This is a genomic window from Anabaena sp. CCY 9402-a (genome assembly GCF_963920945.1).
GTDB classification, from domain to species: Bacteria; Cyanobacteriota; Cyanobacteriia; order Cyanobacteriales; family Nostocaceae; genus Trichormus; species Trichormus minutissimus.
Window position 1 is genome coordinate 1 of record NZ_CAWUDL010000061.1, and the last position, 41,824, is coordinate 41,824.

Sequence of the window (41,824 nt, forward strand, 5' to 3'; positions counted from 1 at the left end):
ATCTCACCGCCAACCGTTCCGGTGTGGCGGGAGCATTCTCTCGGAGTTTAGGTAAACCGATTCTCCCCAAATGTTGTAACCAAAATTCTTAGTACCTATGATTCCAGCCGTTACCGAACCAGTATGAATACCAGTTCTCAACCCTAAAACTAAATCTTTTCTCAACTCCATCCGATGCAGGATATTTAACATTTCTACCCCAAAATCAACGGTGCGTTTAACATGATCTAGTCTGGGTATCGTCAGTCCGCAGACAGCCATGTAGTCAGTATCAATAGTGCTTTTACGCTCCAGCCCAAAGCGTTCTGCCGCCTCATCAAATTCATGGAATAAGTGAGTCAACAACTGGGCGACTTCTGCTGGTGGAAGTCGTTGACTAAGTTCGGCAATCCCAACCACACGGGCATATAAAATGGTGACTTGTTTTACATGGTCAGCAATTAGCAATTCACCTTGCTTAAGACGCTGGGCAATGGTGAAAGGCACAATATTGAGCATGAGAGCTTCGTTTTCTCGATTTTTTTGCTCTATTTCTGCTAATTTTTCGCCCAAACTAATCACCATTGCATTAAATGCCCGTCCTAACTCCCCAAATTCATCATCAGCATTAATATCAACTGTGGTGTCGTAATTTCCAGCTTGCAGTTGTTGAATTCCCTCTTTGATGGCTGCGATGGGGCGATTCACAAAATGAGAAACAATGATGCTCAAAAATGTGAACATGACAATTAAAATTGTGCTGGTACTCAACAGCCACAACTGTAGATTGTTGATGGGAGTCAAGACTTCGGCTGTGTCCATCTGTGCCAATATTGCCCAATTCAGATCGCCAATCTTCAAAGGAGCATAAGCAGTGAGTGCCGAGATCCCACGATAATCTTTGAAAATGCCTGTACCAGTTTCACCTGCCAAGGCTTTTCGTGCGCCTTCTGTTTCTAGAGTCTGGATTTTGTTTTGTTTATCTGCGAGTGCAAATCTTGAGCGCAATCGCATCCGATAATCTGAACTGACTAAATAAGCTTCTCCAGACTTTCCCAAACCCTCATTCATCCAGTTTTGGTTACTGGTCATGATACGGTTAATTTCCGCCACAGATAGTTGCACCGCTAAAATTCCCACCAGCTTAGAACCGTCATAAATGGGGCCAGCGATAAATGCCACTTGAGAACCATACACTGGTCGATAAGCTTCAAAATCCGTAATTTGAGTTGTTCTAGGATCGAAACTTTGACGCACAGTTGCTACTAACTTGGCTAGGTGACTGGTGCGGTAGGGGCCAGTATTGAGGTTAGTGCCGTAGTCTGGTTCTTTACGGATTGAGTAGATAATATCGCCTGTATTATGATCGATTAGTAATAAATTGCTGTAGCCCATGCTCTGGACTAGATTTTGAAATAAAGGTTGATATTGAGCATGGAAACGACTGTATGCACTACCATCACCAGCATCTAAAAGTTGAGCTTTTTGTTCCACAGGATAGACATTACCAGCAACGTAGTAATGCTGGAGATATTTAGCAGCTTGGCTGACAGGACTGTAGTTGCTAAAACGGAGTTCTCCAGAAACATTGTCAGAAATCCTGGGAAAGAATTCCTTTTCATAATAATTTTGCAAAGATTGCTCCCACTGTGGCGGAATTGATTTCTGATTCAATTCCTGAAATCCTTGATGCAAATCTACCATCGCGGCAATAACCATCCGGTCTTCACACAGGGTTTTCAGGTGGTTGCGTAGAGTTTGCAAGTAAGTTTTGATTTCGTCGGACTTAGCAGCGCGAACACTTGTAAGTTGGTTAGAAACAGACTGAGTTAGCGATCGCTTGCCCATCTGCAACCCTAGATAGGCGATGATCAAAATCGAGCTAATACTGGCAAAAAGGATGATGATAATAAGCTTGGATTTGATGGTCAACCGATTAAAGAGGAGTAGCTGCATATTCGTGATGATTTTTTCCTGCCCCTAGAGAGCATAGTATAGGCTGATAGTTATTTCTTCAGGGCAAACGCATCTAAATTACTCTTGATCACAACGAAGGTTAAAAACCAATGAAAAAATGAGGATTTCGCGTTTGATTATTTTTTAAGCCCCAAGTAATCGCCAAATATTTTCGCAATAAGCAAGGACTAATGACATTGTTTTTAAGTATATTCTCAATAGATGTTGCTTGTTGACATGATGCGGCCGCCCTGGTTATTTCTTCCTTTAGAGGCTTGAAATAAGAGAAAATACTTGAATCTAACTAGATGACAGAAAGTTTCCCAGAAAGGAAAGAAGATTTTGAGGATTGGAACCAGGAAATACGGTTATAACCTCTGTCTTCCTCAATACCATCCACTCCTCATTAACTCAAGTCGCCTAACGCCAAAAATTTTACAGATGACTTGGGTATTTTTTCAGGATGTTATAGCTTTACCACGTATATGTAATTAGATGGTGTCAATAACTAATGACATCACTAGTTATTGACTGTGTATTTTTGACTGTCAATAGTAACTTAATTAATGCTGACACCCACTACCTTTTTCAAAACATATTTGAACTTTTTGAGTAGATGATGATGATGATAGGAATCGCTCTATTATCTGCTTGATTGTTACTGCAATGTAAATATTTCCAGTATTTATACTAAGTCAATATAAAAGCTTTATTTTTTTATCTAATCAATTATCAATAGTTCATGGAATATTTCAAATCAATGTATAGAAGAGTTGTTCATGAAAACTTTACTACCCGTAATGGACAAATTTGAAGAATCAAAATAGTTCACCGTATATTTACAAATTTAAAATAGGGTTTGGGTATAATCAGAATTACAGTGATGATTTAGTAATGGTGATATTACGGTAATTGCTTACTGACAATGAGCTATAGCTTAAGTAAAAATGGTGCATTGAATATAGAACAGCCATGTTATCTAACTTAGATTTATTAAAAGAGTTTGTTGATCAATCTATCCAAAAGAAAGAAGTTTTGTTAGCCAACGCTTCTTTACAGGCACAGACCGCCTATAAAAGTAACCAAGTCATAGCCAAAGCTGAAGGTGTGATTGCTACTGCCGAAATTACGCAGAAAACACTGGAATTCTCAATTAAATCAACTTCATCTTACTGGGAATTAATGAACGAGGCCTTGGCAGATTACAACTATATCCTCACAGGGGAAATAGATGAACGCCATTGCTACCAGTATAAATACTGTCCTTTGCCCCAAGGATATCATATGCACTGTACAAAATCAGTGAATCTGTGGCGGGCTTGGTGGAAATATCGCAAAAATAGTTTACAGTTAGGGATTCCTTTGGATTTGCTGATCCGTACACGTAATTCATGGTATCCCATCAGAGACTTAATTATTAGCGATGGGCTTTTATATATCAAAACCTTAGGTAGTGAGATTGCAGTTCATTCCAATGACCTAATAATTTGGTTAAGTAAGGTTGAGGTCAAATTCCCCAGTCCATCTGAGGTGGAAAATTGAAGTGCTTTTAGTTCTTTTTGTCAGAAATAGTTATAGCTGACTGGGTAATCAGCATTTTCCTTCTAGAAAAATATTTAAACAACTACAGAGATGAAAATGTCTCTTATCTAGCCTTTGGTCTAAACCTCCCTATGTCCAGCTACTTGCATTGCGGTTAAAATGCCTGTGAGTATTTGACTAGAAAAAGATCATGAAAGGACTCTGGCTGGAAAATAACCAATTACAACTGCGTACAGATATTCCGATTCCTGAACCACCAGCAGGGGAAGCCCTTGTGCGTGTTTTACGCGCAGGAATTTGCAATACTGATTTAGAATTACTGAGAGGTTACTACCCCTATACAGGCGTTTTAGGACACGAATTTGTCGGTTTGGTAGAACAAGGGCCAAAACATCTTGTCAATCAGCGCGTAGTCGGTGAAATTAATGCTGTTTGTGGTCATTGCCGTTTCTGTCGTCGGGGACAACCAACCCACTGCGAAAACCGTACAGTATTGGGTATCGTCAATCGTCACGGCGCATTTGCTGACTATCTTTGTTTACCAATAGAAAATCTTCATCCCGTACCCGAAAATGTATCAACAGACACTGCCACTTTTACCGAACCTTTAGCAGCTGCACTAGAAATTCAGCAGCAGGTGACGATATGTGCAGATGACCGCGTTCTAGTAGTGGGAGATGGCAAACTAGGGCAGTTAGTAGCGCAAACATTGGCTTTAACTGGTTGTCAACTATTAGTGGTCGGTCGTCACCAAGACAAACTCGCTAATTTAGAGGCGCGGGGAATAAAAACTGGTTTCGTTGATGTTGTAAAAGATAGAACTTTTGATATTTCCGTAGAATGTACTGGTAATCCAGAAGGATTTGCGATCGCTCGTCGCGCCCTACGTCCTCGTGGTACTCTTATACTCAAAAGTACCTATGCAGGCAACCTCAGCTTCGATGCTTCTGCTTTAGTAGTAGATGAAATCACTCTTATCGGTTCTCGTTGTGGCCCTTTTCCAGCAGCATTGGATTTATTAGCAGCAGAGAAAGTAGACGTAAAACCGCTAATTCATGCCAGCTACCCCCTCAACGAAGCACTAGAGGCTTTTGCACAAGCCCAACGCCGAGGGGTTTTAAAGGTATTGTTGGAAATTAGTTAAGAGTGCTGAGTGCTGAGTGCTGAGTAGGGAGTAGTGAGTAGTGAGTAGGCATTATTGGGCATTGTATTTTTCTCCCCCTACTTCCCCTGCTCCCCCTGCTCCCCCTGCTCCCCCTGCTTTCTTTTCACCTGTCCCCTGTCCCCTGTCACCTGTTCCCTAGTACAAATAAGGATTTGTCTTCGGTTGAAAATCACAACAATGAATCGCCTCTTCTGTATTGGCTATAGATGGGTGGACAGTGCATTTGAGGCGGTAGTCATCGGTGAAAAATTGACAACCTGTACAGGGTATTTGGTGCATTTGTTTGGCTGTGGTGATACTGTCTCGTGCAGCTGTCCATAGACTCCAAACAACAAGAGAAATGAGCATCCAAGCAACAACAAAGCAAATGGGTACTAAAAATGGTTGGATGCCTCTGATTAGTAAAACTATCAATTCCAGCACGGCAATTTCTGATAAAAATGAAGAGCTAGAAGTATATTAACTCCTAACTCCTTCAACTTAACTTCTCGCTACAGAAGTATAAATTCATGGGGACTGGGGAATGGGACATTGGGTATTTGGCATTGGTGTTAGGACTTACGCACAATTTACGGAATAACGTATCGCTAAAGCGAAAGCTCCGCTAACGCGTAGCGTGCGCGTAGCGCATACCACAGAGACGCAGAGAACATGGATAAATAAGGGTTTGAGAGACTTTTTGCGTAAGTCCTGGGTGTAAAATCTCCTCTGCCCCTGTGCTTCTTTCCTGTCACCTATCACCTGTCACCTGTCACTTGTCACCTGTCACCTATCACCTGTCACTTGTCACCTGTCACCTATCACCTGTCACCTATCACCTTTAAATCCCAGCGTGACCTAATGCTAAACCAGCTACCAGCATTCCTAAAACCAAGAATGGTTGTGCGCTGGCTTGGTATTTCACATCATTCTTTAAGGGGTCGCGCAGAAAGTACATATCCTGGAAGGTGATTTGAGGAATGATTAACAGTACCAAAATCGCTGCATACAAATTTTCGTGGATACTTACCAGATAAGCAGCTATCAAGCCTTGAAAGACATCAATCATCACCACACAAATCCAGGCGGCCTTATCGATACCGAACATTACAGGTAACGATTGTAGACCGAGTTGGCGATCGCCTTCTACACTCTTAAAATCGTTGACGATGGCAATTCCTAATCCTGCCCAGCTGTAAATCAAGGTAATAACGATGATTTTCCAGTTGAGTTCACCAAATAAAGCATGACCAGCCCACCAAGGTAAGGCGATGTAGCTAGCACCCAAGGCGTAGTTACCCAACCAGCCGTTTTGTTTCAGCTTCAGAGGTGGTGCAGAGTAGATAAAGGCAATAAAAGAACCAAATATCGCTAAAACTGTGACATTGGGAAATTCATGCCCTGCCCATAAATCCAGTACAAAGGACAGGGAAATGCCAGCAATAAATAAGAAGATAATCTGGCTAACTACCTGGGGTACGGAAATTGCGCCCGAAGGGATGGGGCGATATGGTTCATTGATGGCATCAATTTCGCGATCGTAAAAATCATTTAGGGTCTGAGTATAACCCGTCAGTAAAGGCCCAGACAGCAACATACAAGCTGCTGCTTTTAAGACATTTTCTAAAGTCCAAGTGTAGTTACCAGAAGAAGCCGCACCACAGACTACACCCCAAATTAAGGGAATCCAGGTAATCGGCTTCATCAATTGCAGGCGAATTTTCCAAATCGAGGTTTCCCCTGGTGCTGCACCTTTCATCCCCAGTAACTGCCGGGTTTTAGCAGTGCGATCGCTTGCTTCAGAATTAGAATCGGGAGTAATGGGAGTGAGTTCTGACATAAGAATTAATTATGAATTTGGGAATTGGGAATTGGGAATTGAGAATGGGGCATTGATAATTTCTATATGCCCTATACCCTATGCCCCAGTTCCCAATCCTAAAAAGAAATGATCAAATAATTATTTTGAAACTTAGCCCCAGTGATTGGTCTGCCACTCAGTGCCGGTGGTAGGAAGATATTCCGCCTTTGGTCGCCTGCTTCTACAGTGACTTCTGGCCCATATTGGGTGAGTTTGACCTGTTTTTTATCAAATCCAGGCAAAAACAAGCGTACTTGGAGGTTGTGGACATCGATTGTAATTGGGTTGGGGGCTTGTACTGCTTGCTCAACAAAATTAGGTAGAGCATCTATTAATGGTTGCCAATTACCATTTGTCAAGTCAGGAACAACACTTACCTTCAAGGGTGCGAATTCTTCTGATAAGTCGGTGTTTCCCTGGGCAGAAATTTGGATGACACCACCAATTGTTAAACCGACTTGTTGCGAGCTTCCCCACAAATAACGGCCGCTTGCTACTTCTAAGGGATCTCCTGTAGTCACTAAAAAAGCGGCTACGCGCTGGGGGTCAGCTAGAGCTGCTTTTCCCTTATCTAGGAAATTATTAACTTGATTGGTAGGGTGAGCAAAGTTATCTGCTGTCCAGTTGAAGTTAAAAAAGCTGCTAATTAGCGGTTGAACCAACGGTGATTCTGCAATACTCTTACCTAAGTCAGAGTTGACTACTAACTGCCGAAATCGGCGGATATACCAACTTAAAGACTCTGGTAAACCCAACATCCGCAAGGTAGATGAGTCACCTGTGCCGTTGTAGATAATGGCATCATACTTACCACTGGAATCATATTCACGGATAGCATTGAGGGCAAGGGCATTGTCCATGCCTGGTAATACTACCAGTTCTTGACCGTAGACATCTTTGATGATAGGTGTTCTGAGGTATTGCGCCTCAAGTTTTTTCACTTCATCCCAATTGCGTTCTAGTAGTACAGATGCTTGAAACTGTACTACTTCTAGATTGGGTGCAATTTCTTGGGGGTCAGGTGTCAAGGGTTGATCTAACAGGATTGATAATACTGGTTCTGCCAATCCTGCTAAAAGTACCCGTTTACCTTGACTCGCCAATGACTTAGCAGCAGCGATCGCTATTTTGGTACGAGCAATGCTGCTTTCGCCCAAAAATGTCAATATCTGGGACATTATCTTGATTTCCAATAACCGCCGGTCTTTTCAACTCCAACTTAGCACTAGACAAATAACCTTAGCTTCTACCTGGAGTGGCTATGATTACACTGGCTTGATTTCATCATCAAAAAACCAAGTGGAACTATTATCGTCAAACTTCACCACTACACCAATGCCCTGACCATCAGTGACTTTGTAGCCTTCGATAATACCAACTTTACCTAGTTTCTGAGCAATGGGAGCAGAAACGCGATCGCGCAAACGAAATACCTTAACTTTTTGTCCGATTTCCATGCCGACATAAAACGCAATAAACCAACAATCAGTTTAGCTGAATCTGGTACTCATCGGTTATAGGATTTGGGGACTGGGGACTGGGTACTGGAGACAGATACTAGCTTAAAATTAAATCAATACGCAATCAGGTATAAAACCATGTTTGTCACAGCGCAACAGCTAGAACAACAAATGCCCGATGCAACTCGGTTATTAAGTGATGAGCCAGAAATGGAAACTTCGTTGCATTATATGCAGCTATTGCTATTAGTCACTTGTTTAGAATGGCTGTGGCGCGATCAAAATGACTATTTCATCGGTGCAAATCTGACAATATACTTTAGCCGTCAGCAGTTGCGAAATCGAGATTTCCGTGGACCAGATTTCTTTTTAGTCAAGGACACCGAAAAACGTCCCCGCAATTCCTGGGTAGTTTGGGAAGAAGATGGGCGTTATCCAGATTTGATTATTGAATTACTATCTGAGAGTACGGCTGATATTGACCGGAATTTGAAGAAAAGCCTCTATGAAAATCGATTTCACACACCGGAATATTTTTGGTTTTCGCCGGAAAATTTAGAATTTGCTGGTTTTGAGTTGATAGGCAATAGATATCAAGAAATCCTAGCTGATGAGCGTGGCTGGCGTTGGAGTGAGGTACTTGGTCTGTATTTGGGTGTAGAAAATAGTAAACTTCGTTACTTTACTGCTGACGGCGATTTAGTACCAACACCAGAAGAAGTTGCTATAGCAATACAACAGCAAGCATCTGAAACACAACAACAGTTATCTGAGGTACAGCAACAATTATCTGAAGCACAACAACAGGTATCGGGTACTGAATTAAGATTGCAACAAGAACAGGAGCGATCGCATCGTTTGGTAGAATATTTGCGTTCTCTAGGCGTTGACCCAGATAGTTTGAGTTAAGGTAAAACTGGCATTTAATATCGTTGAGGTAGCAATCATGTATCAAACTAATCCACCTCGTCCGCCACAAGAAACTATGCCAACGATGTATGATTTACCCAGTGAATTAGTAGGGGAATCAGGCTTGCCAGACGAATTTCATTGTATACAGGCAGATTTGCTCACTGAGACTTGTCAACCTCCTAACTATTCATCGGAGGAAATTCTACTTGCTAGCGACTTAAACCTTTACTATGACCCCCGCCATACTTTGTGGTACAAGCGTCCTGATTGGTACATGGTTTTGGGAGTACCAAATGCTAATCAACAGCAAGACTTACGTTTAAGTTACGTTATTTGGCAAGAGGGGGTTGCTCCATTTTTAGTAGTTGAATTACTCTCCCCAGGTACAGAACAGGAAGATTTAGGGCAAACACTACGAGAAGTAAATAAACCTCCAACCAAGTGGGAAGTTTATGAACGGATTTTGCGCGTTCCCTACTACGTTGTCTATGACCGCTACGAAAATAATTTGCGGGCGTTTCGACTCAATGGTACTCGTTATGAGGCTATACCTTTAGTAGAAAAGCGATTTTGGTTGGAAGAGTTAGAACTAGGTTTAGGTCTTTGGCAGGGTATTTATCAGCAAACAAGTGGTTTATGGTTGCGTTGGTATAATACAGCAGGTTGGCTGCCAACATTCAATGAGAAAGTAGAACAGGAACGTCAACGGGCTGAACAAGAACGCCAACGGACTGAACAGGAACGCCAACGGGCTGAAAAAGAACGCCAACGGGCTGAAAAAGAACATCAACGGGCTGAACAAGAACACCAACGTGCTGAACAGGAACGCCAACGGGCTGATAGACTGGCAGAGTATTTGCGCTCTCAAGGAATTGATCCAGACTTGATCAGTTAGCTTAACGAATCTTTTCTCAACCTTGATAGCTGATTTATTGCAAAATTTGTACCCACTTTGACACTAATTCGTCCCAAGAATAAATGTCATTAGTTGCAATTTGAGATCGATCATAATTCTGTGCTGCAATTAAAGCTTGCTGAATACTGCTAGCATCACCTAGCTGATAGTAAAAAACATGAGGACGAGAAGATGATAAATACCTTGGAGCAATTATAGGCAATTGGCAGTAAGTATATTGAATTACTTTTAGACTATCAGTTAAAGATTCGATACCTGGACTGTATGCACGAATTTGCAGAGCAATATCTGCATATTTGATATAAGGAATCGTCTCTAAAAAAGGTAACTCTCCGTAGGTAATGATGTTGGGCTTTTGAGGTAAGTTGGCAATTGGACCGATGATGTGAAATCGCCAATTTGGAAATAGCTGGCTGGCTTGTTCTAGAAAGTCATAATCAAAATGTGAGTTACCTACAAAGATGAGATTTGGCGTATCTGCCGCATCTTTAGATGGATAAGGATTAGGATAATTGTTTTGAAAAAGGTCTTTACGAATCCCATGTAGGTCTAATTTTAAGTTAGATAATCCGGCAAACAATTGATAGATGTTTCGACTAGGGACACTAACTAAATCAAATTGAGCAACAATCTGCTTTTCTGTTTCTAAAACAACTGGGTGATTGCGTAATAACCTTAAATCATCCGAAACTCTATAGATAAACTGAGCTTTGGGATTCAGATTTTTACATCTTTGAAATAAGAGTAAAGCGGGTGTGCTTTCAAAAATAAGCACGTCAGCACGACGAATTTCAGCTTCCACTATTCCTAATGGCAATTTGCTATAAAGCTGGAACAACCCACGACTGAGATAATTCAGGAAATTCCAGCGTAAATTAGCTGGATGCCAAAGTGTAAACCAAACATAGCTCCATAGTTTTGGTTGCACTGGTAGGAGTTTATTAGCCTCTTGTATTACAGGATAAGCTAGACGGTAATCTCTGCGGATCACCGAAAGCCAACTGATAGGAGCTGTCAGAAAAACAACTTCCCAACCTTTTCGCCAAAAGGCATCAGCTAACCAGTGAAACCCGGCTTTCCGTTGAGAGTGCCAATAGTGGCCTGTAATTAAAACTACACACTTCATACCTTTATACACATATATATAGCTAGTGTCCCAAGACTGATAAACTATTACAGTTAACTACATCTTCCTGTGAATTTGATATTGATGTCATAATTTATTTCACAACTTCGACCAAGCCATATATTAGCCATTAATCTTGCGTAATGGTAAAAACGTGGTTATCCCAAAAGATAAAAACATTATTTTTTTCTATAACAAGCTATTAGACAACTATGATTGACAAACCTCAAATTCTGGTTGATTTACAAGAAAAAATCAAGGCGCATACAGCTATTATTGGTGTTGTCGGTCTAGGATATGTAGGTCTACCATTTGCCGTGGAAAAAGCCAAAGTTGGTTATCAGGTTTTGGGCATTGAGCAAAATCCCCAAAGAGCTGATCGAGTAAACATGGCTGATAATTACATCACAGATATTAAAGATGAAGATTTAAAAGAAGTTGTTAGTAGTGGCAAACTCAAAGCTGTTTTGGGTTTTGAGCGAGTCACGGATATGGACGTGATTGTAATTTGTGTCCCCACGCCGTTGACTAAGAATTTAACCCCAAATCTGAGTTACATAGAAAGTGTTACCTATGCGATCGCCCAACAGTTACGCCCAGGACAGTTAGTGACCTTGGAGTCTACCACCTATCCAGGAACTACAGATGAGGTAATGCGTCCTGTATTGGAACAGATTAGCGGTCTCAAGCAGGGTAAAGATTTCTTTCTCGCCCATTCTCCAGAACGGGTAGATCCAGGTAATAAACGCTACACCACAAAAAATACTAACAAGGTAGTGGGTGCATCTGATCCAGCTTCGTTGGAAGTGGCAATGTTATTCTATCAGCAAACAATTGACCACGTAGTACCCGTAAATAGTGCCAAAGCAGCAGAACTAGTGAAGGTATTTGAAAATACATTTAGGGCAGTGAATATTGCTTTGGTGAATGAATTAGCTTTATTGTGCGATCGCATTGGTTTAAATGTCTGGGAAGTTTTAGATGCAGCCAATACTAAACCTTTTGGGATTATGCCTTTTTATCCAGGCCCAGGGGTAGGTGGTCATTGTATCCCTATCGACCCCCATTACCTAGAATGGAAAGCCAAAGAAGTCAATTTCAACACCCACTTCATCGCTTTGGCTGGAGAAATAAATCGTTCTATGCCCATATTTGTCAGAGAAAAAGCCAGGAGAGCTTTAAATGAGTTGGGTTTAGCTCCAGCCAAATCTCAGGTATTAGTCATTGGTACAGCCTATAAAAAAGACCTTGGGGACTGGCGAGAATCACCTGCAATTATGGTAATTAACTATCTATTAGAAGATAAAATGACGGTTACTTATCATGACCCCTACGTACCAGAAATTGAAGTAGCAGGCAAAACTTTCTCTAGTTTGCCACTAATAGATGAGACAATTACATCGGCTGATTTAGTCATTATTGCCACGGATCATAGTCAAATTGATTACGTCAATTTGGTAGCCAAAGCTAAATCAGTTCTAGATACAAGAGGGGTGACACGCCATCTCGATTGCAACCACGATAAAGTAACTTTGTTGTAGTATGGGTAAGTGGTAAAGGATTTGATAGAAAAACAAGTAATTGTCGTCGGGGCGGGGAACTGGGGCAAAAACCTAGTGCGTAATTTCCACAGTTTAGGGGCATTGGCAGGTGTTGCTGAAGCTCATCCGGGATTGCGGGAAGCGATCGCCACAACATACCCAGATATTGCCACCTATGAAGATTTTCAATCAGCTCTCAAAACTGATGTAGCAGCTATAGTATTGGCAACGCCTGCACCTAGTCATTATGAATTAGCAATGGCAGCCTTGGCAGCAGATAAGGATGTGTTTGTGGAAAAACCGATGACTCTCCGCACTGATGAGGCGCGATCGCTGGCTGAATATGCAGACCAGCAAGGGCGGATTCTGATGGTAGGTCATCTGTTGTTATATCAACCGGCGATCGCCTGGATGCGGGATTATCTAGCTAGTGGTGAAGCTGGCCAAGTGCTACACGTCGCCACCCAAAGGTTAAAGTTAGGCAAAGTACGCACAGAAGAAAACGTCTGGTGGTCATTTGCACCTCATGATGTTTCAGTTGTGCTAGACCTCTTGGGCAACCCTAAACTACAGCAAGTCCAAGCCCACGGCAAAGCTATCTTACAACCAAACATTGCAGATTACGTCCAGGCAGACCTCCGCTTCCAGAGTGGTCAATCAGCCCAGATCAATTGTTCTTGGTATTGGCCGTTAATCCAGCGTAGTACAGTAGTCATTGCCCAAAAGCAAATGCTGGTTTACGATGAAGTCCAACAAACGGTAACAATCCACCATAAATACATCGACACCAGCTTAAACCATCAAGACCACGGCAACGAAATTGTAGCAGTAGCAGCCTCAGAACCCTTGAAAATAGAGTGTCAACACTTCTTAGAATGTGTGAATACTCGTCAAAAACCCCGTTCTGATGGGTGGAATGGTGTAGCAGTAGTAGAAATTTTAGAGGAGGCGCAAAAGTCTTTAGATGGCTAACTATTTTGTGCATGAATCCAGTTATGTGGATGAAGGGGCGGAAGTTGGCGAAGGTACTAAAATTTGGCACTTTTGTCACATCTTAGGCAAAGCTAAGATTGGCAGAAATTGTTCCTTCGGACAAAATATTTTGGTGGCTAATAACGTAGTTATCGGCGATAACTGCAAAATTCAAAATAACGTCTCCTTATATGAGGGGGTGATTTTGGAAGACTACGTTTTTTGTGGCCCCAGCATGGTATTTACCAACGTCAAAACACCCCGTTGTGAGTTCCCCCGTAATACCAGCAATGATTATTTGAAGACTTTGGTCAAGCGCGGCAGTAGTATTGGCGCAAATGCAACGATTGTTTGTGGTATCACCTTGCATGAATGTGCGTTTGTAGCTGCTGGTGCAGTGGTGACAAAAGATGTCCCAGCTTATGCAATGGTCGCAGGCGTACCAGCCCAAATTATTGGTTGGATGAGTGCTTACGGTGATGTGCTAAAGTTTGATGCTGATGGGTATGCTGTTGATTCCACAGGCACTAAATATCAAAAAATCTCAGAAACAGAAGTAAAAAGGGTCTCATGAGCCAAAATAATATCCCTGTCCTTGACCTCAAACCCCAATACAATGCACTCAAAACAGAGATTCAAGAGGCGATAGATCGTGTTTTGGAGTCTGGTCAATTTATTATGGGGCCAGATGTCAAGCTCTTTGAACAAGAGGTCGCTGCTTATCTCAAGGTACGCCATGCGATCGCTGTTAACTCTGGTACTGATGCTTTAGTCATTGGTCTAAGAGCTTTGGGTATTGGTGCAGGGGACGAGGTGATTACTACCCCCTTTAGCTTTTTTGCTACAGCCGAATCAATTAGCAACGTGGGCGCAAAACCAAAATTTGTTGATATTGACCCCAAGACTTTTAATATTGACCCCACCGCGATAGTAGAAAAAATTACGCCCCAGACTAAAGCGATCATGCCAGTCCATCTGTATGGTAATCCAGCAGCGATGGCAGCGATTCTAGATATTGCCCAGGCACATAATTTAAAAGTCATTGAAGACTGCGCCCAATCTTTTGGTGCGCGTTACGGTACTGGTAAACATACAGGCACTATTGGTAATGTGGGAGCATATTCTTTCTTTCCCTCGAAAAACTTGGGGGCTTTTGGTGATGGTGGCTTAGTCGTTACTGATGATGACCAAGTTGCAGAAATAGCCCGAATGTTGCGGGTACATGGGGCAAAAAAGAAGTATCATAATGAAGTTTTAGGTTATAATTCCCGCCTAGATACATTGCAAGCAGCAATTTTGCGTGTAAAATTACCTTACATTGATCAATGGAATGAAGGGAGACGGGCTGTAGCTAAAGCTTATAACCAGCTATTAGCAGATGTTCCCAATGTGGTGACACCAGAACTAGCAGACGGTCATGTATTTCACCAGTATACTATTAGGATTTTAGATGGGAAACGTGACCAAGTGCAAAAATATTTAGCTGCCCAAGGTATTAGCACTATGATTTATTACCCAGTACCCCAAGACCAGCTACCAGTTTACAAAGGGCAATATCCAGCAAATCTGGTCAGCGATTTATTAGCTACTCAAGTGTTAAGTTTACCAATTTGGCCAGAACTCAACTCTTTAAGTATTGAGAGAGTTACAGCAACTATCAAAAAAGCCTTCACTGTAGAAGCTGATAATTTTTAGTAACCCCAAATAAGGTGACAGAAGTACGGAAGAATATTAACTTTTCGTACTTTTAATCTATAATTTTTGCCAACAATGATTAATAAGCTGTTTCATATCCGGTTTCTAAAAAGCTTCCTTAACTCTTTTCGGGTTTTTTACTCGGAAATTATTACTCCTCCACTTTCTACTTTATGGCGGCATCGTTCGATGCTGTATCAAACTACTATTAATGAAATTAAAACGCGCCATGCAGGTTCAGTCTTAGGATTGCTATGGCTATTTATTTATCCTCTACTATTTTTAGGAACTTATGCGATCGTTTATTTATATATTTTCAAAGTTCGCTTTCCTACACTGGGATCTAATGAATATGTAGCACTGATTTTTTGTGGATTAATTCCATTTTTGGGCTTTTCCGAAGGGTTAAGCTATGGTGTACCTTCTGTAGTTGCTAGCTCTAATCTTATTAAAAATACTTTATTTCCTATCGAGTTAGTTCCTGTCAAAGCAGTTTTAGTTGGTCAAGCAACTCAAGTAGTTGGGATGGGCTTACTTTTGGTAGCACTATTACTAATTGGTAAGCTTTCTATATTGTCGCCACTATTTATATTAGTGTGGATTTGCCAACTGGCATTTTCTATGGGATTAATCTGGATTCTCTCAAGTTTAAATGTGTATATCAGGGATATCCAAAATCTTGTTGCTGTCCTGACATTAATCTTAATGATGCTAAGTCCCATTGCCTATACAGAAGCAATGGTTCCAGAGGCAATGCGTCCATTCTTAGCTATTAATCCTCTGTACTATATAATCATCTCATATCAATCAGTATTGATGCTTAATCATCTGCCCCCAGCCAGAATTATAGTCCCTTTAATTAGTATGTCAATATTTTTATTTATTGGAGGTTTTTGGTTTTTTAGCCGGATGAAAAAGGTATTTAGTGATCATGTTTAGTTACTGATTTAGCAGAATTTATTTTAAATAAAAAGGTTTTTTCATGTGTGGCATAGCAGGTATTATTAATCTTGAATCAGAGCATATTCCTAATCTCAATCGCAGATTATCGTTAATGAATGAATTACAGAGCCATAGAGGTCCAGATGGAGAAGGAGTTTGGCAACATCCCTCACAACATATTGGCTTTGCTCATCGTCGTTTGAGTATTATAGACTTAAACACTGGTAGTCAACCAATGAGCGATCGCGCAGGTAATTGGATTACTTATAATGGAGAGATTTATAATTATCTGGAATTAAGGCAGGAATTAGGAATCAAAAACTTTATTACTAATTCAGATACTGAAGTAATTTTACACGCTTATCGTAAGTGGGGAAATGATTGTGTTAACCACCTGCGAGGAATGTTTGCTTTTGCAATTTGGGACGAATCAAATCAAGTTTTATTTTGTGCTAGAGATCGTTTTGGTATTAAGCCTTTATACTACACTGTGGTTGACAAAGTATTGTACTTCGCCTCAGAAGCTAAAGCTTTGTTACCTTTCTTGAAAAATATTGAAATAGATGTAGAAGGCTTTAAAGACTATTTAACCTTTCAATTTTGTTTAGCAGGTAAAACTTTATTTAAAAGCATAAACGAAGTTCTACCAGGACATACCCTGCGAGTAAGTAATGGTATTGTTAATGTTCAGCGTTATTGGGAAGTTTATTACAATATAGATTTTGACCATACAGCTAAATATTTTGAAGAAAAAATAGCATCTCTTTTATCAGAATCTGTTGAACTACATCTGCGTAGTGATGTACCAGTTGGGGCTTATGTTAGTGGAGGTTTGGATTCAAGTATAGTCGCTTCTCTTTCCCAGAAAAAAACTAACGACAAGTTTATCGGATTTACAGGTAAATTTTCTTTGAGTGAACACTATGATGAGAGTAAATATGCCAGAGCATTAGCAGCACAGAGTGGCTTTGAGTTACATGAACTAGATATTACAGCTACAGATTTTATCGAGAATATTCATAAAGTTATTTATCATTTAGATTATCCTGTAGCAGGGCCTGGTTCATTTCCTCAATATATGGTGTCTAAGATGGCTAGTAACCATCGTAAAGTTGTTTTAGGTGGACAGGGTGCAGATGAAATTTTTGGGGGTTATACTCGTTATTTAGTAGCATATTTTGAGCAATGTATTAAAGGTGCTATTGATGGCACAATGAACTCAGGAAAGTTTATTGTTACTTATGAATCTATCATTCCTAATTTAACTGCTTTAAAAAACTATAAACCCATGCTGAAGCAGTTTTGGCAAGAAGGCTTATTTGAAAGTTTAGACCGAAGATATTATCGGTTAGTTGATCGTGCGCCATCTTTGGGCGATGAAATTAATTGGGAAGCTTTGCGCGGATACAATCCTTTTGAGACATTTCAGGAAATATTCTTAGCGGAAAATGTGGGTCAGCAATGTTATTTTGATAGTATGACACATTTTGATTTTAAAACTTTATTGCCTGCTTTATTGCAGATTGAGGATAGGGTAAGTATGGCTCATGGTTTAGAATCAAGAGTCCCATTTTTAGATCATCCTTTAATTGAATTAGCAGCCACTATTCCCGCCAATATTAAGTTCACTAATGGGACAATGAAACGAGTTTTAAAAGATTCGATGAGTTTTTGTTTGCCATCTGTTATTTCAAATCGTCAGGATAAAATGGGGTTTCCTGTACCTTTGGTACAATGGATGAAGGATGACATTAAGGATTTTATATTTGATATTTTTTCATCTCAACAAGCATTAAATCGTGATTTTGTTGATAACAAAAAGGTATTAAAAGGTTTAGAGAATGAGTGGGAATTTGGCCGTAAAATTTGGGGTTTATTATGTTTAGAATTATGGCAAAAAGAGTTTTTTGGTAAAATTCAGAAGTTTGTCGATATCTAAAACTCAATCCCATATTAATATAAGTTTTTTCTTAATCTAACTTTAATTTACTACTATAATCTTTTAGTTTATATATATCTAGTTCTGCTTTGCCTATATGGGCATCAGATTCTGCATTCAACTTACTGATACCATTATAATAAACAAATACTTTATTCCCATCTTGAAAAAGATCAAAACCATATTTGATATTATCCCAATTATTTTCCCAATCTTTATCAATTATTATTGGGTTGTTTGTGGTGGGGTGAAAAGAATTTTTTCCTTGTTCGCAATATAACACAGTTTCATGCCTTTGTGATGGAATAACATTGCTTTCTAAAAATAAACAAAGTTTTGCATCAAACAATAAACCACCGATAGTATAAAAACTACGAATATCAGAACTTTGTAAAACTATTTGATTATTTGTGAATCTAACACCATCCCTGGAAATTAGCTCTTTAATTTTAACATAACCATTTTCTACAATAGAATAAAACATTCTATATTGATCGTTTTGTATAACAACAAATGGATCTAAACCACCTTCTTTAACTATTACACCTTTATATTCCCAAGAAAATCCATCCAAAGATGAAGCTAAAATTATTTTATCATAAGGTTGTTTGGGTTTACTAGCACAAGAAAAATACATAAAGTATGTATCATTTTTAGGATTTTTAACCACAAAAGGAAAAGCCCTATTTCCTTGGCAATCTTGAGGTAATTCTTGGTCATCAAACACAAGCCCTCGTCTTACAAAATTATTACCATCATTACTGCTAGATAAGAAAATCCTCCATTTTTCATCTTCACCATAAGCTGAGTAAAACATTAAATATTCTTCACCAATTTTTATAACGCTAGGATATTCCGTAAATCTAGATTCTTGTCCTCCATTAATAGTGGCTAATACTGGTTCTTTTTTCTGGTTAATCAGAATTGGAGGGGGGAAATTATTAAAAAATTGAGCAGGTACTAGCAGATTTGATTCTTGCCATCTCTCAGCATAATTGAGTAAAATTTTAGAATCACTTAAAGTCCCAAGAAGCTTCACTAATATTTGGTTATCATCAAGATATTTATCATCAATGAGCGGTTTATCATTTTTATTACTAGACCATGATTGAATAAACTGACTAGAAATATTAAACCTTTCTGTTTTCCAGATATTGGATGCAATCTTGTTATCTTGGTGCGTAATTTTACCAAGCTTCCAATATTCTATTTGATCAAATAATTGTAAACTTATCTGCCTATCTATATACTTATCAATTGGTTTATAAGTAATTTCGATGGCATAATTATCAAAATTAGTTTCGGAATTAAAAACAAATTTAAAAGGTGAATGATTGTAAGCACCCTGATTGCTATTGACTTCACGAAAATAATAGTTTTGCTTTTGCTGCAATTCTCCCCAGTTCATAAATTTTTGATCTATGTAAACATAAAAGTTTTCTGCAACACTAGCATCTTGATTTGAGCCAACATCAACTGTAGATATAACTGTTTCCTGTTTATTTTTAGTTCCTATTAATTTAATTTTATCAAGTAAAAAATTTCCCTCCCCAACAAATCTACCAAGAATTTCACTTCTAGGTATACCCAAACTATAAAAACTAGAGATTATTCCAGTTGTTGGATCTTTTGTTTCGTATTCAGGGATAATTGCTTCTAACCTTTTAATACTACTTTTAAACATTTGACTAGCTTGATAATTATTTGTAATTAAAGCGTAGTCATTCAGTGCCAACATAGCAACAGCCGCGCCATTGAGAACTCTTGTTGGTGTTTTTGTAGGATATTCTTCAAAAAAAAGACCCTCTTTTTCAAAGAGAGTAAAACCACCTTTTTCAATAGGAACAAGATAAGAATTATAAATTTGATTGGCTGTATCTAAATATTCTCTTTGTCTGGTTTCTTGATATAAATATGTAAATAGTCCAAGTGCGAGGCCTTGAGTTAGGCATGAGTTCCATGGAGCTTTAACAACAAATGGATAATAAGGTTCAAAATCAAACTGGAAAGGAAAAAATAGAGCTTGATCATTATTAACTGAATGCTCTTGAAGCCACTGTGCATGGGCTTTAGCAACAATAATATTTTTATTTAAAATCGCATACAATCCATTGGCTGCGACTTTAGTTGGATTGGGTGCTGGTTTACCTTCAGTTTTCCAACCCATGTAGGGTTCTACAAGCGAATCAACTTTAATTAAATCAGTATTTTCGTTTAAATTATTGTTTTTGAATAATTTCCGCTTATTACTTTCCCAGATGTTATCATAAAAATTAGAAGAGCCATAAAAACTTTGTAATCCCAATTGATTTTTTTGAGGCAAAGCAAACAACAGACAGCTTATCAATGCAACAATAAAAATTCCTAAAAAAAGTTTTTGGTTGTTTTTTATTTTACGTTTTTTCATTTATAACTTGATTATATATTGTTAATAATTTTTCACTTTCCTTCACCCAATTTAATTCTTGACTAGCATGGTAACAGTTTTCTCTTAAACTATATAATCGTGAAGTATCATTAATTAAATCAGAAATTAATTTGCCCAATGCTTCTGGTGAACCCATATTTGTCGTTTCCACCATACCATACTTTTCGTTCATTAAGCGGAAAAAAGGTAAATCTTCCGCAATTATGGGAACACCAGCAAGAACATATTCAAAGAATTTGTTGGGTGAACAATATAGGTGATTATCATCTATTGCTTGATAAGGAATTACACCAACATCAGCACCAGCAGAATAGTTTAACATCTCATCGCTGGGGACTTGTCCTAAAAAGAACACCTTGTCTGCTACACCTTGTTGTTTTGCAATTTCTCTTAATGTACTTTCATAATTGCCATAACCAATGATAGCTAAACAAGTATCTTTTGGAAACCATTTAACACCTTCGACAATAGTTTCAATATTTCTTTCTGCCGATATCCATCCTTGGTAAAGGATAATTTTATAATTAGTAGGAATATTTCCTTTCTCTTGTAATTTTTGTCTTGCTTGTTCTAGTGAAAAATTTTTCGGTTTTTCAGTACAATTCATAATGACTTGCGGCTTTTTTATTTGATAGCGTTTAGCCATTAAGTCAGCTATAAATGAATTTACAGTAATAACCACTTGAGGATATTTGATATATTTCTTTTCTAGTGCGAAATATTGTTTTTGCAATTTGCGCGGCAAAACGGATTGAGCGTAATATAATTCATGAGCATCATATATTAATGGAACATTACGTGCCTTCGCTGCATACCAACCTGCTTTCAGACAAGGTAAATCATGAATATGATAAACATCAGCATCAAACTCTAAAGCCTTAGCAATAATAAATCGGTCAAAAGGTGAGATTTCAAAAAACCTCTTTGCTAAAAACATATATATTTTATTCGCTAATCCAAGCAGACGTTCATTAGCAGGAAGTTTTGCCCGAATCTTCTTTAACCTTTCATCATCCCAATCATAGCAATATCGATGAATTTGAATACTATCTTGTTCAAAATGTTCTTCTTGAGGAGTTTCAAACCCAGCTAATAGAATAACTTTATGGCCTGCCTGTATTAATGTCTGCGCTTCTAAAATTATACGCCTGTCTATCATGTATGAATCAGGCGTAAGCATAACAATCTTCATATTTTAAAACTACTATCTATTTATTTCTCAAAACGAACAAAAAGGCGTTGCATCGAAGGCAATGGGTGTATACTAGCTATTTTAAAACCAGTTTTTGAAGCTAATTCTTGAATTTCTGATTCCGTGTATTCAAACCCACAACTAGGATAATTTTTAGATAATGGAGATTTAGCAGGAAAAACCACACCTTGAGGGATATCTGGATTCGCCTGATAAAAGTCTGCACTAACTACCCCTCCCGGCTTAAGTAGCATATTTGCAATTTTCAGTAACCATAAAGCATTATCAAAATTTTGATGGATAAAGAAAAATCGCCCTACCATTGTGTCAATGCTGTTTGCATAACCAAGTATTTTTTCCCAATCTTGCATATGAATATAATTGCAATTATCAGGAGATACTAATCTAGCTATTGAAAGGGCTAACTGAGAGTAATCAATTCCCACATACTGTTTAGCAACTAATCCTAGTTGCTTTCCTAAAAAACCGGGACCACAACCTATTTCAAGTACATATTTATTTGCTAAGTCACTTCCAAGTACCCAAATACTTAATGGTGCTAGTTCTTCAAAAAATTGAGCTTCAAGGACTTCTTTTTGAGACAAATTTTTGATATTGTTAATGACTGAATGGTTTTGTTTAATAACTTGATAATCAACCAAAAATGGTCGGGGATTTTCAGTGTTAAAATACACAATCCATTCTTTGTCCCATCTCTCTGTCTCTTTTGCCGAAGCAGGTATTGATTTAATCAGTTCTTCAGCATCAGTAGGTACTGCCTGTATCAACTGATTTTTGGAGTAGGTACGAATTTTTTTAAAAAATGAGTTCATAATAAAAGAGATAAGGTACTTTATTTTTTATTTTCTCACAGATTTGTTTATTAAACTTTAGAGCAAAAAAATCAGAAACCTTGCTTGACTATAAACATTGGTATAGTTCCGTCAATTTTTGTGCAATTAACTTAAAACCATAGTTATCCAGCACAAAATTTCTAATTTTTTGCTTTGGATAATTTTCAAGATTCTTAGCAACTTTAGCAATAGCATTTGCTAGAGAGATAGGATTATCTTTTTCACACAGTTCACCAAGATATGAGTGTCTGATTATTTCTTCAGGACCACCACAACGTGTACTAACGACAGGTTTACCGCTAGCCATTGCCTCAATTACGACAACGCCAAAAGTCTCTGAATGACTAGGCAATACAAAAATATCACAATGTTCACGCATGAGTCTAGCTACTTCATCGCGGGTTTGCCACCCAATGATATGAATATATTCTAGTAACTCATGCTCCATAGTCCATTGCTTAAGTTTCTCGATAAGTTCCCCTCCTCCTACAATAGTTAAATCTAATTTCATTTGGCGTTTAAGCAATATTTGGACGGCTTCGATTAGCCCGAAAGGATTCTTATTGTCATCAAGAGAAATTACACTAAGCAATCGAAGTTTATCATTACTATTAAGTTGTTCAGAAGCTTGCTTTGGGTAAAATTTCGTAGTGTCTACACCATTGGGAATACAAATTAGTTTATTATGACAAGTTGGAGGGATATATTTTTGTACTTCGCTAGCCATCGCAGAACTAACGCAAATAATTTGCTTCGCTGATACTAAAGATTTGATAGTTATCTGACGTACTATCTGTTTTCTTGTGAGAAAGCTGAATGGTCCTGTATGTTCAGTAATTATTAAAGGAACTTTATAGCGATTAGATAAATACGTACCAGAAAAACCGTCAAGATACCCTGTATGTGCATGAACTAAATCAAAGTTAAAATCATGGTGTATCCGGTTAGCTAATTGAGCTATTGAGTATCTATAATTAAAACTATGAACATGAAAAGGAAAATAGGGTTTACCAACAAGATAAGGAATAAATAAAGTTGGTATTCCTTCGTATAAACTCCATTGGGATAAACAAGCTAATTCTTTATATTTATCAATTGCCCTCTTAAGTTTAAGAGGATTTTTCGTATTACACCAGAATGGTTGGCAAGAAACTACTCGTACATCTAAGCCTTCATTTTCCCGTAGTGCTTTGACTTGTTCAGCTACAAAGCATCCTGAGTTAAGCTGTGATGGATTGGGAAACATATGAGAAAGTACCAAAATTCGGCTAACACGACGTTTGGCGTTATTAAAGAAAAATGTTGCAAACTTTGATGCTAGAGCGTAAGCTTCTTCAGCTTGCGATCGCTCTAGCTCTTTTTTTTCTAAGAAACTGGATACCTTAGCGTAAGCTTCTTCAGCTTGCGATCGCTCTAGCTCTTTTTTTTCCAATAAACCTGATAAATAACTTATTTCTTGAATAAATCTAGCAGATTCCAACTCTTTTTTTTTTGAATTTTCTTCAAGCAATTGCAACAAATGATTGATATCTTTGTCTTTTTGCTTCAGGACTTTTTCTACAGATTTTTTATAATCTAACAGTGTTATTTTACTAAAATTTAAATCATAGAAGGAATTCAATTTTTCTGACCATAACCAGTCTGGTTTTGGATAATATGCAGATGAATCAACTAATAGCCCCCATGTTCTGTAATAATCTAAATCTGAATTCACTAAAATGTTATGGCCTTTATTCAAAAATAAAAAAGGCATATCTGCAATATTGGAGAAATTCTTAGATAAATATTGTATGGATTGCAGCCCAATCTCTGCATCAACCTCTATACTAACAGCAGTGCCATAAGAATTAACTTCCCAAGTTTTATCTACAATCAATTCATACTTGCCATCACCCAAATATGAAATATTATTTATCGGGAAAGCTATATTGTTTAAATCATCATGCACCGTTATGCGAATTTGTTGAATATGGCATTTGGGAGATTCTGTTGTGACTAAAATTCTGTCTCCAACCTCACTCACAATAGGAAATTGAATCAGCAGAGAGGTAACATTCAGATTAATATTATCTTTACCAAAAAATGTCTCAGAGTGCTTATTTTTATTTAAGTATTTAGACCAAAAGCAACCTTCTACAAATCCATTCTCTACTTCTTGAAGATGATTATTTAAATCTAATAGCAGAGGTGAAAATAATTTCTCCTTTAAATTACTTTTATGAAAATCTTGTATTAAGTCAATTTCCTTGTATGTATAAAAAGATATAATCTCTGAACGATTTATATGTTTATTTATTAATGATTCTCTATTAAAAAAACTTTTACTGCGAAGATTTCCTAATATTTGTTGTGTTTTTTCACTATCATTATGAACTACTGTTGAACTTCCACAATTAGGACAAATAGAGTTATTGTGTTTCAAATACCCTTGAAGTTCATGTAACGTACTCATCTCTATAGGATCAGACGGTGGTCTGGTAATATCACCAGAATATCTTATTTCGTTAACTTTCCAATCTATGCAACACAAATTAATCAATTCTTGTTCACGAAAAGAACGTTGATGATGATTAATATGATATACGTAACCACAATTGGAACATTTGGCTAGAGATTTTTCTAGTTGTTCTGCGTGGGGTACAGAAATCAATACATACTTTGATGCTACTCTAAATAGCTCTGAAACCCCATGTAGATAGATATCATCATTCAGATGCTCTATTACATCATTAGCCATTACCATATCAAATGAATTATCTGCAAATGGCAAGCTAGTAATAGAACCAACTTTTTTCTGATGTCTAACATTTTTTAGTGCTTCTTCACTAGAGTCGAAACCAACAACATCAATGTGTCTAGGCAGATTATTTGTGATCAGTCCATTACCACAACCAACATCAAGAATGCTACGTGTGTTCTCTGGAATCAGACTCAAAATATCTGCTAGCAACTGAACCTGATAATATTCTGGTTTTTGATTCCAAATTTCGGATTGGTTGTAATATTCTTCTTCAAACATTTAAAGTAATACCTACTAATCTATATATTAAATAAAATTAAGCGAAATGAACCTCTATTGGTTGCCTGCAAATACCGTAGTCTATAATTTCTGTTTCCTCTTTATTTAAAATTTGAAAATGAGTACATTTGTCAAGGACGTGATAAGCTTCAGGCTCAAGTCCTTTTCTGGGATACCATTTAAAAATAGCGGTACTAGCTACATAAGCACCTGTTCCTAGTAATAAATTGTTGCTATGAAAAATAATTACTCCACTTCCATCTATGACTTTTCTCCCAATTTGTTCCGCAGAAACTAGCCATTGGGAAGCTGTCATACCAGAAGATAAATAAATACAAAAAACAAAAGTTGGATTGTGAACAGGAATTCTAGTAGTATATTCTATAACAACTTGAAATGCTTCTAAAGAATAAAGAATTTTAGTCTCATGTCCAGAGGCATCTAACAGTTTGACTTTTGTAATTAATACTTCTTGTGAACCATATTCATCTATATTTTGAGATATATTAGATGAATTATCATTTTTTTGTTTATTTACTTCAAGATTTATTAATGAATCTTGATCTTGCTGCCTCCAGTCAATTAAATGTTTGATGTCAACATCGAACTCATTGAGGCAACTGCCAACTTTCATAACTCCTAGTCTATAGTATTTATTTTGATTGGTGATGAATAATTCTACAGCCACGGATTCTTGCTCACAATCGGCCTGTATTTTTAATTTAAAATCTGCTTCATCATTCAAGTAGGATTTGGGTATAGAAAATTCAAAAGGTGCATGAGCATACTTGCCATGAAAATTACCGTATTGCCTATAGTAGCCCAATTCATCCTTACTAGGTTTACCCCAATCCATAAAACCTGCATCAGCCATCAGATAATGCTCTTGATCAGGATGATTATCCATAGGTGCGCCTACCTGAATGTATCCAATATTATCTGATGAATAGCAGAAAGATATGGCACGAATTTTATGCAACCCGACTGGATGAGAACCATCTAAACCTACTAATCGGAAAAGTAGTTTTTCGTAAATATCCTGTTGTCGTTCTAGCAGAATAGCTTGTTTTTTAGATACTTTGAGGTCTCTTGCCCTGAGCCTAATTTCTTCATCGCGTCTGACTAAGGCAGAATATTGTTTAATCACATTTAATGGCTCACCATCAGCTTGTAAAATACCACGATTGATCCAAACTACTCGGTTACATAAAGCCTGAACTGATCCTAAATCATGGCTAACAAATAAAACCGTAGCACCTGAATCTTCTGTGAGCTTTCGCATCCGTTCTACACACTTGCCAGCAAAGTAGGCATCACCAGCACCCAACACCTCATCTATGATCAATATTTCCGGCTCGATCACTGTAGCTACAGTAAAAGCTAGACGCGCATACATTCCGGCAGAATAAGTTTTAATTGGTTGATCAATAAACTCATATAATTCAGAAAAATCAATAATTTCTTCTTCTAAGTCTTTAATTTTTGCTGGAGATAGTCCTTGATATGCCAGAGAAGCTTGGATATTTTGACGGCCGGTAAACTCTGGATGAAACCCTGTACCAAGTTCCATCAAAGCTTGTACTCTTCCTGTAACTTCCACTGTGCCTTCTGTGGGGGCAAAATTTCCTGTAATAATTTTTAAGAGGGTACTTTTACCAGCACCGTTGCGTCCGATTAAACCTAGTCGTTCTCCCTTTTTTACTTCTAAATTCAGCCCACGTAAAGCCCAGAACTCTTGGTAGTATTGTTTGCGCCAGAATAACCAGCGATTGATTCCAAAAGCATCAAGAACTTTATCAGCAGGATGCTTATAGAGTCTATACATCTTTCCAAGATCACGGATAGCGATCGCTGTCTCTGTCATTTTGTGCTTAATTTGTCCTTCGTGTGCTTTATTGGTGAAGATTGAAATCTAAAAATGAATGTTCCAATCAAAGAAGAGTATTAAGTTATTATGTGTGGAATTGGCGGGATTGTGAGATTTAATAACTCAAAAATAGATTTACAGATTTTAACAACCTTGAGTGATTCTCTCAAGCTTCGTGGACCTGATGAACTGGGTTTTTTAGGATGGTCGCAACAAACATCCGTCCATATCTCCAGAAGTCCCGAAGAGGTGCAAAATTTTCCTATTTGCCTATTTCATCGCCGTTTGTCTATTTTGGATCTAAGTCCTGCTGGCTGGCAACCAATGGGAACACCCAATGGACGATATTATATTGTTTTTAATGGCGAAATTTATAACTACCTTGAACTGCAAACTCAATTGAAGGTATTAGGACATCAATTTCATTCCCATTCAGATACAGAAGTGTTACTAGCAGCATATGCTCAGTGGGGTGTCCAAGCTTTCACTAAATTAGTAGGAATGTTTGCCTTCGCTATCCTTGACACTTGGGAACACACCCTATTACTCGCTCGTGACTATTTCGGAATCAAACCACTTTACTATACTTACTCTCATAATGGATTCACCTTTGCTTCCGAAATTAAAACACTACTTCATCTACCAGAAATTAAACGCCATGTCAATCCCCAAAGACTTTACGATTACCTGCATTCTGGGCTGACTGATTATGGTAGTGAAACTCTGTTTGCGGATATTAAACAATTACCCCCATCTCATTTTCTCAGAATTTCTCTAGATAAACCCCAGCAACCCCAAATAGAGCAATATTGGCAGTTAGATTTAAATCAACATACAGATATTACATTTCCAGAAGCCACAGAACACCTACGCCATCTGTTTTTAGAGAGTGTCAACTTACATTTGCGAAGTGACGTACCAGTTGGTGCAGCCCTTTCGGGGGGTATAGACTCATCCGCCATTGTCATGGCGATGCGATATCTGCAAGGTTCACAACTCGAACTCCACACATTCAGCTATATAGCTTCAGATCCATCCCTCAGTGAAGAACAATGGGTGGATATTGTCGTAAAAGCGGCGGATGCTGTGGGACATAAAATACAAGCCTCTTCAGAAAACTTGACCAGCGACCTTAACAGACTCATTGATTTACAAGATGAACCTTTTGGTAGCACCAGCATCTATGCCCAGTATCGAGTATTCCAAATGGCACAAGGGGTTGGTATTAAAGTCATGTTGGATGGTCAGGGAGCAGACGAACTTTTGGGTGGCTATCGTCCTTACTTAGCTGCACGCCTAGCTTCGCTACTGCGCCAAGGAAAATGGCAAAGTGCCAGCCAGCTTTTACAACGCACAGCCAATCTACCAGAGATTAGCCAAAAGAAAATGCTGCTACGTGCTGTAGGATTACTCCTACCACCAAGTTTGCAACCCTCAATGAGACAGTTAGTAAAAAAAGATGTGAAACCATCTTGGCTAAATAGTAATTGGTTTACCCAAAATGGTCTAATTCCTCAACTTTATCCCCAGAAACATAATTTAGAAATACTGCGTGCAGAACTAGCCCAAGCTGTAGCAGAAACTAGTTTACCAATGCTTTTACGCTATGAAGACCGTAACTCTATGGCACACTCGATTGAAAGTCGAGTTCCTTTTTTAACTCCCAATTTAGTCAACTTTATTTTTTCACTGCCAGAAGAATTTATTATTGCTAGCGACGGTACATCTAAAGCCATCTTCCGTGAAGCGATGCGGGGTATTGTTCCAGACCCAATTTTAGATAGAAAAGACAAAATTGGCTTTGCCACACCGGAGCAGCGTTGGTTGCAAGATTTACGCCCTTGGTTGGAAGCGGTACTCAACAGCGACACCGCCAACGAGATTCCCGCATTGAATATCCAAAAGGTCAGAGAAGAATTTCAATCAGTTGTAGAAGGACGTTCAGCCTTTGATTTTCGTGTCTGGCGTTGGATAAACTTAATTCGCTGGACAGAACGCTTTAACGTGACTTTTGAGGGCTGACAATGCGAGTAGTACATCTGTCTACAATTCATCGGGCGCAGGATATTCGCATTTTCTATAAGGAGTGTGTCACCCTGGCAAAAGCTGGGTATGAGGTACATTTGTTAGTTTCTCACCCTCCAGCACATCAATTAGAGGGGGTTTTCTTTCATGCTATTGAGCGAGTGACGAACTACCCTCGCTTAGAAAGAATTTGGCGGCGACTCAGTAGTGCTTATCATCTTGCTGCATCCTTACAAGCTGAGATTTATCATTTCCATGACCCAGAACTTATTCCTGTAGGAATTCTCTTGCAACGCCTTGGTGCTAAAGTTATCTATGACGTTCACGAAGACACCCCCTGGGAGGCGATTTCTTTAAGCAAAAATAATCCTGTGATGGGTTGGTCTAAGTTTGGGATTTGGTCGGTGTTAGAAGCAATAGCTCAAGCTACCCTAGATGGTTTTGTATGTGTTACACCTAAAATTGCCCAGAAGTTTCCACCAACAAAAACCGTTCTAGTTCGTAATTTTCCTTTAACAGCAGAACTTCAAGCGGCGGTTGCAATTAATACTGCTGAGGATATCAAAGCAAATAATATTATTTATGCGGGTGGAATTACTGCAATTCGTGCAATTCGAGAAATGGTCTCGGCGATCGCACTTTTACCCGAAACTTTAGCGAGCAAACTATTACTGTTGGGTGAATTTTCGCCCATAACTTTGAAAACTGAAGTGGAACAGTTCCCTGGGTGGCAAAATGTAAAATCTTTAGGTTGGCAATCTCGTGATCATTTAGTCCAGTATTTGGCACAAGCTAGGGTTGGTTTGGTGATTTTTCATCCTGAACGCGATCACCTAGAAGCATTGCCTAACAAATTGTTTGAGTATATGGCTGCGGGTTTGCCAATCGTAGCATCAGATTTCCCCTTGTGGCGGGAGATTATTGAAGGGGTTGGATGCGGTTTGTTAGTTAATCCTTTAGATCCGCAGGAGATTGCTAAAGCTATTCAATATCTTTTAGAAAACCCAGAAGTGTCTGCTGCTATGGGTAGACGAGGGCAAGAAGCAGTGCGTACTCAGTATAACTGGGAAATAGAATCACAAAAATTACTAGATTTTTATCACAAAATATATCAGCAATGAAAATTTTGACAATTGTTGGCGCACGTCCACAGTTTATCAAAGCAGCCGCAGTTTCAAGAAAGTTACAATCTCATCCTGACATTCAGGAAGTGCTAGTTCACACAGGTCAGCATTATGACGAAAATATGTCTGATGTGTTTTTCCAAGAGTTAGAAATTCCTGTACCTGAATATCATTTAGGTATTGGTTCTCACACTCATGGTATGCAAACAGGCAGGATGTTGGCAGAAATTGAACAAGTTTTGCTGAAAGAATTGCCTGATTGGGTGCTAGTTTATGGTGATACAAACTCTACTTTGGCAGGAACGATCGCGGCAGTCAAGCTGCATATCCCTGTAGCTCATGTTGAAGCTGGTTTGCGATCGTTTAATCGCCGAATGCCAGAAGAAATCAATCGAGTGCTGACTGACCACGCCGCCAATTTACTCTTTGCACCTACTACTGCGGCTGTGGAAAACTTACGTCAAGAGGGAATTGCTCCGGAAAAAATTCACTTAGTAGGGGATGTCATGTACGATGCTGCTATTGAGTACGGAATAAAAGCAGAGCTAAAAAGTTCTATTCTGGATCATCTGGGCTTGACTCCCCAAAAGTATATTCTGACAACTATTCACAGAGCAGAAAATACTGACGACCCCAAGCGGTTAGAAGCAATTTTTACAGGATTAATAGCCATATCTCGGAATATACCCGTAGTATTACCGCTTCATCCCCGCACCCGCGCTGCTTTGTCACGCACGGAGTTATGGGAAAGTGCTGGTCAATCCCTACAATTAATTGAACCAGTAGGATATTTAGACATGGTGATGTTAGAGAAAAATGCCCAACTCATAGCGACGGACTCTGGTGGTGTACAGAAAGAAGCATTTTTCTATCGCGTTCCTTGTGTCACCTTACGAGAAGAAACGGAATGGGTAGAGTTGGTACAGTTAGGATGGAATCGCTTACTACCACCAGTAGGTTCATCAAATGTAGCTAATGGTATATCAGATGCGTTGCTGAGTATTTCTGGTAACGAAGTACCAAATCATCTCTATGGGGGAGGATTTGCCGCATTGAAAATTGTTCAGTTACTTACTAGCAACTCAATTTGTTTATAAACTGAGAGCGTGGACGAACATCTACTTATTAACCTGTCTTTTCTACTTACAAAACCCACAGGTACTACTACTTACTCCCTTAACCTGCTACCTTATCTAAAACAACTTCAGCCTACACTTCTAGTTGCACAAAATATTTCTGGTTATAAATGTTACCCAGTACCTCCCAAGCAAACAGCAGAACAGGGAGGGAAAGGGCATTTTCGTCGCTTAGTTTGGACACAGTTGCAAGTACCGAGAATTTATCACGAATTAAAATCCCCTCTTTTATTCTCTCCTCTACCAGAAGCACCGCTTTATAGCAACTGTCGTTTTGTGGTGATGTCTCATGACTTAATACCTTTGCGTTTTCCCAAACGTTTCTCACCGTTAACGCCGTATCATCGTTACTATGTTCCTCAAGTTTTGCAACAGGCGCAACATATTATCTGTAACTCTCAGGCTACAGCTAACGACATCATTGACTTTTATCAAATTCCAGCTAGTAAAATTACCCCCATCCCCCTAGCGCACGACCGCACGCACTTTTGCTATCTCAATTTACCAACTCGCAATTACTTTCTCTACATTGGTAGACAAGACCCTTACAAAAATCTACATCGTCTTATCGCCGCCTTTGCTGCGCTACCTAATAACGACGACTACGAACTATGGCTAGCAGGCCCAACTGACAAGCGTTATACCCCGCTTCTACAAACACAAATTGCAGAACTAGGGATAAGTCATCAGGTCAAATTCCTCGACTATGTAGCTTACAGTGAATTACCCACCATTATTAATCAAGCGATCGCACTTCTTTTCCCCAGTTTGTGGGAAGGTTTCGGTTTCCCTGTCCTAGAAGCAATGGCTTGCGGTACTCCTGTTATCACTTCTAATCTCTCCTCTCTCCCAGAAGTGGCTGGTGATGCAGCGATTCTGATTAATCCCTACAACACAGCAGAAATCACCGCCGCGATGCAGATGATAGCGGCTGATTTAGCATTGCGTTTACATCTTTCTACTCAAGGTATTGCTAGAGCTAATCAATTTAGTTGGGAAAAAACTGGACTTGCTACGGTCGAAGTCTTATCTGGATATCTCTAATTCTCAAAGCCAGAAAATTCTTGCTTGACTCATACCTACATATAGATGTAATATCTGTCTCATAGAAGGGGAGTAGCAACTGGCAAAGAATTTCCCAGCCAGTACATTTGAATCAACATACTGGTGATGAGCCTGGTTCAAGTGACAAATAATTAATATTTGGTAGCGAGACCTTCACTAAGTTCACAAAAATGTGAGCTTGGTGAGGTCTTTTGGCATTCATCAAGCTCACATGGATACATGATTTTTCAGGAGCTTGAGAGAGTGCTAACGGCTTTTACCGCAGGTTTATTACTAATTACAGTTTCAGAGTTAGGGGATAAAACATTTTTTATCGCTATGATTTTGGCAATGCGCCATTCACGGCGATTGGTATTTATAGGAGTGGTAGCTGCTTTAGCCGCCATGACAATCCTTTCGGTGTTGTTTGGACAAGTCGCTTCTCAATTACCAAAAGTTTATACTCATTATGCTGTAATCGTATTGTTTTTTGCCTTTGGTATTAAGTTGTTGTACCAAGCTAGTAAGATGACTGCTGCTGCTGAACAAGCCGAAATGATGGAAGAAATAGCAGAAGCCAAAGCCGCAGTAGAAAAAGCCGAATTGCAGCTACCCAAGCAAAAAAATTCCTTATCGATTGTCATAGAAGCCTTTGTTTTGACATTTATGGCAGAATGGGGCGATCGCACGCAAATCGCCACGATTGCCTTAGCCGCAGGGAATAATGCCATTGGTGTCACCATCGGGGCTATTTTAGGTCATGCAATTTGTGCCGCGATCGCCGTCATTGGTGGCAAAATGATCGCTGGACGTATTTCTGAGCGTCAGCTTACCTTTGCTGGCGGATTCCTGTTCTTAATTTTTGGTGTTTTTGCTGTTCTTGAGGGAGCTTAACAATTCAAAATTCAAAATTCAAAATAACAGCCCCTCAAAATTTAGAGGCTGTTAGTTTTCTCACTGCTTGGGTGCGCTTTCAGATGTGGGTGGTGTCGCAGGGGTAGGGTTAGGCTCAGGTGATACAGTAGCCGCTTTGTTAATCTCATCTTTGTATTGAGCAGGAGCTAAAGCCACAGCACTATCAAACAAAGGTTTAGCTTCAGTGACTTTACCCTGTTCCTTCAACAGCATCGCCTTAGCCAAAACTGGGCGAAAATCTTGGGGAGCTTTCTGAATTGCCTGATCAAAAGCAGAAATAGCTTGAGGATAGCGTTTTTGGCTAGAGTGAACATTGCCCAATAACACCTGTACAGCTACAACATCCACACTTCCCGGTTGAATAGTATTAGCTTGAGCCGCATTAGTCAGAGTCTCTTGCAGCAAGCCTACAGCAGCTTCTGGACGTTGCTGACTCACAAGCAAAGCCACCATTCCCTGTAAAGCCTTCAAATCTCCTGGTTTCGTATCTAAAATGGCTCGATAAGCTTGAGCAGCCCCTTCCTTATCACCAATCTGCTGTTTAGCTTGAGCTAACAACACTCCATACTCTGACTGCTGCGGATTAAGTTTCGCCAACTTTTCCAATGGTTCAATCACCCCTTGGATCTCACCTTGTTTTAAACTCAAAAGTTGTAGTCGGGCTTGTAATAAGCCCTTGAGCGCGGTTTGATTTTCTGGCTCTCGTTGTAAAACCAGTTCATAACCTCGCACCTCATCTTGCAACTTGGATGTTTGGTTAGAAGTAGCGACATCACTAGGGTTGGTGGGATTCGGGGTTGAGGATGACGTATCATTGAGCGCACTAATAATGGGAACTAAAGAAATACCTACAAAAGTAAGAACTGCCAGTGCTAGAATGATCTGAACTATCCAGCGATTGCGCGGTTGAGACACTATTTTGTCCCCCTCCAAAACTCACATCTCATTATTATTGACACAAACTAGAAAGTTAAAAATTTCAAAAACTGTGCGGAATACCGCCAATTAAGAGTGAATTTTATAACAAATGATTATTTGACTGCTAAATTAAGTGATTACTTTAGGGAGAGCCATCATATTAAAAGCTATGATATGCTTCCGAAACTGCCGTAAAGACGCTAAATTACACATTTACATAATGAATGACTGATTTAGGGTCTTTACAATTGTATAGAGCGTTCTGTTGTGATTTTGTGAAAAGCCAATATACTTTCATCAACCACGCAAACGCTATTTCCAGCTGCCTTATTAAAATCCCATAATTGGGATGTGTCTCCGCCGCAAGGAGTTTTTATGAATTCCGACCTGATGCCTTCGCCTGATTCCGCTAACTCTTTTGCTTCCAATGAACCTCAAACTCCCAAAGAGGCAGCTGCTAATGTTCACATAGCAGCAACCCAGCCCTCTAAGCTTGAGACTTCACCTGTCAACTCTAGTGAAACTGACTCTAATGAGAACCTAGCCAATCGCCAACAACCGATACCGCCTCCTAGTGAACCGATGCAATACCGCGCCATCGGACTAGTCCGGGGTCGTTACCAAGCCAGTGACGAACATTTTACCCAAGGTATCTTACTCACCCCAGATGGTGTAGAACTCAATTCCGTCTTGCTGGGTCGGATTATGAGCCTAGTCAAAAATCATCTAGACCTAGAAAAAGAACATTTGTGGGTAGTTTATCCCCGCACCAGACAAGAAAATGACAGCTTACACATTCAAATTGTAGGGGTATGGGAGCCAGAAAGTCTGGCTAAACAACCAACAGAAGAAAACCAAGCAGATTCGGAGTCACAAGAATTACAGACACCCGATGAAAGCTTAGTAGATGAGAGTAAAGAAGCTACAAGCCTCTCAGCACCTTCATCTAACATCCCGGATGGCGGTTTCTCCGTCCGTGGGGAAGTGGTTTACCAGTCTTTTGATGAAAAGAGCTTAGTAGTAAAAATTAAGCAAGCTCCACGTAAACGAGATGACAAACCCAAATATTTCAAGTTGAAATTGCGGGGTGTGCTGACAACCAAAGCTGTAGGCAAGTTTTGGGACTTCAAAGCCAAGCGAGAAGCCGACGCATTAGTCATAGAAACGGCAGAAGCGATCGCTGACTTACCCAAAAAACGCAGACCACCCTTTAGAGGTGGCGGTGGTGGTGGTCCTCGCGGTGCTGGTGGTGGTCCAGGAAGAAGACCATTCCCCCCCAGACGACCAGGAGAAACTCCACGCCCCGTCAAGAGAACAAGCAGCGATCCCTCGGTAATTTCCAAACCCTTACCAAAATCGCCTTCGCCTAGCTCTACACCAGCACCGAAGCCAATCAAGCGACCGAAACCTACTCAGGAGTAAGGTGATTAATGAGTGCTGAGTGCTGAGTAATGAGTGAGGAGTGAGGAGTAATGAGTAATGAGTAATGAGTAATGAGTAATGAGTAAAAAATCATTTACAACTCATAACTCACAACTCATAACTCACTCATTACTCAGCACTCACAACTCAGCACTCAGCACTCGCTTTAAAACTCTCTCCAATGGTCTTGAGGAAGAAAAGACCTCTCCATTGGAATTGATGCTACTGGTTCAGTGAGGGTAAAACTGCCTGCTTCAATCCATTGTTTTAACTCTATGGCAACTTGCCGAGATAAAAATAAACTAGCTAAAGGAGCAACCCTAACAGTTTTACCCTCGATGGTGATACGCCCGGATTTGAGTTGGGCGTAACTCACCAAACCAAATGTCGGACGGACGCGCCGGGGAATGGAAAAATCTACTATTGGCGCAACTAAATTTTGATCTTGAACTGCACAGTTTTCTACTACCTGTTCGTTTAATAAGGGTATGGGTACACCTACACCCAACATTAACGAAGAACCATAACTTTTAAAGTAGCAACCCCGTACCCAACGCGCATCCATTTGTTTGGCATCACCAATTAAGGCTAAAGTCGCAGAGGGGCCAATGGGTGTTTGATTGGCTAGCCGCTTTTGTAAAGGAAAATGTTGCGTCCCTTCCCAAGCAACGTAACCAATACCGCCGCCTAAGAAAATACGCGTACCAATGCCAATAATTTGTAATTTTGGATCATTCAATAAGGGAGAAATTGCACCGGGGTTAGAATAGACAGCATTACCTAAACGCGGTTGCAGAGGGCCGAGGTAAGTATGAAGCGGGCGATCGCCTCCATTCACCCCTACAATAAAATTTTGATAAAGATTACGTGGATTAAATAAATAAAACTGATTTATTGTGTCGCGAGTAATAGAAGTCTCAAAACTTGCTCTAGGATAACAATCAGTGACTTGTCCTTGGGCGCGGATATGCACAGGTTTACCGGCAATCAAATCTTCTATTACATGACCGCCGCCCCGTTCGCGGACTTCTTCGCCATCCATCGTATCCACAACACAGCTAGCACCCAAATATAAATCGACTGCACCAAAACCACTGTATGCAGGAACTCCATCTACCCAACAACGGCGAATTTTAATAGGCGGGTCAGTGTGTCCTAGATTAATAATTGCCCCACTTGATTCCATCGGTTCAAAAGTGCCAGTGGTAACAACATCAACTTCTTCGGCAACTTTCTTCACACCGACTTCCGCAACCCGTGCTTTTAATTCCTCAGCCGTTAACACTACCGCAGTTTGGCGGTTAATTTTCTCGTTGATTTCTGCAATAGTTCGCATTTTTCATGTGGCAGATTGACATCCTAATTCTAGGGTTTGAACCAAAAAACAAATTTAAAATCTAAAATTGGTACGGTCAAGAACTAGGCAGTAAATCTTGATTTGGCAGATTTTTATTAATGAATGTTTTAGGTAATTGTGACCCCAGCACTAAAATCATGATAGTCATATAGCCAACTAGAGCCATCCATAACAAGTGATTATTATGTAAATACCATCCTGTAGCAGCTAAGGGAGTAAAACCGAATCCAAAGGCTAACAGAACGGCATTACGGATAATTGCACCTTCTTTTAAGCCAATAAAGTACCCTTCCAGCATAAAAGCGATCGCAGTTAATCCTAGAAGCGGCAATAACCAAATTGCATAACTACTGATGTGTTGGTTCACCTCTGTATGATTAGTCAGTAATCCAAATATGGTATCGGGGAAAATCACAGATGCGATCGCAAAACCTAGAGCAATAAACAAACTGGTAATTACAGAAACACTCAACAATGGAATCATCTTTTCTGTTGTACCTTTACCCTGAAAGTTGCCCGTCAAGGTTTGCATTGTCATCCCTACACCTTGAATGGTGAACTGACTCAACAGCGCAATTTGCAACAGCAACCCATTTTCTGCCAAGGTGATTGTTCCCATCGTGGCACTCAAATTTGTAAAGATCGCATAAGTGGAAATCAAGACTAAAAATCTCACCAGAATGTTGGTTTTGAGGACAACAGTCTCCTTCAACGCCACCCAATCAAACATCTCTTGTAAGGCGGCTGCTACTTTTGCCCACTGAATGCTGAAGCACACCCCCACTAAACCAATGACTAACGCCAAATACTGACTGATGGCTGTAGCCAGTCCAGCACCCATGCTTTCCCAACCCCACTTGACAATCATCAAATAGTCAAGCAAAACATTAGAACCATTCCCAATTAAAGACATCAACAGCACTAAGCTGTTCATTTCGCGCCCCGTAAACCAACCAATTAACACAAAGTTAAGCAACACAGCCGGGGCTGCCCAAATTCTGGCATAGAAATAGTCACTTCCAGAACTTTCAATTTCTGGCGAACCACTCAAAATCAAAAACCCCATCTTTTGGATTGGGTATTGCAGCAATAGGATCAGTAACCCCAGTCCTAGGGCAATTAAGGCACTCCTCATCCCTACTAGTAAGATGGTTTTTTGGTCATCCAGCCCCACGGCTTGTGCAGTTAGGGCATTGACACTAGAGCGTAAAAACTTTAACACCCTGTAAAGGTAGTCAAAGAGTATGGTTGCTAAAATGACTCCTGCTAAGTGACGGATATCTGCTAAATGTCCTAAAAAGGCAATGTCAACAATACCCGCTAAAGGAACCATCATGTTGGAAAGCACGTTAATGCTTGCCATTCTGTAAAAGCGAGGTAAGAAGTCGTACTGGAGTGAGACTGCTGCAAATCTCATATTTTGACTGTACTGGAGTTATTGATGGAAATTGGAACTATTTTAGTTTAAGCGACAGGTTAAGAATATGAGTTTTATAGTCACATTGCAAGTAGGTTGAGGTAATGCTCTCAGATTCAAATTAAAAAGTCTTAACGCTCAACCATAAGTAGCCGCAGTCATGTTAAATAGTCTTACACTGTACAAAAGAAAAGGTAGTGGCGGTAGCAGAATGTTCAGGAAAACAAATTTTTTGTTCTATTCTCTCTTAAGTAAGGAGAAGCAAAATGCCCAAGCAGAGTTCAAATAAGTTGTCAGGAAAGAGCCCAAAAAAACGACATAAGTTTTTTCTCAACCCTTATAATGATTGTGCTTTCACTAAATGCCCAAAATGTGATACAAAAACTAAAGTTCGTAAATTTCCTTTGGTGATTTTTATCGAATCAAAGCAGCTATTTATATTAAATAAGCAATGTAAATACTGTTCTGTCTGTGACCTAATTATTACTAAAAAACAGGAACTTGAAGCATTGACAGCTATAGGAATGAGTCAATCAAATCCTCATATCATCGGAAATGATTATTTAGTAATGGGAACAGTTGATAGAAAAGATTGGAAAGAAGGTAGCCAAAATGCACTTCCTTTGCCAGATTTGATAGAGCGAATGTATGTTTTTAAAGACGTGTGGGATTTTGACATAATTCCAGCAGGTTGGTATCCAAATGATGAAAAATAATATTTATATTTCTAAGGATCTAACATAGAATATAGAACCCCGGTTTCTCCAAAGAAACCGGGGTTCTGTATCGCTAAACTACCCTTAGTTGAACCGTATTTTGTTAGGCGGCAGTTTTTTCCTCAAGGGGGATAAAAGTCTTTTTGGTAGCTCCACAAATGGGACATTGCCAATCATCAGGAATTGCTTCAAAGGCTGTACCAGGTGCAATACCCGAATCAGGATCACCAGTCACAGGATCATAAATCATACTGCATTGTCTGCAAACCCATTTACGAGTGTTGGGATCTGCACTCGCAACTCTGGTTGTAGGTTGTCCACCATTAATTACTTCTAAAGCTTCAGTGTAGCGATCAGCGTGGTAATTCTCTATGAATTTTAATAAGCCAAAACGATGTGCTGCGGTGCGGAAGGTGTCAGCGTGTTCGCTAGATTCTTGCGCTTGTTTGAGAAACTCTTCGGCGGCGGGATTGTCGCGATCGCGTTGAGCATCTGCGGCGAAGTCAGGATACATGGTAGTGTATTCGTAGGTTTCGCCTTCAATGGCTAAAGATAAGCACCGAGAGACAATTTCTTGTTTTTGTTCGTCAGTTAACGCAGCTGGATCTTCTACAACTAGTTCTGGATGTAGCAACTCAAAATGAGCAAAGGCGTGTTCGGTCTCTTGCTCTGCGGTTTCACGAAACAGTTTAGCTAAATCTTTAAACCCAAGTTTCCGCGCTACCTCTGCAAAAAACAGATACTTCCGGTTTGCCATTGATTCGCCACCAAAGGCAGATTCTAAGTTTTGCAGAGTAGTGAAGTTTGAAAGATCCATAATTTTTGGATGCCTAAGAAGTAATATTTAGAGGTAAAATCCAAACTCTCAAATTGAGTAGATGAGCTACCACTTGTATAATTTACACGATGTGCAACTTATTATTAAAACCCCTCTCCATAGCTTGCTTCCCGCAGGGTACCTCTCCCCTGCAAGGAGAGAGGCTTTGATTCTTGCTCCCCTTCCCTGTCTCCGACACGCTGCGCGAAAGTAGGGAAGGGGTTGGGGGTTAGGTTTGAGAGAAAGTTGCACACGGCGTTAATTTACAGTTTTTTATACAAATTTTTCAGCCCATATTTATTTACCCGTTTTCTTAGCTGTGACAGGAAGATTATGGCAGGAAAGCAGAGGAGAAAAAATATTGACTACTTATAAAAATGGATAATCAGTGTATCCTATGGCATCTGGAGCGTAGAATGTTCTGGGATCTGGGGTGTTTAATTCAGCGTTAGTCTGGAATCTTTTTGGTAAGTCGGGATTAGCAATAAATAGCTTGCCGAAAGATACTAAATCTGCATCATTTTTTGCGAGGATATCATCTCCTGTTTGCCTTTCATAACCACCATTGGTAATTAATGTACCTTTGAAGATTTGGCGGAAATAGGGTGTTACAGGGTTCATGACTTCACGAGTTGACAAATCAACTTCGTTGGCTTCCATCATATGGAGATAAGCTAAATCAAAGGGGTTGAGAGCATTAACCACATAACTAAATGTTTCTTTGGGGTTGGAGTCGTACATCCCGTAAAAAGTGTTACTAGGAGAAAGCTTAATACCGACGCGCTCGCCTGCGCCTCCCCAAACGCCAGTAACGGCTTCCACCACTTCCAAAAGAAAGCGGCTGCGATTCTCAACTGAACCGCCGTATTTATCGGTGCGCTGGTTTGAACCATCTTGTAAGAATTGGTCGATTAAATAGCCGAATGCGCCGTGTAGTTCAACACCATCAAAGCCAGCCTCTAAAGCATTGGCTGCACCTTGGCGGAACTGTTCGACAATTTCGGCAATTTCTTTGGTTTCTAAAGCGCGGGGAGTCTCTAAAGATACTTTACCTGTGGGAGTGTGCAGTGAACCAACCCCAGCGATCGCACTTGGCGCAACTGGCAATTCTCCCCCCAACAAGGCGGGATGAGCAATTCTCCCAGAATGCCACAGTTGTAAAAATATCCTTCCCCCTTGTTGATGTACTGCATCTGTTACCAATCGCCATCCAGCGATTTGTGCTTCGGTGTAAATCCCTGGACAGTTCATATATCCCAAACTCAGGGGAGAAACTGCTGTACATTCAGTCACAATTAACCCTGCACTAGCTCGTTGAGCGTAGTATGTCGCCATCAGCGCATTTGGGATGTTGTCAATTGCCCGTAACCGAGTCATAGGGGCCATAACAATCCGGTTAGGTAGAGTATAAGACCCTAGTTGAACTGGTGTGAATAGGTTGATGCTTGTATTCATGATGTGGGTTTATGTGTTTTAGTCGGCTGGAGGGAATTTTAATTTGATGATTCAAGTTTCAAACAGGAATGTTCTTGCTCTAAACAGGAATGTTCTTGTTCTAAACAGGAATGTTCTTGTTCTAAACAGGAAT

At 39.6% G+C, this 41,824-nt stretch carries 33 protein-coding genes; 17 read left to right on the forward strand and 16 right to left on the reverse strand.

The window, feature by feature from the left end; all coding sequences use genetic code 11:
- Positions 1 to 3: 3 nt before the first annotated feature.
- Positions 4 to 1,935: an adenylate/guanylate cyclase domain-containing protein gene (locus ACM0OR_RS20235; RefSeq protein WP_414578334.1), complete on the reverse strand. Its 1,932-nt coding sequence runs from the start codon at positions 1,933 to 1,935 to the stop codon at positions 4 to 6.
- A gap of 972 nt (positions 1,936 to 2,907) precedes the next feature.
- Between ACM0OR_RS20235 and ACM0OR_RS20240 the strand changes: the two genes are divergently transcribed.
- Positions 2,908 to 3,477 (forward strand): hypothetical protein, encoded by a 570-nt coding sequence (locus tag ACM0OR_RS20240; RefSeq protein ID WP_323267920.1) that lies wholly within the window; start codon positions 2,908 to 2,910, stop codon positions 3,475 to 3,477.
- 190 nt (positions 3,478 to 3,667) lie between these two features.
- Positions 3,668 to 4,621, forward strand: a complete 954-nt coding sequence (locus ACM0OR_RS20245) for an MDR/zinc-dependent alcohol dehydrogenase-like family protein (protein ID WP_414578336.1) — start codon at positions 3,668 to 3,670, stop codon at positions 4,619 to 4,621.
- 156 nt (positions 4,622 to 4,777) lie between these two features.
- Here ACM0OR_RS20245 and ACM0OR_RS20250 read toward each other — a convergent pair whose 3' ends face one another.
- From ACM0OR_RS20250 to ACM0OR_RS20265, 4 genes are all read right to left on the reverse strand, one after another.
- Positions 4,778 to 5,065 (reverse strand): hypothetical protein, encoded by a 288-nt coding sequence (locus tag ACM0OR_RS20250; protein WP_190706150.1) that lies wholly within the window; start codon positions 5,063 to 5,065, stop codon positions 4,778 to 4,780.
- 397 nt (positions 5,066 to 5,462) lie between these two features.
- Positions 5,463 to 6,461, reverse strand: a complete 999-nt coding sequence (chlG, locus tag ACM0OR_RS20255) for a chlorophyll synthase ChlG (protein WP_414578338.1) — start codon at positions 6,459 to 6,461, stop codon at positions 5,463 to 5,465.
- A 98-nt stretch (positions 6,462 to 6,559) separates the two neighbouring features.
- A complete protein-coding gene (locus ACM0OR_RS20260; RefSeq protein ID WP_414578340.1) occupies positions 6,560 to 7,660 on the reverse strand; it encodes an ArsA family ATPase in 1,101 nt (366 codons plus the stop codon).
- An 87-nt stretch (positions 7,661 to 7,747) separates the two neighbouring features.
- Positions 7,748 to 7,939: a DUF2862 domain-containing protein gene (locus ACM0OR_RS20265; protein ID WP_190706141.1), complete on the reverse strand. Its 192-nt coding sequence runs from the start codon at positions 7,937 to 7,939 to the stop codon at positions 7,748 to 7,750.
- A gap of 141 nt (positions 7,940 to 8,080) precedes the next feature.
- Between ACM0OR_RS20265 and ACM0OR_RS20270 the strand changes: the two genes are divergently transcribed.
- Positions 8,081 to 8,851 (forward strand): Uma2 family endonuclease, encoded by a 771-nt coding sequence (locus ACM0OR_RS20270; RefSeq protein ID WP_414578342.1) that lies wholly within the window; start codon positions 8,081 to 8,083, stop codon positions 8,849 to 8,851.
- A 37-nt stretch (positions 8,852 to 8,888) separates the two neighbouring features.
- Positions 8,889 to 9,749 carry a Uma2 family endonuclease gene (locus tag ACM0OR_RS20275; protein ID WP_414578344.1) on the forward strand — a complete coding sequence of 287 codons (861 nt, stop codon included), beginning with the start codon at positions 8,889 to 8,891 and terminating at the stop codon, positions 9,747 to 9,749.
- A gap of 34 nt (positions 9,750 to 9,783) precedes the next feature.
- Here ACM0OR_RS20275 and ACM0OR_RS20280 read toward each other — a convergent pair whose 3' ends face one another.
- Positions 9,784 to 10,896, reverse strand: a complete 1,113-nt coding sequence (locus ACM0OR_RS20280; protein WP_414578345.1) for a glucuronosyltransferase — start codon at positions 10,894 to 10,896, stop codon at positions 9,784 to 9,786.
- 212 nt (positions 10,897 to 11,108) lie between these two features.
- Here ACM0OR_RS20280 and ACM0OR_RS20285 point away from each other — a divergent pair, with 212 nt between their 5' ends.
- From ACM0OR_RS20285 to asnB (ACM0OR_RS20310), 6 genes are all read left to right on the forward strand, one after another.
- Complete coding sequence (locus ACM0OR_RS20285; RefSeq protein ID WP_414578346.1) at positions 11,109 to 12,437, forward strand: nucleotide sugar dehydrogenase; 1,329 nt, start codon at positions 11,109 to 11,111, stop codon at positions 12,435 to 12,437.
- Between the two features lie 9 nt (positions 12,438 to 12,446).
- A complete protein-coding gene (locus ACM0OR_RS20290; RefSeq protein WP_414578347.1) occupies positions 12,447 to 13,409 on the forward strand; it encodes a Gfo/Idh/MocA family protein in 963 nt (320 codons plus the stop codon).
- Entirely contained in the window at positions 13,402 to 13,983 is a 582-nt protein-coding gene (locus ACM0OR_RS20295) for an acyltransferase (RefSeq protein WP_414578348.1), read from the forward strand. Before ACM0OR_RS20290 ends, ACM0OR_RS20295 begins: the two co-directional genes overlap by 8 nt.
- Positions 13,980 to 15,104, forward strand: coding sequence for a DegT/DnrJ/EryC1/StrS family aminotransferase (locus tag ACM0OR_RS20300; RefSeq protein ID WP_414578349.1), 1,125 nt, complete (start codon positions 13,980 to 13,982; stop codon positions 15,102 to 15,104). The genes ACM0OR_RS20295 and ACM0OR_RS20300 overlap by 4 nt, the downstream gene beginning before the upstream one ends.
- A gap of 189 nt (positions 15,105 to 15,293) precedes the next feature.
- The gene (locus tag ACM0OR_RS20305; RefSeq protein ID WP_414578351.1) at positions 15,294 to 16,043 is read left to right on the forward strand and encodes an ABC transporter permease; all 750 of its coding nucleotides are present in this window, start codon (positions 15,294 to 15,296) and stop codon (positions 16,041 to 16,043) included.
- Positions 16,044 to 16,086: 43 nt separating this feature from the next.
- Positions 16,087 to 17,985: an asparagine synthase (glutamine-hydrolyzing) gene (gene asnB / locus ACM0OR_RS20310; RefSeq protein ID WP_414578353.1), complete on the forward strand. Its 1,899-nt coding sequence runs from the start codon at positions 16,087 to 16,089 to the stop codon at positions 17,983 to 17,985.
- Positions 17,986 to 18,016: 31 nt separating this feature from the next.
- Here asnB (ACM0OR_RS20310) and ACM0OR_RS20315 read toward each other — a convergent pair whose 3' ends face one another.
- The 5 genes from ACM0OR_RS20315 to ACM0OR_RS20335 all read right to left on the reverse strand — a co-directional run bounded on the left by ACM0OR_RS20315 (position 18,017) and on the right by ACM0OR_RS20335 (position 27,342).
- The gene (locus ACM0OR_RS20315; protein ID WP_414578355.1) at positions 18,017 to 20,392 is read right to left on the reverse strand and encodes a D-glucuronyl C5-epimerase family protein; all 2,376 of its coding nucleotides are present in this window, start codon (positions 20,390 to 20,392) and stop codon (positions 18,017 to 18,019) included.
- Positions 20,379 to 21,605 carry a glycosyltransferase gene (locus ACM0OR_RS20320; RefSeq protein WP_414578357.1) on the reverse strand — a complete coding sequence of 409 codons (1,227 nt, stop codon included), beginning with the start codon at positions 21,603 to 21,605 and terminating at the stop codon, positions 20,379 to 20,381. The genes ACM0OR_RS20315 and ACM0OR_RS20320 overlap by 14 nt, the downstream gene beginning before the upstream one ends.
- Positions 21,606 to 21,625: 20 nt before the next feature.
- The gene (locus ACM0OR_RS20325) at positions 21,626 to 22,438 is read right to left on the reverse strand and encodes a class I SAM-dependent methyltransferase (protein ID WP_414578358.1); all 813 of its coding nucleotides are present in this window, start codon (positions 22,436 to 22,438) and stop codon (positions 21,626 to 21,628) included.
- An 88-nt stretch (positions 22,439 to 22,526) separates the two neighbouring features.
- Positions 22,527 to 25,478 (reverse strand): glycosyltransferase, encoded by a 2,952-nt coding sequence (locus ACM0OR_RS20330; RefSeq protein ID WP_414578360.1) that lies wholly within the window; start codon positions 25,476 to 25,478, stop codon positions 22,527 to 22,529.
- Positions 25,479 to 25,515: 37 nt separating this feature from the next.
- On the reverse strand, positions 25,516 to 27,342 hold the full coding sequence (locus tag ACM0OR_RS20335) for an ABC transporter ATP-binding protein (RefSeq protein ID WP_414578361.1): 1,827 nt from the start codon (positions 27,340 to 27,342) through the stop codon (positions 25,516 to 25,518).
- Positions 27,343 to 27,432: 90 nt separating this feature from the next.
- Here ACM0OR_RS20335 and asnB (ACM0OR_RS20340) point away from each other — a divergent pair, with 90 nt between their 5' ends.
- From asnB (ACM0OR_RS20340) to ACM0OR_RS20360, 5 genes are all read left to right on the forward strand, one after another.
- On the forward strand, positions 27,433 to 29,367 hold the full coding sequence (gene asnB / locus ACM0OR_RS20340; RefSeq protein ID WP_414578362.1) for an asparagine synthase (glutamine-hydrolyzing): 1,935 nt from the start codon (positions 27,433 to 27,435) through the stop codon (positions 29,365 to 29,367).
- Between the two features lie 2 nt (positions 29,368 to 29,369).
- On the forward strand, positions 29,370 to 30,491 hold the full coding sequence (locus ACM0OR_RS20345) for a glycosyltransferase family 4 protein (protein ID WP_414578364.1): 1,122 nt from the start codon (positions 29,370 to 29,372) through the stop codon (positions 30,489 to 30,491).
- A complete protein-coding gene (wecB, locus tag ACM0OR_RS20350) occupies positions 30,488 to 31,591 on the forward strand; it encodes a non-hydrolyzing UDP-N-acetylglucosamine 2-epimerase (protein ID WP_414578366.1) in 1,104 nt (367 codons plus the stop codon). Before ACM0OR_RS20345 ends, wecB begins: the two co-directional genes overlap by 4 nt.
- 9 nt (positions 31,592 to 31,600) lie before the next feature.
- Positions 31,601 to 32,674 (forward strand): glycosyltransferase family 4 protein, encoded by a 1,074-nt coding sequence (locus ACM0OR_RS20355; RefSeq protein WP_414578368.1) that lies wholly within the window; start codon positions 31,601 to 31,603, stop codon positions 32,672 to 32,674.
- Between the two features lie 264 nt (positions 32,675 to 32,938).
- A complete protein-coding gene (locus ACM0OR_RS20360) occupies positions 32,939 to 33,568 on the forward strand; it encodes a TMEM165/GDT1 family protein (RefSeq protein ID WP_414578369.1) in 630 nt (209 codons plus the stop codon).
- Between the two features lie 60 nt (positions 33,569 to 33,628).
- Here the strand turns inward: ACM0OR_RS20360 and ACM0OR_RS20365 are convergent, their stop codons facing one another.
- Entirely contained in the window at positions 33,629 to 34,504 is an 876-nt protein-coding gene (locus ACM0OR_RS20365) for a tetratricopeptide repeat protein (RefSeq protein WP_190706098.1), read from the reverse strand.
- A 378-nt stretch (positions 34,505 to 34,882) separates the two neighbouring features.
- Here ACM0OR_RS20365 and ACM0OR_RS20370 point away from each other — a divergent pair, with 378 nt between their 5' ends.
- Positions 34,883 to 35,929, forward strand: coding sequence for a hypothetical protein (locus ACM0OR_RS20370; protein WP_414578371.1), 1,047 nt, complete (start codon positions 34,883 to 34,885; stop codon positions 35,927 to 35,929).
- Between the two features lie 166 nt (positions 35,930 to 36,095).
- On the opposite strand, the gene ACM0OR_RS20375 is transcribed toward ACM0OR_RS20370, so the two are convergent.
- Positions 36,096 to 37,265 carry a homocysteine biosynthesis protein gene (locus ACM0OR_RS20375; protein WP_237991052.1) on the reverse strand — a complete coding sequence of 390 codons (1,170 nt, stop codon included), beginning with the start codon at positions 37,263 to 37,265 and terminating at the stop codon, positions 36,096 to 36,098.
- 76 nt (positions 37,266 to 37,341) lie between these two features.
- Positions 37,342 to 38,703 carry a guanitoxin biosynthesis MATE family efflux transporter GntT gene (gntT, locus tag ACM0OR_RS20380; protein WP_414578373.1) on the reverse strand — a complete coding sequence of 454 codons (1,362 nt, stop codon included), beginning with the start codon at positions 38,701 to 38,703 and terminating at the stop codon, positions 37,342 to 37,344.
- Positions 38,704 to 38,969: 266 nt separating this feature from the next.
- On the opposite strand from gntT, the gene ACM0OR_RS20385 reads away from it, so the two are divergent.
- Positions 38,970 to 39,419 carry a hypothetical protein gene (locus ACM0OR_RS20385; protein WP_414578374.1) on the forward strand — a complete coding sequence of 150 codons (450 nt, stop codon included), beginning with the start codon at positions 38,970 to 38,972 and terminating at the stop codon, positions 39,417 to 39,419.
- Positions 39,420 to 39,522: 103 nt separating this feature from the next.
- Here ACM0OR_RS20385 and ACM0OR_RS20390 read toward each other — a convergent pair whose 3' ends face one another.
- Entirely contained in the window at positions 39,523 to 40,236 is a 714-nt protein-coding gene (locus ACM0OR_RS20390; RefSeq protein WP_414578375.1) for a rubrerythrin family protein, read from the reverse strand.
- Between the two features lie 369 nt (positions 40,237 to 40,605).
- Positions 40,606 to 41,691 carry an alkene reductase gene (locus tag ACM0OR_RS20395; RefSeq protein WP_414578376.1) on the reverse strand — a complete coding sequence of 362 codons (1,086 nt, stop codon included), beginning with the start codon at positions 41,689 to 41,691 and terminating at the stop codon, positions 40,606 to 40,608.
- Positions 41,692 to 41,824 lie beyond the last annotated feature (133 nt).

Coding starts and splice junctions, on each gene's coding strand:
- gntT (WP_414578373.1), bottom strand. CDS start 38,703: ATGAGATTTGCAGCAGTCTCACTCCAGTACGACTTCTTACCTCGCTTT.
- ACM0OR_RS20295 (WP_414578348.1), top strand. CDS start 13,402: ATGGCTAACTATTTTGTGCATGAATCCAGTTATGTGGATGAAGGGGCG.
- ACM0OR_RS20345 (WP_414578364.1), top strand. CDS start 29,370: ATGCGAGTAGTACATCTGTCTACAATTCATCGGGCGCAGGATATTCGC.
- ACM0OR_RS20245 (WP_414578336.1), top strand. CDS start 3,668: ATGAAAGGACTCTGGCTGGAAAATAACCAATTACAACTGCGTACAGAT.
- ACM0OR_RS20275 (WP_414578344.1), top strand. CDS start 8,889: ATGTATCAAACTAATCCACCTCGTCCGCCACAAGAAACTATGCCAACG.
- ACM0OR_RS20235 (WP_414578334.1), bottom strand. CDS start 1,935: ATGCAGCTACTCCTCTTTAATCGGTTGACCATCAAATCCAAGCTTATT.
- ACM0OR_RS20335 (WP_414578361.1), bottom strand. CDS start 27,342: ATGACAGAGACAGCGATCGCTATCCGTGATCTTGGAAAGATGTATAGA.
- ACM0OR_RS20280 (WP_414578345.1), bottom strand. CDS start 10,896: ATGAAGTGTGTAGTTTTAATTACAGGCCACTATTGGCACTCTCAACGG.
- ACM0OR_RS20265 (WP_190706141.1), bottom strand. CDS start 7,939: ATGGAAATCGGACAAAAAGTTAAGGTATTTCGTTTGCGCGATCGCGTT.
- ACM0OR_RS20385 (WP_414578374.1), top strand. CDS start 38,970: ATGCCCAAGCAGAGTTCAAATAAGTTGTCAGGAAAGAGCCCAAAAAAA.
- ACM0OR_RS20325 (WP_414578358.1), bottom strand. CDS start 22,438: ATGAACTCATTTTTTAAAAAAATTCGTACCTACTCCAAAAATCAGTTG.
- ACM0OR_RS20330 (WP_414578360.1), bottom strand. CDS start 25,478: ATGTTTGAAGAAGAATATTACAACCAATCCGAAATTTGGAATCAAAAA.
- ACM0OR_RS20315 (WP_414578355.1), bottom strand. CDS start 20,392: ATGAAAAAACGTAAAATAAAAAACAACCAAAAACTTTTTTTAGGAATT.
- chlG (WP_414578338.1), bottom strand. CDS start 6,461: ATGTCAGAACTCACTCCCATTACTCCCGATTCTAATTCTGAAGCAAGC.
- ACM0OR_RS20240 (WP_323267920.1), top strand. CDS start 2,908: ATGTTATCTAACTTAGATTTATTAAAAGAGTTTGTTGATCAATCTATC.
- ACM0OR_RS20270 (WP_414578342.1), top strand. CDS start 8,081: ATGTTTGTCACAGCGCAACAGCTAGAACAACAAATGCCCGATGCAACT.
- ACM0OR_RS20395 (WP_414578376.1), bottom strand. CDS start 41,691: ATGAATACAAGCATCAACCTATTCACACCAGTTCAACTAGGGTCTTAT.
- ACM0OR_RS20300 (WP_414578349.1), top strand. CDS start 13,980: ATGAGCCAAAATAATATCCCTGTCCTTGACCTCAAACCCCAATACAAT.
- ACM0OR_RS20370 (WP_414578371.1), top strand. CDS start 34,883: ATGAATTCCGACCTGATGCCTTCGCCTGATTCCGCTAACTCTTTTGCT.
- ACM0OR_RS20260 (WP_414578340.1), bottom strand. CDS start 7,660: ATGTCCCAGATATTGACATTTTTGGGCGAAAGCAGCATTGCTCGTACC.
- ACM0OR_RS20320 (WP_414578357.1), bottom strand. CDS start 21,605: ATGAAGATTGTTATGCTTACGCCTGATTCATACATGATAGACAGGCGT.
- asnB (WP_414578362.1), top strand. CDS start 27,433: ATGTGTGGAATTGGCGGGATTGTGAGATTTAATAACTCAAAAATAGAT.
- asnB (WP_414578353.1), top strand. CDS start 16,087: ATGTGTGGCATAGCAGGTATTATTAATCTTGAATCAGAGCATATTCCT.
- ACM0OR_RS20390 (WP_414578375.1), bottom strand. CDS start 40,236: ATGGATCTTTCAAACTTCACTACTCTGCAAAACTTAGAATCTGCCTTT.
- ACM0OR_RS20375 (WP_237991052.1), bottom strand. CDS start 37,265: ATGCGAACTATTGCAGAAATCAACGAGAAAATTAACCGCCAAACTGCG.
- wecB (WP_414578366.1), top strand. CDS start 30,488: ATGAAAATTTTGACAATTGTTGGCGCACGTCCACAGTTTATCAAAGCA.
- ACM0OR_RS20285 (WP_414578346.1), top strand. CDS start 11,109: ATGATTGACAAACCTCAAATTCTGGTTGATTTACAAGAAAAAATCAAG.
- ACM0OR_RS20305 (WP_414578351.1), top strand. CDS start 15,294: ATGCTGTATCAAACTACTATTAATGAAATTAAAACGCGCCATGCAGGT.